Raw genomic sequence first — 56,670 nt, 5'->3', positions numbered from 1 at the left:
AAACGGGCAGTACACACTAGTCCTTTCGCTAATTTAGCTTCTCGGTTTAGTTTACCTCCCAAGGCCAAGCCAAAAACCTGACATCATTGCGAAAGACCTCTCCTGCTCGCGTGCCGGTCTCCGTGAAGCAAGCAGGCCCTATCTGCCGCTGGTAAACAAGCTGCTGCCTAACAAGGCTCCAAGCCTTAAACCCCGAAGTGCCTGCTTTAGTGGCCTGCTTTAGTACACGCAGCGCTACTGACCGATCGCTGCTTCTACTTGCTGTACCGAAGCGCCAGGATCAGTCGGCGTTTCAGCATTCGTACCCATCAGCCCGCCGGCAATCGTGCCGAAAAATACGGCAGCGCCAAATACTGCACCAAGGAGGTAATTCTTGCGCGAACTTTGCGCATCGTCTTCTTTCATCGGCCTGTTCGCGAAATCAGGTAAGAAACTTTCATCAGTCCACGTATTCGAATAACCTTCACGATTCGTTCGATATACGGAATTTAAGGTCCTGATTTCCCTCTTTTCGGAAGGAGAATGCTGCACGCCCCAGCTTTGATCATCAATATCCCAAATGGCGGCTGAAGGGACGATCTGTGGACGTGCCGCGCGTTGTTTAACCATGTTATTGCGAGAGTTAAGTAGTTGAGACATTGCTTTCCTTTCGACGACCGCCGTAAGTCTAAAGCGGCCCCTTGACACAGCAAGAGCTCAATGTCGCTCCTGTGTTCGAGACTGTTTCTATGTTCGATTTATAGCACCCCTTCGAAAACCTGTCCAGTTTTTCGCGTAAATCTCGAACGCTTGTACTTTTCGTGCTACAAATGAGTTATGGCACGCAGGTGTCACCCAGTCCCTTTTCAAGCTACGAACGCAGAAACCTCAGACCCCCTAGCTAGGAGCCGCACATGGGCCGCAAGAAAGCAAGCACCGCAAAGAACGATTACGCCTCCCTTTCCGAAAGGCAACGCCGCATCCTTAACGTCATCAGCGATGCAGTGATGCTCCGCGGTTACCCGCCCAGCATCCGCGAAATTGGTGACGCCGCCGGCCTGCAATCCACCTCATCCGTGGCCTATCAGCTCAAGCAGCTTGAGGAAAAGGGCTTCTTGCGCCGCGATCCCAATAAGCCCCGCGCGGTCGACGTACGCCACCTCAACACTGACGACGCCGAAAAGAAGCCGGGCCGCAAGTCTAAGGAGATCCCCGATACCTCTGCCCGCGGCCCTGAAGAGTCTGCCGCCGTAGCTTATATTCCCGTCGTTGGCCGCATCGCCGCCGGTGCACCAATCACCGCAGAGGAAAATATCGACACGTATTTCCCCATGCCAGACGAGGTCGTCGGCGGGGGCGAGCTCTATATGCTGCAGGTCGTGGGCGATTCCATGCAGGATGCCGGCATCCTCAACGGCGACTGGGTCATCATTCGGTCGCAATCGGTGGCTGAGGAAGGCGAGTTTGTCGCCGCGCTTCTCGATGGCTCCGAGGCCACCGTCAAGGAATTCCACCGCGATTCCTCTGGCGTATGGCTCCTTCCGCACAACGATGCCTACCCGCCCATCAACGGCGATGATGCGGAAATTATGGGCAAGGTAGTATCCGTCTTCCGCAAACTCTAAGCCCCGGCAAGCTACGTTAACCAAGCCGCACGCGAGTTTTCGCCTGCGGCTGTTGTCGCCGCCTGCACTCTGCGCCCGCTTTCTTGAAACCCGCTCTTTGCACTTAGTACGCTGCCCTGTTTCCCCTGCTTGGGGAGCAGGGCCTACGAGTTTTAACACATTCCATGCCTTTCTGCCTCGCAATCGCGCCCCAAAAGCCAACTTAAGCGCGCGGGACTTATTGAAAAAGCACCCCCGAAATAACGGATCTGTAAGTTAAGCGCTACTAGGGTTGGCTTTCAACTAGGGCAAATATAGCTGACTGACCTGCGGCTTTCATCCCAAACCAGACAACGGCGCACACCCTAATTTTTGTTTTCGTCCGATTACCGCCGAATTTTGACACAATGGAGGGAGAAATCCCACATCAGTTAGCTTTCACCGAACGCCTGCATTCGCAGATGGAGTAACCGCCCGGACGAAGGCAAGGAGCAAGGAGGGTCTGTGTACGCAGAGGAGCGACGCCGCCAGATCGCGTCCCAAACTGCCGTCGAGGGTCGCGTGAACGTCACCGAATTATCGGAGCGTTTCGACGTGACTGCTGAAACCATTCGCCGCGACCTAGCCGTGCTAGATCGTGAGGGCGTTGTCCACCGCGTTCACGGTGGCGCCGTGGCTTCGCAGGCGTTCCAGACCGCGGAGCTCACCCTCGATACCCGCCAGCGTTCCGCATCTGGGGCCAAGGCTGCCATCGCGCACGCCGCGCTCGATTTCCTTCCCCCTGGCGGCGGCAGCATCTTCTTGGACGCCGGCACCACGATTAATACCTTTGCCGAGCTCATCAGCCAGCAATACCCGCAGGCGCAGTTCAATATCGTCTCCAATAGCCTGCCCATCGCGCTGTCGCTAGCCAATAGCGGCGTTCCCGATGTCCAGCTCCTCGGCGGCACCGTACGCGCTATCACCCAAGCCGTCGTCGGCGATACCGCCTTGCGCACCATGGCGCTCATGCGTGCCGATGTCGCCTTCATCGGCACTAATGCCCTGACCCTCGACCACGGCTTGTCGACGGCCGATTCCCAAGAAGCAGCCATCAAATCTGCCTTCGTCACGAATGCCCACAAGGTCGTGGTCATGTTTGATTCCAGCAAATTGGGCAACGACTATCTGGTGAGCTTCGCTTCCATTGCCGATATCGATGTCGTCATCACCGATTCCGGCGCACCGGAATCCTTCGTTGACGCCCTGCGCGAGCGAGAGATCGATGTCGTGCTCGCCAGCGAATAGCTCCAACACGCGCACGACTTCGCCCTCCCTACTCCGGTGCCATTTCTCACCGAGGTAGGGAGGGCGAAACCTTTGGCCGTTAGTTGAACTTTTCTATCTGCTCCATCGCTGCGGCGCGGGCGGCGGAGGGGCCTTCGGAGTTGAGGGCGGCATCGGCAAGCTGTTGGCACTGGTCAAAGGTCAGCTCGGCCAATTGGGCGCCAACGCCGGCGACTGCGGTCGACGCAGCCGACAAGGAATTGACGCCAAGGCCGGTCAATACGCAGGCCAATAGCGGATCGGCTGCAGCCTCGCCGCACACGCCAACCGGTACGTTGTATTCGTGCCCTGCAATGCAGGTGTGCTGGATAAGCCTCAGCACGGCCGGCTGCCACGGGTCGGTGAGGTACGCAAGCTGAGGCGACAGGCGGTCAGCGGCCATCGTGTACTGGGTGAGGTCATTGGTGCCGATGGATACGAAGTCCAGATGCGGCATGATCTTATCCGCCATCAGCGCTGCTGCGGGCACCTCAATCATCGCGCCCGCGGTCAGTCCGCGCTCCCGGCACAGCTCCGCAAACCACTGGGCTTCCTTCGACGTCGCCACCATCGGTGCCATGACCCAGGTTTCGGCATCGTCGCCGCGGGACTCCGCGGCCTGGGCGATGGCGTCCAACTGGCGCGTCAACAGGGACTCGTTATCGCGGGCAATGCGCAGACCGCGCACACCCAACGCCGGGTTCTCTTCCGAGGACAACGTGGCATAAGAAATCGGCTTATCGGAACCAGCGTCCAAGGTGCGCACCACGACCTTGGAATTGGGGTAGGCGTTAAAGACCTTCTTGTAGATTTTTGCCTGCTCGTCAACGGAAGGCTCCTCGCTCGCGGACAGGAACGACAGCTCCGTGCGGTAGAGGCCAATGCCCTCTGCCTGCGAGTCGGAGGCGATGCGGGCGGCGTTGCCATCAGCCACGTTGGCCAAAAGCTGCACGCGGCGGCCATCCTTGGTTTGCGTCGGCCCAGTCCATTCGGCCACGCGGGCGGCGCGCTCGCGGTATTCCTCGACCGCCTTAGTGGATTCTTCCTCGTCCGCGCCCAGCGTCACGGTTCCTAGGGCACCGTCGACGAAGACGAGCGTGCCGCTTTCAATCTCCCGCAGCTTATTTCCCACGGCGACGATGCACGGAATATCGAGCTGGCGTGCGATGATCGCGGTGTGGCTGGTGGGCCCGCCCAGTTCGGTGACGAGCGCGCGAATATGCGCGGTATCCAGGGTGGCGGTATCGGCGGGCGCGAGGTCATCGGCAAAAAGCACCGCTTGGCCCTCCACCATGGGCAAACCGGGCTCCTGCTCGCCGCGCAGCTGGGCGATGACGCGGTCGCGCACGTCCTTCAGGTCGGTGGTGCGCTCGGCCATGACGCCGCCGGCCGCCTCAAACATGGTGACGAACTTATCCGTGGCTCCCACCGTGGCGAACTCGGCATTCTTGCCCGAGCGAATGTTCTTGCGCACGGCCTTGTGCCACCCGCGGTCCTTGACCATGCCGGCGGTCGCCGTCAGTACTTCCGAGGCTTGACCCTCGGCGGCTGCGGCGCGGTTTTCCAAGCGGCTGGCGACGACATCGACTGCCTCGAGGAAGCGATCGTATTCGGCTTCGCTGCTGGCCTCTTGGTCAATACTTCCTTCAGTAGGCAGCTCCGGGCGGGGGCGCACCCATACGGCTTCTGCATAGGCAACTCCAGCGACAACGCCGGTTCCTTTAACAGTGGACTGAAGCGTATTTTCCATGGCGATACTTCCTTCGAAGATAGCGGCTTATTTATTTCCAGATCATCACAAATCCAACAGAAATGCAATGTATGCCACACGGTTTCTATTGACTTTCCAACACAATCGGGCAAGAATAAACATTAACGGCGGGCTTAACCGCGAGTTCTAACCGGACCGACTGCGTGTGGCCCCCAATATACGCACTCTGCGAAAGGGATAAGCTCTCGATGATCCTCACGCTCACCCCAAACCCAAGTATTGACGCCACCCTGGCGCTCAATCAGCCACTAACCTCAGGCGATGTCCACCGCGCCGCCAGTGTTACCCAGGTTGCCGGCGGCAAAGGCGTCAACGTCGCCCACGCCGTGCACCTCGCCGGGAAAGAAACCCTCGCCCTCTTCCCCGCCCGCGCGGCCGATCCATTCATCAACCTCATCCAGGAGGTCCACCTCCCCTATGCCCACGTGGACATGGATGGCGGCGTGCGCGTCAATACCACCATCACCGAGCCAGATGGCACGACCACCAAGGTCAACGGCCCTGGCCCGCTGCTTTCCGATGCCACCCAAAACCACCTCATTTCCATCCTTACCCACCATGCCCAATCCGCTGATTGGGTAGCCCTTGCCGGATCGCTGCCCAAGGGCGTTGACGCCGGCTGGTATACCGACCTCATCAAGGAGATCCGCAATGCCGCCCCGCAGGCGCGCATCGCCGTGGATACCTCTGATGCCCCGATGAGGGCCATCGCCATGCAGCTCGCTACCACCGCCCCGGATCTCATCAAACCCAACGGCTTCGAATTAGGGCAGCTAACCGGCCAGGATGGCCTCGCCCTCGAGCGCGCCGCTGCGGCCGGGGACTACAGCCCGGTCGTGGAGGCTGCAAGGGATGTCGTGGGTCGCGGCATCAAGGAAGTGCTCGTCACCCTCGGCGGCGCCGGTGCCGTACTGGTAAACGCAGAAGGCGCATGGGCTGCCACCCCGCCTCCCGTCACGGTGAAATCGACCGTTGGCGCAGGTGATGCTGCATTGGCCGGATACCTCCTGGGGCGCACGCAGGGGCAAGGACCGGCATTCTCCCTCGCGCTCTCGGTGACTTATGGCACCGCCGCGGCCGCCAAACCCGGCACCCAATTCCCCCGTCCCGAAGAACTCGATACCGCCCATACCTCCATCTCCGCTCTATAACTAAGGGAGCCTTCCATCATGGCATCCGATCTCATCACCACAGAACTGGTCGCGCTTGACGCCGACTTTGGCGATAGCGTCGACTCCGTTATCACCAACCTCGCCACCTTGGTGCACGATACCGGGCGCGCAACCGAGGTCACAGGCCTCGCCCAGCCCGCCATAGACCGCGAGGCCAAGGCCGGCACCGGCGTGCCAGGCGGCGTGGCCATCCCCCACTGCCGTTCCGAGGCCGTCACCGAGCCGACCCTGGCTTTCGCCCGCCTTACCCGCGGCGTGGATTTTTCCGGCCCCGACGGCGATGCCCAGTTGGTCTTCCTCATCGCGGCACCCGCCGGCGGTGGCAAGGCCCACCTGCAGATTCTTTCTAAGCTCGCCCGCGCCCTCGTGCGCAAGGACTTTTTAGAGGCCCTGCGCACCGCGTCGACGAAGGAGGAAATCGTCAAGGAAATCTTAGCCGTCGTCAACGCGGAAAAGCCGAAGAAGAAAAAGCAGGACGCCGCGGAGGCTGCAGCTGGGGCTGCGGAAGGGGCATCGGCAAGCGCGGGTGCTTCGGCGCAAGCTACCCGCATCGTTGCCATCACGGCCTGCCCAACCGGAATCGCACACACCTACATGGCTGCCGATGCCCTCACCCAAACCGCCGGCGAGCGCGACGACGTCGATCTCACCGTCGAAACCCAGGGCTCGTCCAATAATGAATCGGTCTCGCAGTCCACCATCGACGCTGCCGACGCGGTCATCTTCGCCACAGACGTTGGCGTGCGCGACCGCGAGCGCTTCGCGGGCAAGCCCGTCATCGAAGCCGGCGTCAAGCGGGCCATCAACGAGCCCGGCAAGATGCTCGACGAGGCCATCGCGGCGGCGAAGAACCCAAATGCCCGAAAGGTCTCTGGCACCGCCTCTTCCTCCTCCGCAGAAGAAGAAGGAAAATCGCTGGGTTGGGGCAAGCGCATCCAGCAGGCGATTATGACCGGCGTGTCCTACATGGTGCCGTTCGTCGCCGCCGGCGGCCTTCTCTTGGCCCTCGGATTCCTCTTCGGCGGCGCCGATATGGCCAATGGCTGGCAGGCGCTTTCCACGGATTATTCCCTGTCCAACCTGCCGGGCAATGAGATTACCGTCGACGGCGAGACCATGTCGTTCGAGAACTCCGGGTTCGGGCTCTATATAGGCGCGGTTCTCTTTGCCATTGGCCAGGCCGCGATGGGCTTTATTGTCGCCGCACTTTCTGGCTATATCGCCTACGCCTTGGCCGGGCGCCCTGGTATTGCGCCGGGCTTTGTCGGCGGTGCTATCGCCGTGACCCTCGACGCGGGCTTTATCGGTGGCCTGGTCACCGGTTTGTTGGCCGGCTTTATCGCCCTGTGGATTGGCAATTGGAAAGTCCCGCGCTGGCTCGGTTCCCTCATGCCGGTGGTCATCATTCCGCTGCTGACTTCCCTCGTCGTTGGCCTGTCGATGTACCTTTTGCTGGGCGCCCCACTGGCCGCGCTGATGGAGGGCCTGCAAGATTGGCTGTCTTCCATGTCTGGGTCTTCTGCCGTAGTGCTCGGCATCATCTTGGGCCTGATGATGTGCGTCGACCTGGGTGGCCCGGTCAACAAGGCCGCATACCTCTTTGCCACCGCAGGGTTGTCCACCGGCGATGCAGCCTCCATGCAAATCATGGCCGCTGTCATGGCTGCCGGCATGGTGCCGCCCATCGCTCTGTCCTTGGCAACCTTCATCCGCAAGTCGCTATTTACCCCTGCCGAGCAGGAAAACGGTAAGTCCGCCTGGTTGCTCGGCCTATCCTTCGTCTCCGAAGGCGCCATCCCCTTCGCCGCGGCCGATCCGTTCCGCGTCATCCCTTCCATGATGGCTGGTGGCGCCGTGACGGGTGCTATTTCCATGGCGCTGTCGGTCGAGTCGCGCGCCCCGCACGGTGGTATCTTCGTTGCCTTCGCTATCGACCCATTCTGGGCCTACCTGGTAGCCATCCTTGCCGGCGTGACGGTATCCACCGTCGCGGTCTTGGCCATGAAGCAATTCTGGCCCAATAAGACCGTCCAGCAAGCTGCGCAAAAGGCTGCTCCAGAGACCAAAACCGGTTCCCAGAACGTGGCGGCATAAACCAAACGCTCGTACACTGGATCACGATAAATTAACTACAGAAAGGATAATTTCCATGGCTTCCAAGACTGTAAAGGTGGGCTCCTCTGTAGGACTGCACGCACGTCCTGCCTCCATCATCGCTGACGCCGCCGGCGAATACGACGAGGACATCTTCCTGAACCTCGTCGGTGAAGATGACGATAACGAAACCGACGCGGCTTCTTCCCTGATGATCATGGCCCTCGGTGCCGAGCAGGGCGACGAGGTCACCGTTACCTCTGACAACGAAGAAGCCGTTGAGAAGATCGCCGGCCTCATCGAGCAGGATCTCGACGCTTCCTAAGCGCTGCTGCTCATAACTAGCGTTTAAACACGACTCGTACGCTCCTCGCCTTGACGGCGGGGAGCTTTTGCGATCCATCGGCGGGTTTCCCAGTGCCCATTGCGCCGGCTATTCAGCTCGCTCGCGCGGCGCATAAGCACGGTCGCTAGGATTTTGACCCTGAACCTGTAAATCCGTGCGGGGTGCGGATCTTTTTGTGCTAATCCTCTTGTCCCGGATTCTTAGGATGGCGGCCTGTCGTTTTCGTTCGGGCTGCCGGGGTTCGTGGCCCACGGCGGAAGCCAGCGGACCTTTCCTTGTATTCGGGCCAATCTCCCGCGCCGCGGCGGGGCCTGCGGGTCATCATCGTTGACGCCGTTATGGTACGGGCAACAAGTAGCGAGGTTAGCGGCATTGGTATTGCCACCGTGCTGCCAGCTTTCTAGGTGGTGGATCTGGCACTCATCGGCAGGATAATTGCATTTTTCCCAGGGGCATACGGGATTGAAGGCGGCCGCCATCAAGCGCTGCTTCGCGTTGGCAAACCGGGACGTGCGGTACAAGTTGACCGGCCCTTCAACGGGATGCACAAGCGTGATGTACCCGTGATCGCTTAAGACGCGGCTCGCGAGGTCGGCACCGCTGATGCGCGAGCCATTGGTAAGCTGCAGGGTTATTTCCTCGCCATCGCCATCGACGATGCGGTCGAGCTCGTCCAAGGTGATGACCACCTGCGTGGTGACGGTGGTGCGCGCTCCGGACTTCCCGCCGAAGAAGATGGATTTGACCGATTCCAATGGGCGCTCGGTATCAAGGGCAGAGTGCATATCGGCGACGTCGGCGGACTCCCCGGTGATGGTCAACGACCACGGGCCGCGCGGCCGGCGGGTGATCCGCACCCCTTTCTTCGGAGTGCGGGGCGGCTGTAGCTCCCGCAAAAGGTCGCGCGCCCGCTTACGCAAGGCAGTGGCGCTTCCGCGGAACTCACATAACTCGGAGCGTATGTCCCAAGCATCGCGCTGGGTGCGAGCGCGCAGCGCGAACTTTTCGATGAGGCTGAGCACGTCGAGCGGGTGCGTCGTCGAGCGCGCCGTGCGTTGCTTGGCGCTAAAGGCACAGCGGCCAAAATAGACATCGCAAAGATGCACCACCTCGCGCGCGGCGATGTCGCTGGCGCCGCGCTGCACCACATCACGCTCGCTTAAGCCCCGGGCGGCGGCGATGATATCCATCCCTTGGCCCAGCGCGGTTAAATAACGGTCGAGTGCGTTCATGCCGCCTAGTACAACGCACAATCCGGCGCGGCCGCGACCGCACGCACGAAGGCCTGTGGATTAGGCCGCGAACCGTACCGCCACGGCGCTATTTCGCGGCGGGGTCAACAAAGTTATCCACAGAATTTAGTATTTAGCGTCGTGGCCTTCGCCCACGGTTTCGTACAGCCGCCGCATGATGGGATACGCAATGATGATGCCGACAGAGCCCCAGGCGATGCCCTCCAAGCTCACCCCACCCACGGTCAGGGTCAGGTTGCCGATGCCCGCGATCAAGGCCACCGCGGCCGCCGTCAGGTTCACCGGGTTATTGAAGTTGACCTCATTATCCATCCAGATCCGCACGCCCAGCATGCCGATAAGCCCATAGAGCACGAGGGTGGCCCCGCCAAGCACGCCGGTGGGGATGGTGAAAATCAGCGCACCGAACTTCGGGACGAACGCCAGCAAAATAGCGGTCAGGGCCGCAACCCAATACGCGGCCGTGGAATAGACGCGCGTGGCGGCCATAACGCCGATATTCTCTGCAAACGTTGCAACCCGATTCCACTACCAGTGGTTTCACAGTTCCGCAGGTCAGAACCGTCCGAGCATTCAGGTTATTCCGGCCATTCCGGGGGTTCCGGCGTGGCTTGCGGGATTTTTGCGGGATCCTGGAGGTGTCCCCCGCTACCCGCGTTGTGTTCTGCCTTGCGAGCTGGGCGGCTTAGGATACTTTCGTACCCCCTGTGACACGAGATACTGGGAGTTGAATTATGGCTGAGCAGCATAAACCGCCAACCTGGAAAGCCGTCCTGGCCTGGGCCTCCACCATCCTCGGGGTGCTGGTGGTGCTCGGAGGTCTCCTCAGCATCGAGAAGGGCGGTGTTGGAGCCTTCATCGGTGCGGTCATCATGGGGGTCGCGATCATCTTGCCTGGCGGCTGGTGGATGTACTGTGAGAAGCACGACAGGGACGCTCTGCGGAAGCCGCGAAGGGGGTTGAGAATTACACGTTCTTGTCCGAAACGGATCGTACCTGCTTGGTAAGCCGCCCGCCGCTGAGAAGGTCAACCGGCGGTGGCCTGTCATTGCCATCGGGTCCATCGTGGGGCTGGTTGTGGGGTCTGCGATTGTCCCGGCGACAGAGAGCGACGTACCCGAGAAGGAGCCTGTGGTGGAGACTCCTACGGCGATGCAGACCTGCGTTGTGGAGGTGACCTCAGAGGGGGCTGTGACCGCAGAGGTCACCCTGACCGAGGTGGTCACCCAGGAGGAGGAGCCAGAGCAGGTTGAGGAGCCGGTGGAAACCGCTGTCGAGGAGAGCAACGACACCGCTGCGGGGGACGTGGAGGAGGCTAACGCTCCGGCCCCTGTGGCGGATCCTGCTCCCGCCTATGAAGCTCCTGTCGCCCCCGCCCGTGAAGCATCCACCTACTACAAGAACTGCGCAGCCGTGCGTGCTGCCGGTGCTGCTCCGCTCTACACAGACAGCTCCGGTAACAGCCGCGATCTCGACAAAGACGGCGACGGCGTGGCCTGCGAGTAGCCCCACCTAGAAAGGAACCCATCATGCAGTGCACCACTATCCGGCCCATGGGCGTCTTGATCCCCGCTGCCCTGCTCCTGTCCGCGTGCAGCAGCGCTAATGAGGCCAAGGAGGACATCACCACGACTGCGGAAGCCGCTCCTTCCACCGAGGTGGCTGCGTCCTCGGACCCCACACTGGACACCATCAATGAAGGAGAGCCTTTCACCATCACCTGCGATGGTGATCGGACCTGCGACATTGACGTCACTATCAGCAACGTGGCTCTACATGACCAGTGTCCCCGAGTCGCCAGCTACGTAGACGCCCCACCGAGGAGCAGACCTATCTCACCTTTGACGCGGAGATCGCCGTCAATGAGTACTCCTGGTCGGATAACTTCTCCTTCACCACCGGCGACGCGAAAGTGCTCACGAAGGACGGATATTCGGAGCCGCTGGGCATCGCATTCGATTGCGAATCTTTGTCCCCCACAGGGGATAGCCTCACCCGCGTGGGTGAAAACAGCGCACGCAGAACGTCTACGCGGTACCTGCGAACGCGGAAAAGCTCATCATCTCACCCCGAGAGGTGCGACGAAGGCTTGGGTACTGGATCTTCCAGGGGCTCCGGCCCCTGCTCAAGGTGATGACAACACCTCAGAGCTACCCGCGCAACCCGCCCAGCTGGTCGATGACGCCACGGCACCGCCTGCCCCGCCTGTACAGGACACCGGGCAGACCACCTCCCACTGCCTCACCGACCACACCCTTTACCAGCGTGGCACCACGGTATTCACCGACGGCACCACCGGATGGACGAAACAGTGCGCAGCGGAGTTCGACGCCGCCCTGTAGCCCCCTGCAAAACTCCTTACCTGCCCCTGACCTCATGCAAGCCAGGGGCGCTTTCGTACGTATCTGACGTGAGGGGAATCTCTTCTTCTTGGTTGTGAAACCTGCGGCACTACACTACCATGATTGATATCCCAGTCCCACTAGTTAAGGAGGGGACATGAGAATCAAAAAACTACTTGCGGTCAGCCTTAGCGCAGCGGTATTCGGCCCACTCACTACGATCCCCGCGCAGGCTGTTGACATGCCAGATCCTGCGGTTTGGGGCGCTTGCCCACAAGACGGAGCAAAAGACATTGGCAAGGTGATCCGCACATGGCACGGTGGCCCCTACGGGCCGCCAGAAAACCAGCTTGGCGCTGGCGACATCACCCTGAAATGCGGAACTGAGAACGTCGGATTCCGCCACATTGTCAACCGCCACGGCCCGCAGTGGCAAACACTCGCCGACATCGAGGGACGTAACTGGCGCGACATCGCAGACATGGCGCTCACCAAGAACATCACTAATCCCGATCAAACTGCCCCGCAAGATGGTGGCAAATGGTGTGTCAGCTCAGAGATCTATCTCGTCAACAAGGACTCTGGAGAAGTCGTCAAGACAAAGCGAACAAAGACGATCCTGACCGACAAGCATGAAGTGCTCACCACTTTTCCGACGGATGACGGGTGCAACTGATGTCACCCCAGGCCAACTCCATCAAGGAGCAACTCGTGGCATACTTTGCTAACCACAAGCGGCTCCATCTTATGGAAGATGACGATGGGTTAAGGGTCAATATAGTCCGAGGTCACGCCAAGAACGTAGTCAGTTCCATTCCGATAGCACTAACCGATTCAGAGTGGATAGGCTACTTTGAGAGATGCGCTAGGGATGACAACCATCCAATCTCTCTCATGGCTGTACATCTTGACGAAGCCGTATCCATAGCAGTTGAAGCGAAAATGAGTCCAGCAAAAATAGTGCTAGACGGAACCTTCGCTCCCATACCAAAAGGATAAACCCAGCACAGTGGGACACGGGAACATCACCCGTGGCCCTCCTTGCTATGCTTGGATCCCAATGAGAAAACCCCCGATGGCCTGCGCACCACCGGGGAAACAACGGGCCTGTCCCCCACCACGAGGATCAAACACCTCCAAGGAGTATAGCACGGCTATCCAACGCCGCGTCACCAAACCCCGCAAGAAGGCCGACAGCACCTACACCAAAGGCCGCACCCGCTGGGTAGCCCGCTACCGGAACAACATCGACCGGGAGCACTCCAAGACCTTCGACACCGAGAAGCAGGCCAAAGCCTGGCTCCAGGAGCAAGTGCGCGCGCTTCACCGCGAGGAGTGGATCGACCCCAGCCCGCAAGCGCACCGTCCAGCAGATCATGGAAGCCTGGGCCGCCCGGGCCGTGCGCAAGACCACCCGAGACCTCTACCGGATCACCATCAACAACCTTGGCCCCTGGCCTCTACAGGGTGTACCAGCGTGATGTACCCGTGATCGCTTAAGACGCGGCTCGCGAGGTCGGCACCGCTGATGCGCGAGCCATTGGTAAGCTGCAGGGTTATTTCCTCGCCATCGCCATCGACGATGCGGTCGAGCTCGTCCAAGGTGATGACCACCTGCGTGGTGACGGTGGTGCGCGCTCCGGACTTCCCGCCGAAGAAGATGGATTTGACCGATTCCAATGGGCGCTCGGTATCAAGGGCAGAGTGCATATCGGCGACGTCGGCGGACTCCCCGGTGATGGTCAACGACCACGGGCCGCGCGGCCGGCGGGTGATCCGCACCCCTTTCTTCGGAGTGCGGGGCGGCTGTAGCTCCCGCAAAAGGTCGCGCGCCCGCTTACGCAAGGCAGTGGCGCTTCCGCGGAACTCACATAACTCGGAGCGTATGTCCCAAGCATCGCGCTGGGTGCGAGCGCGCAGCGCGAACTTTTCGATGAGGCTGAGCACGTCGAGCGGGTGCGTCGTCGAGCGCGCCGTGCGTTGCTTGGCGCTAAAGGCACAGCGGCCAAAATAGACATCGCAAAGATGCACCACCTCGCGCGCGGCGATGTCGCTGGCGCCGCGCTGCACCACATCACGCTCGCTTAAGCCCCGGGCGGCGGCGATGATATCCATCCCTTGGCCCAGCGCGGTTAAATAACGGTCGAGTGCGTTCATGCCGCCTAGTACAACGCACAATCCGGCGCGGCCGCGACCGCACGCACGAAGGCCTGTGGATTAGGCCGCGAACCGTACCGCCACGGCGCTATTTCGCGGCGGGGTCAACAAAGTTATCCACAGAATTTAGTATTTAGCGTCGTGGCCTTCGCCCACGGTTTCGTACAGCCGCCGCATGATGGGATACGCAATGATGATGCCGACAGAGCCCCAGGCGATGCCCTCCAAGCTCACCCCACCCACGGTCAGGGTCAGGTTGCCGATGCCCGCGATCAAGGCCACCGCGGCCGCCGTCAGGTTCACCGGGTTATTGAAGTTGACCTCATTATCCATCCAGATCCGCACGCCCAGCATGCCGATAAGCCCATAGAGCACGAGGGTGGCCCCGCCAAGCACGCCGGTGGGGATGGTGAAAATCAGCGCACCGAACTTCGGGACGAACGCCAGCAAAATAGCGGTCAGGGCCGCAACCCAATACGCGGCCGTGGAATAGACGCGCGTGGCGGCCATAACGCCGATATTCTCGGCATAGGTCGTGGTACCGGAGCCGCCGAAACCACCGGCGAGGGAGGAAGCGAGGCCATCGGCAATCAGGGCATCGCCGGCAAGGTCGTCCAAGTCGCGGTTGGTCATCTCAGAAACGGCCTTGACGTGGCCGACGTTTTCCGCAATCAGCACCACGAGCACCGGCAAGGCCACGGCGATGGCGGAAAGATGGAACTCTGGGGCGTGAAATTCGGGCAGGCCTACCCACGGCGCGGCATCGATGGCAGCCCTGGCATCCTCGCCTAAATTACCGGTCAGGGCGGCGAAAACCCAGCCGACGACCACGCCGATGAGGATGGACAGGCGCGAAACCATGCCGCGCCCGGCAACCGTGGCTAGGAGAATAACCAGCAGCGTGATGCCTGCGACCAAGGGCTGCGAGGCGAAGTTCTCGGCCGCATTCGGCGCCAAATTAAGCCCGATGAGCGCGACGATGGCGCCGGTAACCGCCGGCGGCATCACAGCATCGAGCACCCGCTTGCCGGCAGCCTTGACCACAAAACCGACCGCCACCAGCACCAAACCGGTCACCAGAATGGATCCGGCCTGCGCCGCAATCCCGTATTGCTGCGAGGCGGTCAGCGGGGCGATGAAGGCAAACGACGAACCCAGGTAGGACGGCAGGCGATTGCGCGTAATCAGCAGGAAGAGGATGGTGCCGATGCCGGAAAACAGCAGCGTGGTATTGACCGGAAATCCGGTCAGGGTGGGCACCAGCAGCGTGGCACCAAACATCGCCACCACGTGCTGCATGCCGATGCCAATGGTTCGGCCCCAACTTAGTCGTTCCTCGGGCGCGACCACGGCGCCTGGTGCAATTTTCTTACCGTCGCCGTGGACGGTCCAACCTAGTATGCTCACGAACCACCATTATGGCCCATGGAGCACGAGTTTTAGGAATCTTCCTCCACGATGAATTCGGCGAGCTCGCGGGCGGTGGTGGCGGGCAGGCGGACATCGACAAGCGTGCCGTCCTCGGTGTATTCCTCGCTGCGCACGGTGCCCTCGGCGTGCACGCGCGAGACGACATCGCCGCGGGTGAAGGGAACCTGCAGCTTAACGTGGCTATCGCGGGAGTTGAGGAAGAGCTCCACGCGCGCGCTCAGCTCGTCGATGCCCTCCCCCGTGCGCGCCGAAACATAGACGACGTCCTCATGATCCAGGACGTGGCGCAGCTCCGCGAGCACGAGCGGGTCGGCCTGGTCAATCTTGTTGATCACGATGATTTCCGGCGGGGCCTGCTCACCAGTCTCGCTGACGATATCGTAGATGACCTTATTGACCGCCTCGATTTGCTTGAGCGGGAACGGGTCCGATCCGTCCACGACGTGCAGCATAATATCGGCGGCGAGTACTTCTTCCAGGGTGGATTTGAAAGCCTCCACCAGCTGGGTAGGCAGGTGGCGAACGAAGCCGACGGTATCGGTGAAGACGACCTGGCGGCCATCGGCAAGCGAGGCCCGCCGCGTGGTGGGATCCAGGGTGGCAAATAGGGCGTCTTCCACAAGCACGCCCGCGTTCGTCATGGCATTAATGAGCGAGGATTTGCCGGCGTTGGTGTAGCCGGCGATGGCGATCTGGGCGATCGTGGAGGACTGGCGCCGGGAACGCTTGACCTCGCGGGCGGTCTTCATCCCGCGCAGTTCCTTGCGCAGGCGCGCCATTTCGGTGCGAATGCGCCGGCGGTCGGTCTCGATCTTGGTTTCACCGGGCCCGCGCAGGCCGACGCCACCATTGGAACCGGCGCGGCCGCCGGCCTGGCGCGAGAGATTGCCGCCCCAACCGCGGGTGTGGGTATAGAGGTATTCCAGCTGCGCCAGCGAGACCTGCGCCTTGCCCTCCTTGGACTTTGCGTGTTGGGCAAAGATGTCCAAGATGAGCATGGTGCGGTCGATGACCTTGGTATTGAGCGCGCGCTCTAATGCCGTGAGCTGGCCGGGGTTCAGCTCACCATCGCACACGACGGTATCGGCGCCGGTGGCCTCGACGATATCGTGGAGCTCTTTGACCTTGCCCGAGCCGATGAAGGTGCCTGGGTCCGGTTTATCGCGCTTTTGGTAGATCATTTCGACCACGTCCGCGCCGGCGGTTTCGGTCAGGGCGGCCAGCTCATCCATCGTGGCCTCGACCTCCGCTACGGTGCCTTCGGTCCACACGCCCACGAGGATGACGCGCTCGAGGCGCAGTTTTCGGTATTCCACCTCGTAGCCATCGGTGGTGTCCTCGGCGCGGATGGAGGTCTCGCGGGTAACGCGGCGGAAGGCATTGCGCTCGGCCAAATCTAGATCGCCGCTGGTGGGCGTGGTTTCCTGCGGGGTGTCCGCGTGGTCGCGGAAGGCCTGGGCGAGAAGTTCGTCCTTGCTCGCCGAGCTATCAGAATTCTGCGGGGAAAATTTGTTCATATTGCTATCTATTTTGGCACGTTAGACCGCAAAACGGGAATTGCGGTTTCCGGGCTTACTGGACAAAGCGATACAATGGTGCCTATGGAAACGACGCAGCCTAGGCCAACGACTACTACCCAGAAGAAGAATACCGAGATGCAGGCGATCGGCCTGGATTTCGAACGCTGGCAGGACGCGGTCGAAGCAGCCATCGCCACGAACCGCCTTGCCGTTACCGGCGAGGTCCGCGGTGGCCAGCTCATTCAATACGGCGACCCCTCGGGCGCCCAGCTTAATATCTTGGCGGTCGAACCCTACGCCACCTTTATCGGCTTCGACGCGGTCACGCAGGGTTTCGCCCACGTGGAGATGTTTAATGACGTGCTAGCGATCATGGACATCATCGATCCCTTCGGCACGCCGCTGGCCCAGGTCACGGCGAACCTCGCGCAGGGGCCGCTGTTGGCAGAAGAACCGCGGCAGGAATGGCAGCAGGTATCGCTGACCGCCATGGGGCTCGATATCACCACCTACGAGTCCCCGGCCGCCTACGAGGCCGAAAACGGCGAATACCCCGCCCTCTTTGAATCCGAGGGCGCCCGCGTCATCGCCTCTGGCTCCGGCGCGCAGGCCCCCACGCCGGCGGCTACCTTCGCCGCCCGGGTGATGGAAGCCGAATGGCGTACCAATGAACTCACCGGTGAGAAATTCGCGCACCTCGTCATGGATGGGCTATTCCCCTTCGATCTCTGCCTGCCGGCGGACCGTGGCGAATTGCCGGTCAAGGATTCCGTGATCTCCGGTACGGCCCTGCTCACCGCCGCTATTGACATGCCGTCCGGCGGCTGCGGCGATGGCGGATGCGGTTGTGGATCCGGCGGTTGCGGCTGCGGCGGGCACTAGATTTTTAGGCCATGCCTTTCCTTAGCGATCCGCAAAACCGGAGGACACTTGTCTTTGTCCTCTTGGTCCTTTGCGCGATCGCGATCGTTGTAACACTAAAACTGCCCGGCCTCATCATCGCCGCCATGCTGGTGGGCGCGGGCTGGTTCATGCTGCGCACGCGCCCCGATACCGCGGAAAGAAAGGCCCTGCGCAGCTCCATTTCGCTTTCGGCGGACGATATCCAGGACGTCATCGCCGAATTCGAGGAATTCGAAACGTCCACAGAGGCCGAGCCGCTGGCGGATCGCACGCTGTACCGGCCTGCACTGCTGGACCTCGACTGTTCCCACCCCGCCATCGATGCGTTCCACTACGAATTGGCTGGGGCACGCCGCTTTCTCCGCCGGCTCAATATCCGCATCCACTCCCACGGCATGCGCACACAGGACTTGGAAGCCCTCCTCCGCGTCACCGATGAGCGCGCCCGCGAGCTGAAAGAATCGTGGTTGGCGGCCCGCCGCGCGGCCTTCCGGCTCGGCCCGGATTACCGCACCCGGCAGTTCGACGACGAAGACTAAGGCTTTTACAGGCTCGTTTCGCCCGTCGCGACGATGGCGGACGGTCCCGTCAAGCGCGTGCCGTTCTCATAGACCTCAACGGTGACCTCGCCGCCAGGAACGTGGACGTGGACGGTGCCGAGGGCTTGGGCGGCATCGGCAAGCGCGGCGGTAGCTGCCGCGACCGTGCCCGTACCGCACGACTGCGTCTCCCCAACCCCGCGCTCAAAGACGCGCATATGCACGTGCCCCTCGCGCAGCGGGGTGACCAGCTCAAAATTCACCCCGCCCGGGAAGAAGGACTCATCGTAGACCGGCGCCGTTAGGTCCTTGGCGGCCAAAGCTGCTGGCTCCAAGCCCGGAATGACGGCCGCGAGGTGCGGGTTGCCCATATCCACCCCGAGGCCGGCGTAGGACTCACCGCCCACGGACGCGGTAGATACCCCGGTCACGCGCGCGGGGCCCATCTCCACGGTGACGCTCGCGTCGGTAGCGTCACAGGAATGCACCGTCACCTGCTTGGCGCCCGCCCGGGTACCGATGGTGAATGCGTCCTCGCCCACCAAGTCGTGCGAACGCAGCCAGTGGGCAAAGACGCGGGTGCCATTGCCGCACATTTCCGCCACGGACCCATCGGCGTTGCGGTAATCCATAAACCAGTCGGCGGAATCCACCCCGTCCGGAAGTGCCGCCAGCTCTCCTGCGTCCACGAGGGCGCCGGCGCGCACTACGCGCAACAGGCCATCGCCGCCGATTCCCGCCCGGCGGTCACACAGCGCCGCTACGCGCTCCGGTGAGAGCGGCGCCTCGGCGTCGAAGTCTTCTACGATGACGAAGTCATTTTCGGTTCCATGGCCTTTGGCAAATTTCATGCCTTCTACCCTAGCGCCGAAGCGCATACAAAGCCTGGGCCATAGTATCGCCCTCGGCATCGAGCCAGGTAATGCGCTTATCGCGGTTAAACCAGGAACGCTGGCGGCGCACGTACCGGCGGGTGCCAGTAATCGTGCGCTCCACGACATTCTCCCAGGTCAGCTCGCCGCGCTGGGCTTGTAGAACCTGCGCATAGCCAATGGCGCGACCCGCGGTGGAATCGGCCACAAGCCCCTTATCCTGCAGGCGCTCGACTTCCTCGACGAGGCCTTGCTCAAACATGAGGTGCGTGCGCTTTTCGATGCGCGGGTTCAACCACTCGCTATCAGTCCGCAGCCCCAGCAGCTTCGTCCCCCACCGGGGCGGGCCGTTCTTCGGCGGCTGGCTGGCCTTAAAGGACTTGCCGGTCAGCTCGATGACCTCGAGCGCCCGGACGGTGCGGCGGGGGTCTTTGTCCTCGATGATGGCGGCGGCGGCCGGATCGACGCGTGCGAGCTCGGCGTGGAGTGCATCCGTTCCGATATCGGCGCGGCGGGCCTCGTATTTGGCCCGCACCTGCGGATCGGTGGGCGGGAATTGCCAGTCATCCACCAACGCCTGGGCATAGAGCATGGATCCGCCGACGAGGATGGGCGTCTTGTCGCGGGACATGATGTCCTCGATATCGCGCAAGGCCGCCTGCTGATAGCGCGCCACGGAAGCAGTCTCCGTCACGTCCCAGACATCGAGTTGGTGATGCGGGATGCCTTCGCGCTCTGCGGGGGAAAGCTTCGCGGTCCCGATATCCATGCCGCGGTATAACTGCATGGAATCGACATTGACCACTTCCCCACCCAGTTCATGGGCAAGGGCCAGCCCGAGCGCGGATTTGCCGGACGCGGTGGGGCCAACTACTGCGATGGGGCGCATGTTACCTCCCAACCTGCCACGTAGCGGCCTACCCCGAGGGTGGCGTCCGTCGCCCGGACCTGCGCGCGCTTGGGCGTGCAGGCGGCAAGCTCGAGCCAGAGCGCTGGCTCTTCCACGCCGCGTTGCTTCAGCCATTCGGCCTCGCTGCTTGCCGATGCCCCCATCAACACCTCCTCGCACCACCGGTGCGCCTCCTGCGCGCCGGGGATAAGGGCCAGCGGTGCTCTCTCGGTAAGCCCCGCGCTGCCGTCTGCGACCACGATGCTAAGGACCTTTGGGTCTGGCGTGCCCAGGCGGTCGCGGCTATCGCGCACCGTTATCTGTGGGACCGTGGAAAGGACGTAGCGGGCCATGATTTCTGGCAGGTAGTTTCCGGCGCCCACGTGCACCTGGTCGGCTCCCCAGGCGCGTAGGCTTCCCGCGTGGCGGGTATGCCACCGCGAGGAGCGGGATCCGATAATTTCTGCTTCGCCAATGCCGGCGGCTGCGGCTTCGACCGCCAGCGTGCGCGCCGCTGCCAGCAGCGCCCGCGAGGCGGCATCGTTGGGGGCTAGCTCGACTGCCAGCGCCGGCGAGGCGGGCATAACCATGAGATTGAACATTATTCCTCCATACTATCTACCCAAGAGGAGGTAATTAAATAGATTCTAGGCACACGGCGATTTTTCGCGGTAATGTAACCAGTGATTTCATCCGGCAGCCGTGACGCGCGGCGATATATGTCTAGGAGGGCTTTCCATGTCTCCCACCCCTACCCCAGGTTCCATGCCCAAGAAGGGCCCCCGCCCCACAGCCAAGCCCGTGCCCGTGCAATCACCGAGCAAGAACGATCCGGCCAAGTGGGGGCGCGTCGATGCCGATGGGTCCGTCTTCGTTTCCGCCCCCGAGGGCGAGCGCAAGATTGGAGAATGGCAGGCAGGCTCTGCGCAGGAGGGCCTCGAGCACTTCGGCGCCCGGTATGATGACCTAGCCACCGAGATCGAGCTCCTAGAGGCTCGCCTGCGCGCCAACCCAGGCGAGGCCGCAGGAATCAAGCAAACCGCCGCCGAACTCCGCGAGACCCTGCCTACCGCTGCGGTCATTGGCGATATCGCGGCGCTGGATCGCCGCCTCGCTGCGGTTATTGATCACTCCGTTGTGGCCGGTGAGCAGGCGCAGGCGGAGCGGGAAAAGCGCCGTCAGGACGCGATTGCGGCGAAGGAAAAGCTCGCCGCCGAGGCCGAAGAGATTGCCGAAAACTCTACGGAATGGAAGGCCGCCGGCGACCGCATCCGCGCCATTTTGGAAGAGTGGAAGCAGATTAAGGGTATCGATAAGAAGACCGATGACGGCCTGTGGAAGCGCTACTCTCGCGCCCGCGATTCCTTTAATAGGCGCCGCGGTTCGCACTTTGCGGATCTCGATCGTGCCCGCGCGGCGGCGCGAAAGAAGAAGGAAGAACTCGTCGAGCGCGCCGAGGCCATCCAGGACTCCACCGATTGGGGCCCCACCGCCCGCGCCTACCGCGATCTAATGGCGGAGTGGAAGGCGGCCGGCCGCGCCCCGCGCGAGGTCGATGACCAGCTGTGGGCGAAGTTCCGCGCAGCGCAGGACCGCTTTTTTGATGCCCGCAATGCGGTCAACGACGAGCGGGACCGCGAGTTCGCCGAAAACGCCAAGGCGAAGGATGCGCTGCTTGCGGAATACGACAGCCAAATCGACCCATCGCAAAGCATGGACAAGGCCAAGGCTAAGCTGCGTGAGCTGCAGGAAAAGTGGGAGGAAATCGGCTTCGTGCCCCGCAACCAGGTGCGCGAGTACGAATCCAAAATTGAGCAGCTAGAAAAGCGCGTCACCCAAGCAGAAGAATCCGAATGGCGGCGCACCGACCCTGAAGCGCAGGCTCGCGTGGCCCAATTCCAGGCGAAGGTGGAAGACTTCAAGGCCCAGTCCGCGGCCGCAGAGGCTAAAGGCAAGGAGAAGAAGGCCGCGGAGCTGCGCGCGCAGGCGGAGCAATGGCAGGAATTTGCCGATGCCGCTGCCAATGCCGTCAACGATAAATAGTGCACCTCGTTCAGATTGCGCGCCCAACCCAGGTAGCCGAGGCTGAACCGGCGGATTGCATCCGTTCCTTTGTTTTCTGGGCAAACCTGGCGGCGCAGGAAGCAAGCGGCGATGCGGCGGCCTCGACTTCGCCTAGCCGCGTGGTGCACCGCCTGCAGGGTTCGGGCGAATCGCAGACCTACCTTTTCGCGGTGGTCGATGGGCCGGCGACGCTCGGGCCCGTCTCCGAGCTCGGTCTGCCCCAGATCCCCGCCACCGCACCGAGCCCCGAGCTGGACTACGTGGGATTTATCCACATCAGCCTGCCGCTTTTAGAAGAGCGCAATGCCGCGGAAATCGAGTGCGTCCTGTGCGATCTACCGCTGCCCGGTGAACCCCTTGATGCCGAGGGGCACAAGGTGGCTACCTGGATGGGAGATACCGCCTTAAAAATCACCCAGCAGCTCGGCCGCAGCGTCGCGCACGTGGGCCTGCTGCACCCGCCGGAGACGGCGCCGGAATATGACGCAATGGCGGCGGTCTACCAATCCCTGGGCTTTACGCAGCGCCATAGCGAGCGGCAACTAGCCATCGATATTCCAGAGCACCCGGCTGCCGCCCTCTTTCCGCCCGGGCTTTCGGCCGCGATATGGCAGGACTATGCCATTCCGGAAGAACATATCGACGATGTCATGCGCCTTTTAACGGTTGCCTCCGCGGATGCCGATACCGGCACCTTATCCACCGAGCCCATCGTCTGGTCCCGGCAGCGGTTGGAAGAAGCGCATCAACGCCTGCGCTCGCGGCGCGGACATACGCTGCTCGTGGCGCTCATCGATGATGCTGGGGGCATCGTAGCGCTCACGGAGCTAGCACGGCACGAGGCCGCAGATCCGGAGGTCTGCGAATGGACCCTCACCGTCACCGACCGCGACCACCGCCGGCAAGGACTGGCGCAATTGGCAAAACTCACCGCCCTGCACGAGGTCAACCAAGCGTGGCCACAGGTGCGCCGCTGCTATTGTTCCGTCGCAGCCGGCGACGCCGCCATGAACGCGCTGTATGCGCGGCTCGGGGCGCGGGAAATCTCCCAGTCTTCTGCCTGGGAGCTCCACCTTTAGCCCTCGTGCTGGTGGCGGTGGCGCTCGGCGGCCTTTTTCCGGCGGTCATCGACAAGCATCTCCTGCGGCTGCGGGGACGCAATATTGGATTGGAATTTGCCTACCTCATCCAGCTGGCCTGCCGAGGCACGAACCTTTTCTTCTGCCGCGCGCTGCTCTGGGCTACGCCGCAGGGCGACGAGGCTAAAGCCCAAGAAGGCCAGGAAGGTTGCCAGCATGCCCACCCACATGCCGATGGCCGGGGCATCCGCGGTGGAACCGCGGTACCAAAAGCCCCACAGGTTAACGAAGAATGAAACCGTCACCATCATCCACGCAATCAGCCCGAGTGAGGCGCGGCGGGTCAGCAGGGTCGCCGTCGTCAGCACGCCCACGCCGAGAAGCGCGAGCCACGCGGAGACGGTTTCCATCAGCGAGATCTTTACCCCGCCGTCGGTGGTGCCAAAACTGAGAACCTGCCACCCGTGGGCAGAACCGGCATAAGGAACGATGAGGTAGACAATATAGGCCGCCACAGCGATCCACAGCGTCAGCTTCTGCCCACGCAAATCCATGGTTTGTGCTGCTCGGCGCTCCGCCTGTGCCGCCTCCTGGGCGGCGGTGGTGGTATTTCGCTCTCTCATGGAACCCTAGCCTACTCCCCCGGTTAGCAGCCGCAGGAATCCGCTGCGGCAGCACCAGCAGGCTTGCCGATGCCCGGCAATCCCAAGCCCACCCCAATCGGAGCGGTAGTGGGGGTTTGGCCCGCCGCCGACATGTCGCCGGCCTTGGTGCGGGTGTGGGTGGCTACTGCGGCATCGGCAAGCAAGAAGAACGAGCCTGCGCCGGTGACCTTGGTGCGCACGACGTCGCCGGGGCGAATCTCGGCGGAGATATCCGCGCCGTTGTCGTCGATAGGGCTAAAGTGCACAAGGCGCCCATCGCGAGCGCGACCCGACATGCGGTGAGTCTCGTCGTTCTTGCGCCCGCCTTCTGCCTGGACCAAAAGCTCCACCTCAGTGCCCACGAGGTTCTGGTTCTCCTCTGCCTGGATGCTATCCTGCAGCGCAACGAGCCGCTCGAAGCGATCCTGGACGACTTCCTTAGGCACCTGGTTTTCCATCTCTGCCGCAGGGGTGCCAGGGCGCGGGGAATACTGGAAGGTAAACGCCGAAGCGAAGCGGGCGCGGCGAACCAACTCCATGGTGTCCTGGAAATCTTCCTCGGTCTCGCCTGGGAAGCCGACGATGATATCGGTAGTAATCGCCGCGTTTGGAATCTTCTCGCGAACCTCATCGAGGATGCGCAAGAACTTCTTCGTGCGGTAAGAGCGGCGCATGTCCTTCAAGACCTTATCCGATCCGGACTGCAGCGGCATGTGCAGCTGCGGGCACACGGCCGGGGTTTCCGCCATGGCGTCGATGACATCCGAGGTAAATTCTGCCGGGTGCGGAGAGGTAAACCGCAGGCGCTCGAGGCCGTCGATCTTTCCCACCTCGCGCAGCAGCTTCGAGAAAGCGAAGCGGTCGCGCGGCAATTCTGGATCGGCGAAATTCACGCCGTAGGCGTTGACGTTCTGGCCTAGCAGGGTGACCTCAGAGACGCCCTGATCCACTAGCGCTTGTACCTCGGCTAGGATATCGCCCGGCCGGCGGTCCTCTTCCTTTCCGCGCAGGGAGGGAACGATGCAGAACGTGCAGGTGTTATTACAGCCCACGGACACCGATACCCAACCCGCGTAGGCGGATTCGCGCTTAGCGGGCAATACCGAGGGGAACGCCTCTAGCGAATCGACGATCTCTACTTGGGCTTCCGCGTTATGGCGGGCGCGCTCGAGGAGGGTCGGTAATGCTGCCATATTGTGGGTGCCGAAAACGGCATCCACCCACGGTGCATTGTCAAGGACGGTGTCCTTATCCTTTTGCGCAAGGCACCCGCCCACGGCAATTTGCATGCCTGGGTGGTTCTCCTTCGTCTTTTTCAATGCGCCCAGCGTGCCGTACAGGCGCTTGTCGGCGTTTTCGCGGACTGCGCACGTGTTAAAGACGACGAGATCCGGCTCCGTGGCCTCGTCTGCGGCCGCGTAGCCAGCTTCCTCCAGCAGGCCAGAGATGCGCTCAGAATCGTGCACATTCATCTGGCAGCCGAAGGTTCGGACTTCATAGGTACGAGTTTCAGGAATTGTCTGCTCCACGTCGGCATAGTCTAGCCATCACCCAGAACAACTCATAACCGTCGCAACTCGGCACCCGTGCAGGCACGTGGGTGGGATCGGGCACGCCGTGAGGCGCGTTGGGGCACGGGCCCGCGATGGGTGGGGCGCGTGTGCGAGTCACTAGGTTGGAGCCAACAAGGCACTAAGCCCCATCCGCCGGATTTAAGGAGAAGACAGCTCCTCGCACCGTTCATCAAGGGCGCTAATGGCGATGTTTAAAGACATCCCCTCGTTGAACCCGCGGCGCGCCAATACTCCCACGATCCTGCGTAGCGCCTTTTCCCGTTCCTTCCTATCTGCAGGAACGGATTTCACGCTGCGCGCCTTCTTTTCCGCCAAGGCTCGGGCCATCGCTTCTTCATCGGCCGCGTCAATTTGGGTGAGGGCTTCGTCTCGGTCTTCTTGACTTACGCCCTTCTCCCAGAGCTCGCGGTCGAGGACGCTGCGCGATTTCCCCCTCCGCTTATGCCGCTGCCGCACCCATTCGGCGGCAAAGGCGGCATCGTCAATTAAGCCGGCATGGGCCAAGTCATCGAGGACCTCGTCAACCACCTCAGGGTCGAATTCGGCCTGTACTAAGCGGTCGTACAATTCCTGACGGGACCGCGAACGCTGGTCGAGCAGGCCCAATGCGCGGGACCGCACCTTTGATTTTGCCTCTTCGGCCTCCCGATCAAAAAGCCCGCCCCCGGCTTCTCCTTTTTCATAGGCTTCAAGGGCCTGGCGGAGTTGCTCTAGCTTGTCAGGGGCGGGTTGATTCATAGCGCGGGTGTTAAGCGGTGGGAGTGTTGGTGGACAGGCTTAGTCGTCATCGAAGTCGACGTTTGGGACCAAATCTACGGATTCATCCGTCAATGGGTCATCGGAGCCGGGGACATCCATGGCGGTAGCTTCTTCACCATTTGCCGCCTCTTCCCCAATGCCGAGCTTCTGGAAGATCTTCTTTTCGATCTCATTGGCAAGGTCGGGGTTGTCCTTCAAGAAGGAACGCGCCTTTTCCTTACCTTGGCCCAGCTGATCGCCTTCGTAGGTAAACCAAGAACCGGACTTGCGGATGAAACCGTTTTCTACGCCGAGATCGATGATGGAGGACTCGCGAGAAATGCCCTCGCCGTACATGATGTCGAACTCGGCGATCTTGAACGGCGGGGAAACCTTATTCTTTACCACCTTGAGCTTCGTGCGGTTACCGATGGCGTCTTGGCCATCCTTCAGCGTCTGGATACGGCGGATATCGCAGCGCACGGAGGAGTAGAACTTCAGCGCTTTACCACCGGTGGTGGTCTCCGGGGAGCCGAACATCACACCAATCTTCTCGCGCAGCTGGTTGATGAAGATTGCGGTGGTGCCGGAGTTATATAGCGCACCGGTCATCTTGCGCAAGGCCTGGGACATCAGGCGGGCTTGCAGGCCGACGTGGCTATCGCCCATCTCGCCTTCGATTTCCGCCTTAGGGGTCAGCGCCGCCACGGAGTCCACGACGATAATGTCGATGGCGCCGGAGCGCACCAGCATGTCCGCGATTTCCAGAGCCTGCTCACCGGTATCGGGCTGGGACACGAGGAGGTTATCGGTGTCGACGCCTAGCAGGCGTGCATATTGGGGGTCGAGGGCGTGCTCGGCATCGATAAACGCTGCAATGCCGCCGTCTTTTTGCGCCGAGGCAATGGCATGCAACGCCACCGTCGTCTTACCGGAAGACTCTGGGCCATAGATTTCCACAATTCGCCCGCGCGGGAAGCCACCGATGCCCAGCGCCACGTCGATTGCCGTGTTGCCGGAAGAAATGGCCTTGATGGGCGGGCGATCATCATCACCCAAGCGCATAACGGCGCCCTTGCCATAATCCTTTTCGATCATGGCCATAGCGGCATCTAGCGCCTTCTTGCGGTCATCTCCCTTGGTTGCGGCTGAGGATGATTTCTTTTTCGTTGCCATTGTTATAAATCCTTATCTCGTACGACGCTGCGTGAACACTTAATTAGACTGCTGCAGAACCCTAAATGGTTCCGCCCTCATTGCGATCCCACTGTAGTCGCCCACACCGACACCCCAACTAGAGTACATACATCTGTTCGAATATCGAAAATAGACACACCTTTTCGGCTTTTCTGAGACCCTATAAGGATGGGTAATCTACGCCGAGACGGCGCTCTTGGGGAACATCGAAGTCATTGCACAGCCCTATCCAGACACGGCGGGGATCGACGCCACGTTCGATAAGCTCATCCGGCGTTCCATTAAGCTCTGATAAAACATGCGAATGGCTAATCCACGCCCCTTTTGATTCGCCAAATTCATCCACAACCAGTTGGTGGTACTCCGTCAATCGCATGCGCGCAATCCTACCCACCACCATGGAAATATTTCCAAAACTTTTACCAGGACCCCAGAATTAGCTTCCTTGAACGACGTTCAAATTGGTGTGTCTACAGCGTTTTTCTCCAAGGTGCTAATCTTTGTCCATGCAAAAGAACTCCGTGGCAACCACCATTGCCTATGTAGCGGTATTTACCGCCCTCGTTATCGTTTTAGCCTTCGTTTCTATCCCCGTAGGCACCGCCGGCGTGCCCATCGTCTTGCAAAACGCCGCGCTCATTTTGTCCGGCCTCATCTTGGGCGGAAAGCGCGGGGGCTACGTTGGCTTGCTATTCCTCTTTATCGGTTTGGCATTGCCCGTTTTGGCAGGCGGTGGCACCACGCTCCGCGCGCTTGCCGGCCCTACCGTGGGATACATCATCGGTTACGTACTCTCCCCTATCGCCGCCGGCGCCATTGCTTACCGCGCCCCACGCGGGAAGGGCGGGATGACCGTGGTACTCGCTATCGCAGCCATCGTTGGCCTTCTCGTGCAATACACCTGTGGCGCGATCGGCCTGATGCTTCGCTCCGGATTGGACGTCGGCCCGGCCATCGCAGCGCAAGGCCCATTCGTCCTCGTTGACACCGCAAAGCTCGTCGTGGCCGTTATCATTGCCGTTGGTGTTCACTCCGCATTCCCCGACCTGATGGGTAGGAAGGCCTCCTAGTGCCCACCATCGACTTTTCCTCGGTCACGGTAGCTTTTGATGAGACGGTGGTCCTCAATGACATCAACCTCACTTTAAGCGAGCAGCGGATCGGCGTCATCGGTCAAAATGGCGGCGGAAAGTCCACACTGACCCGGCTTATTAATGGCCTGGGTGAGCCCACCGCGGGTACCGTCACCGTCGACGGCATCAATCCCAGCGAGCAGGGCAAGAAAGTGCGCGAAAAGGTGGGTTTTGTCTTTTCCGATGCCGAAAATCAGATCGTCATGCCCAATGTACGCGATGACATCGCTTTTTCCCTGCGCCGCTTCAAGCTATCGAAGGATGAGCGCAATGCCCGAGTAGACGCCGCCTTGGAACGGTTCGGGCTCTTAGAATTTGCCGAGCGCTCCCCGCACACTCTTTCTGGTGGACAAAAGCAATTGCTCGCCTTAGCCGCAGTGCTGGTCATCGACCCAGTGCTCATCATCGCCGATGAACCAACGACGCTGCTTGATCTCCGCAATCGCGACCGCATCAAGCGCGAGTTCGCGCAGCTTGACCAGCAGCTCATCGTCGTTACTCACGATCTGGAATTCCTCACGGATTTTGACCGTGTCATTTGTATCGATGACCACAAGGTTGCCGCCGATGGCGCTCCCCAGGAGGTCATCGATTTTTACAGAGATCTCATGGCGCGGCGGCCACTCTAGAAAGCCACCTCTAATGACCCGACGCAGAACCAATATTCCGCTATCCGTATATGTTCCGGGCACGACGGTAATCCACCGGATGAAGCCCAGCTGGAAGATACTCATCTTGCTGGTATTTATCCTGGTTACCAGCATCTTTTTCAATACTCTGCCGTGGGCAGGCGGTGCGGTGATCGCCGCAGCGCTAACCTATGTCATCGCCCGCATCCCCCTACGAATTGCCTGGAGCCAACTCTGGCCGCCCCTGGTCATCCTCATTCCCCTTGCCGGTTTCCAATGGTGGGCGAAGGATTTTGACTACGCCGCGGTGATGTTCCTCAATATTTTGGCGGCCATGATTCTGGCCTTTTTGCTAACGCTCACTTCGACGGTCGACGCCATCATGGAGTCGCTGGAAGAATCCCTCCAGCCGCTGAATCGTTTCGGCGTCCCGGTAGAAAACATTAGCTTGGCGATGTCCCTGACTATCCGCCTCATCCCCCTCATGTTCGAAACGATCTACGAGGTTCTCGATGCCCGCAAGGCTCGCGGCGCTGGGTTCTCCCCCTCGGCCTTTGTCACGCCCGTCATCATTCGCTCCATTCGGCGCGCTCGGGCCATTGGCGAAGCCCTTCAGGCCCGCGGCGTCGGTGACTAAGAAAACTTAGGCACATACACTGATAGCGCGACAAAGCCTCCGACTTCCCCACCGCTCAACGCGGCAAAGGAAAGATCGGAGGCTATTTTTCAATTAGCGCTACGACAAGCGCGGGATGAGGAAGTTACTCTCCGCGCAGCTCTCGCAAGCGAGCCTGGACGGCATCATCATTCGAGGTCGGCTGCGCTGCCTGATCCGCAGCAGAGCCAGAGGCCTTATTGCCCTCGATGGCCTGGGTGCGGTTAGATTCTACGGACTTCGTGGAGTTCATCTCGCTACGGATCTGCTCCAAGCGGGAGTGGCCGGCCATCTGGATGCCCGCCTGCTGCACCTCGGCCATACGGTTTTCGACGGAATTTTCCGCCAACTCCGCTTGGCCCAGAGCCTTGGAGTAACGGCGCTCAATCTTATCGCGCACGGCATCGAGCGAAGGCGTGTTGCCGCCTGCAGAAAGCTCGTTCATGGAGTTCAAAGACTCGGAAACCTTTTCCTGCATCTTTGCCTGCTCCAGCTGCGATAGCAGCTTCGAACGCTCATCAACCTTCTGGCGCAGGGCTGCATTATTGCGTTCTACAGCGCGCTTAGCCTGCTCAGCCTGTTGCAATGCCTGGTCGTGGAGCTTCTTCGTGTCCTCCACAGACTCCTCTGCGGTCACCAACTGAACGGCAAAGGCCTCGGCGGCGTTCTCGTACTCCACGGCCTTGTTTTCATCACCATTGGCGCGCGCCTTATCCGCAAGCTCGAGCGCCTGGCGGGTATTGCCCTGCAGCTTTTCGACCTCGGCTAGGCGACGGTTAAGTTGCATCTCCAGCTGGCGCTGATTGCCAATGACCGCCGCAGCTTGCTGCGAAAGCTCTTGGTGCTGACGTTGGGCATCTTCGATGGCCTGCTCAATCTGAATTTTCGGATCGGCATTCTCTTCGATTTTATTATCGAACAGTGCCATCAGGTACTTCCAACCCTTAACAAATGGATTCGCCATTATGCTCTAGACCTTTCTAAGGAATGTGGTAATGCGTCGCGTTGTCGTGTTCATAGTAACCCAACGCCTAGGGCTCTGCCGCTACTAATCGAAGGTATCCACCGCGGCAATTCTTTTCAGAATCGCGCACGCGTTAAAGCTCAGAAGCAGCCGGCGCGGTATGCGCGAGCTCTTCATCCATCGAGGGCAGCGCCATATAACCGGCAGCCTCGATCAGGACGTCCGACACCGATGCGTCGAGCGCGTGGCACACGGAGGCCAGTAACTCAGAAGAAACTTCCTTGCGGCCCCGCTCGAGCTCCGACAAGTAGCCCGGTGACACGCGGGCAACGCTAGCCAATTCGCGCAGGGTAACCGACTTGTCCGCGCGGAATGCACGCAGGGTCAGGCCCAATGCTTCACGCAGGAGTGGTTCTGGGGCGCGGGCAGGTTGTGGCGCCGATGGTGCCGCTGCCGCAGGTTCCGCGGCAGTCTGCGCCGAGTGGTCTAGGACTGCTGTAGAAATGTTCATCGTACGTTTTAACGCTCCTTCGATGAAATTTGTTCCCCACTGCTAGGAAAATTTTTGATGATCGCACCAAGTTGGGCGATTGCTGCTCCTACCGTGGCCTTTCTGATGTCGTTGCGTTCAGTGCCCAAGTCGCGCAAACAATAAGACTGCGCTATGCGGCCCGCGGAATAGATTCCTAAAAATACCGTGCCGGGATCTTTTCCTTCTTGTTTATCTGGCCCGGCAACGCCGGTAAGCCCTAAGCCCCAATCCGCCCCCGTTTCCGCAACTGCGGCGCGGGCCATATCGACTGCGGTTTCGCCAGAGACGACGCCTACGCGTTCGATCTCAGAGACTGGTTTATCCAAGAAGTGGGACTTTACCTCTGTGGCATAGGTAATAAGGCCGCCGCGCAAGACGGCCGATGCTCCAGGCACCGAAGCGATGGTAGCGCTGGCTAGGCCGGCAGTCAGCGACTCGCAAAAAGCCACGGTCTCGTGGCGCTCTGTTAATAAGGCAACGAGGTCAGATTTTGTGAAAGCCATTGTTTAACTATTTTGCTTTTGTCCATCGATGAGATACTGCACGCCGGTAATGACCGTTACCACGACGGCCATCCACATGATGAAGGAGGTAGGAATATCCATCCACGAGGGAAGCGGCCACAAATATAGGCCTACGGCAAAGGACTGCAGGACGGTCTTCAACTTGCCGCCTTTAGAGGCTGGGACGACTTTTCCGCGGCGCAGCAAGGCCATGCGCCAGATGGTAATGCCGAATTCCCGGATCAGAATAATGACGGTAACCCAAACCGAAAGCTGATCGACGATATTGAGACAGACAAGCGCTGTGGTCATGAGCGCTTTATCAGCAATGGGGTCGGCGATCTTGCCAAAATCGGTAATCAACCCGCGGGCGCGAGCAATATCGCCATCGAGCTTATCCGTGAGCATTAAGGCGGCGAAGACGCCAAAAGACCACCACTGGTGGCCGCCGATGACCAGCCATGCAAAGACCGGAATGAAAACGATACGCAGGCAGGTAAGGACATTTGGCAGATTCCAATTAGAGACCTGCGGATTCACATCCGAGGACTGCGCTGACTGTGCTCCGGGTTGATTCACCCTATACATACTACCCGCTTGGGTTATGGTCTCGCGGCACACTCCCCCGAAAATTTATACTGTCCGGTATGAAATATTTTGCAGTCAACTATGAATATAACCCGGCCAACCCAGAGATAGCGAAGGTCCGCCCGGCCCACCGCGAGTTCACCGGGAAACTATTTGATGAGGGCACCATCGTGGCCTCGGGACCGTTCACGGATTCCCAAGGAGGCGCGCTCATCGTCGTGCGCTTTGACGATGATGGCACCGAGGTCGCCGATGTCATCCAGCTGATGAACGATGATCCCTTCTATCAAGAAGGCTGCCTCCAGGGCCGCAGCTTCCGCGAGTGGAACCCGGTTAAAGCCCGCTTCTAGGCTCTCCCCCCTAGTTGGGTAGGTCTTCCTTGGACAGATCCTCGGCCCTGCCCAGGTAATCGCCGCGCGTATTGCGTACGATCTTATTTCCTTCCTCATCCCAGTCGTAGTGGTTGTGGGATACGGCCACTACGCCTTGGGTTTTATCGCGCATGTTCTTAATAACCGATGCAAGAACCGTGATGACCAAGACTCCAACAATGACCACCAGCGAGCCGATGGTGGAGATTTCCGGCACGGATTCGATATTGTCGCCGCCATTGATAAACGGCAGGTTATTCTCGTGCAACGCGTGGAAGAGCAGCTTGACACCGATGAAGCCCAGGATGATGCCCAGGCCGTAAGGCAGGTAGACGAGGCGGTCCAAGAGGCCATCGATAAGAAAGTACATTTGGCGCAGGCCCATCAGCGCGAATGCGTTGGTGGTAAAGACCAAAAACGCCTCTGAGGTAATGCCGTAGATTGCCGGAATGGAATCGAAGGCAAACATGACATCGATAAGCCCAATGGATACCAGCGCGACGAATAGCGGCGTGAAGGCGAACTTGCCCTTCTTCGAGCCATCGTCCACGCGGTGGGTGAGCTTATCCCCGTGGTACTGCGGGGTGACATCTACCGCCTTGCGCACGAGCTTGATGATGGCCATATCGTTCGGGTTGGTCTCCGGCGCATCCCGAATCTCATCGATGACCAACTTGATGGCGGTATACAGCAGGAAGATGGCAAAGAGGTAGAAGATATCAGACCACGCCGCGATGACCGCCGCACCCAGCAAAATGAATACGAGGCGGAAGACGAGGGCGATGATGATACCGATGAGCAGCACCTTTTGCTGGTACTTGCGCGGGATTTTAAAGGATCCCATGATAAGCGCAAATACGAAGAGGTTATCCACGGAAAGCGCCTGCTCTGTGACATAACCGGTAAAGAATTGGATGCCGTGCTCATGGCCCCATACGGCCCAGACAACGCCGCCAAAAACTAAGGCGACGGCAATGTAGAACAAGGTCCACAGGCCCGACTCTTTCAGGGTGGGCTCATGTGGACTGCGCACGTGAGAATAAAAGTCGAATATAAAAAAGGCTAGAATCACCGCACCGGTGACCAGCCACACCCACAATGGAACGTTCATCGCGAGATCCCTCCGGTCGAATTTACTTTAAGAAAGTGACCGGAGGTCTCCCCCGCCCAGCGGATATTCCTCGCTGGGCCGACACGACCGGGAGCGCACAGCTACCGTGTTGACGATCTATGCCGAATGTGGGGTACTCCCCTCCAAGACCGTAACCATCTTACACTACTTAGAAGGCCCCGGATGATGGGTTATAGGTCGCTTGCACCGTCCGCGTATCGGAATCGGGGGAGTCGGGGGCATCGGAAAGAGCGGAATCTGCGGAATCGCCGCCATCATCGTCTTCTTCCTGGTTCATCTCGTCCTGGATTTCCTTGGGGGCATCGGCAGGGTCGGCGCCCTTAATCATCCACAGGATGGTATCGAGCTCTTCCGGCTTGACCAGCACCTCGCGCGCCTTGGAGCCTTCCGATGGCCCGACGACGCCGCGCGATTCCATCAGGTCCATCAGGCGGCCCGCCTTGGCAAAACCGATGCGCAGCTTACGCTGCAGCATTGAGGTGGAACCCAGCTGAGCGGTGACCACCAGCTCGACGGCCTCGAGGAGATCATCCATGTCCTTGCCAATGTCATCGTCGATCTCCTTCTTCGCCTCGGACTGCTTTTCCTCGGTCACGCCCTCGGTATAGTTCGGGGCGGCCTGGGATTTAGCGGCCTCAACCACATCCATGACCTCGTCATCGGAAACGAAGGCACCTTGCATGCGCACTGGGCGCTTGCCCTGCGGGATAAATAGACCATCACCCATGCCAATGAGCTTTTCCGCACCGCCTTGGTCCAAGATAACGCGGGAGTCGGTCAAGGACGAGGTGGCAAAGGCCAAGCGGGAAGGCACGTTGGTCTTGATAAGGCCGGTAACCACATCGACGGACGGGCGCTGAGTAGCAAGCACCAAGTGGATGCCGGCGGCGCGGGCCTTCTGGGTGATGCGGACGATGGAGTCCTCGATCTCCTTCGGGGCGGTCATCATCAAGTCCGCCAGCTCGTCGACGACGCAGACGATATAAGGATACGGACGAACCTCGCGCTCGGAACCTGCCGGTGCCTGGTACTCGCCGGAGACAACCTTGCGGTTATAGTCCTCGATCTTGCGCACGCGCGCGGCCTTCATATCCATGTACCGCTGCTCCATCTCTTCTACCAGCCACTGGAGGGCCGCGGCGGCCTTCTTCGGCTGGGTAATGATGGGCGTAATCAGGTGCGGGATGCCCTCATACGGCGTGAGCTCGACCATCTTTGGGTCGACGAGGATCAGGCGTACCTGCTCCGGGGTGGCGCGGGTAAGCAGCGAGACCAGCATGGAGTTCACGAACGCGGACTTACCGGAACCGGTAGCGCCGGCAACCAGCAAGTGCGGCATCTTCTGCACGGAAAAGGACGTATATTCGCCCTCGATATCCTTGCCCAGGCCAATCAACATTGGGTCCGGGGAAGACGTCATGCTGGGCGCGTCCAAGACCTCGCGCAGGTGGACCATTTCGCGGTCCGGGTTAGGCACCTCAATACCCACCGCGGACTTGCCCGGAATCGGCGTGAGCAAACGCAGGTTATCGGTAGCCACGGCATAGGCCAGGTTGGACTGCAGGTTCGTAATCTTCGAAACCTTCACGCCTGGTCCAAGCTCAATCTCATAGCGTGTCACCGTGGGGCCACGGCTAAAGCCCGTCACTTGAGCATTGACGTTGAACTCTTCGAAGACATCGGTAATGGCCTCGATGATGCGGTCATTGATCTCGGTGCGTTCCTTCGCAGGCGTGCCTGGGGTCAGCAGATCGGTAGAAGGCACCGCATAGTTGTCGTTGCCAAATTGCGCAGGCGCGGGGGCTTGGGGCTGTGCGGCAGGCTGTTCCGCCCCCGCGGTGGATTCCACCTGTGCGCCGGTGGCCGCATCGCGCCCAGAACGCTCGCGGAATAGGCGCCGGGCCTCCTCGTGCGCCGAAGAGACAGCATCGGAACCGGCCTTGGCGGCACCAGCGGCAGCGGCTCCGGCGGCAGCTCCAGCACCAGCGCCCTTGGCCTTGCCGGCTGCACCTGCGGCACCAGCCACACCAGAAGCAGCGGCAGCACCGGCGCCAGCGGCCCCAGCGGCTCCAGCACCAGCGCCGCGGCCAGCCCGCGACTTGCGGCCGGTGGAAGAACCACCGGTGGCAGAACCCAAGACGCGGGTGGGCTCGCTTTCTGGCAGGGCCTGTTGGGTGGATTCGGAAGCCTCTGCGTAGTCAGCGTCGTCTACTGCCGGGAAGGCATCGGTATCCCCCATTTGGGAGTCCGAGCCGTAGCTCAACTCTTCGTCGTTGCGGTCCACCGGCTCATAGCCCGCGCGGACCGGGGTGTTGAAGGCGACGGTGTGGTCGTCCTCGGGGGCATCGGCAAGCGATTGCACCGGATAGGGGCTGCCAGTCTTGCGCGGAGTGGACGTGCTGCGGCGCTTCGGGGCGGGGCGCTCGGAACGCTCGCGGCCGTGCGCAATATCGTCGATATCGCCAGACACGTGGCCGTAGAGATCGTCATCCTCGTCCGCATCATCGTAATCTGCATCGCTGCCACCAAAGCGGGAAAAGGCCGAGCGCAGCGAATCCGCCACGAGCTCATAGGCCTCGCGGATGGTGATACCGGTGACCAGCAGCGCGCCGTAAATGATGACGAGGAAGAGCAAGGGTACTGCAACATACGAGGTAAACGCGGCATCGAGAATCCCGCCGATGGCAAAGCCAACAATACCGCCGGCCCCGCCCGCGGTATCGGTGGTAAACCCAAGCGGCGGATTGCCGGCAAAGATGTGGATGAGGCTCAGCATCGCCAGCACGATAATCGTCGTGCCGCCCGCAATACGCGGATTAATGCGCCCGGATGGACCATCCATTTCCATCATGAGCGAAATGGCCAGCGCGACGAGCGCAATGGGAAGTACCCACGCGCCGGCGCCGATGACGTAGCGCACCAGGTTGCCTACCCAGGCGCCCACCTGGCCGGCAACGCCAAACCACACGGTGGCGGCGAGGACGATGGATACGCCGATGAGCACCAGGGCAACCGCATCCGGATTATTGACTCGCAACCCGCCCTGCGGGGAAGCCGCCTCCTCCTCGGCAGCCTGTGCCTCCTCTTCGGCTGCGATATCGCGCGCGCGAGTTACCTTGCTTTTCTTCTTTTTTCCGGCGCTATCAGAAATTTCCTGTGGCTCCCTTGCTCTCTCGAAATCCTCCGTGCCGTCAGCAGTTACATCCTGGCTCGGCTTCAGGCCCGCAAGGCCATTGCCTAGGCCGCGGGCAACATTGCCCATTCCGCGCGCGGTGGCACCAAAAGCGGAGCCAAGCCCCTTGCCGACGGCCCTAAATGCACTCCCCGTACGCTCTTGCGTCGTTCCTGCCGCGCGCCCAGACGAGGTCATCTCCAGCGTCTCTGGCACACCGGCGCTGGACTGGCTGCGACCAGATGGCCGCGACCTGTTCGCTTTCCGGCCAGGCGCGCTTTTCGATGCTCGCGTCTGGTTCCGGCGCGATCCGCGAGAGGAGGCATTTTTGGCAGACATGTCATTTACCTTAACCGGAAAACCCCACAAATCACATACGCCACACGCTTGGCAGTGCTAGTTGGCCGGAAATTATCCCGCGTCCGGACCAAAAAGGCGCAGCATGGGCCACAAAATCGACTTTATCTAGCCTACAGGGTTGACATCTTGATGGCTGACTCGTCGCCATTGATGGTGACCTGCACGACATCGCGCCCGTACGCCCACAGCAGGAGTTCGCCGACCTCCCCGCTTACGCGGACCACGCGATCGCCGCGATCGGCTACCCCGTGCTTATCTGCCACGACGATGCGCGGCATCCCGTCCGGCTGCAGGATCACCGGCTGGGTGGATTTACGCAGGCTCAATTTGGCCCAGATCTTCAAAAAACGGTGCAGCTTCTTCTGCACGGCGACAGAGAAATCGCGGGGTTCGGTCTGGCCATTGGCGCGACGGATATCCTCGTGGTGGATAAAATGTTCGCCCAAATTTTGCTGGGCATCGAGAAAACGTGCGGGGTTGAACTTTGCTGGTCCCCTCCCCCAGGCATCGACAAGCTCATCGAAATCGCGGCGGGCAACCTTGGCGGATTCCTTTTCCAGGTGGGGCTGCAGGACCGAAAGGAACATGCCCGCTGCGGCATCGGGACGGTTTTCGCGCACCCACAGGTGGGCAACTAAGTCGCGCGTGGTCCAGCCTTCACACAGCGTGGGGGCGTCTGGACCTAGCTGATGCAAAAGCGCGACCATCTTGGCGCGTTCGGAAGATGAAAACGACATGTGCCCCAGCATACCGAGGTCATCGAAATGCTGGGGCACAGAAACTATGCCGGAATTAAATCCTTTTGTAGGAGAACCTACAGGGACTCGCGGCTGGCGTCGACATCGGCGTCATCGGCAAGCAGCGTGCCTGAATTCGTCGGCACGATGGTGGGCAAAATAACCGGCTCGCGCTTGTACTTGGAATCCATGAGCTTGGAGACCTTGCGGCGCAGCTTTTGCACCATCCGGTAGGTGTCATTCTCGCCCTCTGCGGCGAGATCGTTCATGGTGTTTTCCACCATCTCCGCAACCTCGGGCACAACGCCGCGGTCATCATCGGAGAAACCGGTGGTTGCCACGGTTGGGTGCTCGAGCAGGCGGGAGGTGCGGTTATCAATCACGCAGGTAATGGATACCACGCCGCCGGCGCCCAGGTTGGTGCGGTCTGCCAAGGTATCGGCATCGACATCGCCCATGGACACTCCATCGACGTAGAGGTGGCCAACCTGCAGCTGGCCGACAACCTCCGCGCGGCCCTTGCGCAGATCTACCACGACACCGTTTTGCGCCAAGACCGTCCGGTCGCGGGCCACACCGGTGGAAATCGCCAATTCCTTATTGGCACGCAGGTGGCGCCACTCGCCGTGGACCGGCATGGCATTGCGCGGGCGCGCCGCGTTGTACAGGAAGAGCAGCTCGCCGGAGTAGCCGTGGCCGGAAGCGTGGACCTTGACGTCCTGGTTGGTAATGACGTTGGCACCGATCTGGGACAGCATATTGATAACGCCGAATACGGCCTCTTCGTTGCCCGGGATGAGCGAGGAGGAGAAGATGATGGTATCGCCATCGCGCACCGTGATCTGGCGGTGCTCGCGGCGGGCCATGCGGGACAGCGCGGCCATCGGCTCACCCTGCGTACCAGTGGTAATGAGCATGGTCTTGTGCGGAGCCATCTTCGCGGCCTCGTCGATGGGGATGATGGTACCGCGCGGGACCTTCAAAAAGCCCATCTTTTCCGCGATTTCCATATTGCGCATCATCGAACGGCCATTGAAGGCCACCTTGCGGCCATTGGCCACGGCAGCGTCGATGGCGGCCTGCACGCGGTAGACGTTCGAGGCGAAGGAAGCCAAGATGACGCGCTGCTTCGCATTAGCCACCAAGCGCTTGAAGTTGGCCGGGATATCGCCCTCGGAGGCGGATACACCCGGCACGGTGGCGTTGGTGGAATCGCACAGCATGAGGTCGACGCCCTCGTCGCCGTAACGAGACAGCGCCGGAAGGTCGGTCGGGCGATTATCCAACGGGGTCTGGTCAAGCTTGATATCACCGGTGTGGATGATATTGCCTGCCGGGGTGCCCAGCATGATGCCGAGCGCATCCGGCACGGAGTGGTTGACCGCCCAGAAGCGAACGCGGAAGCAACCGTAGGTCACGTCAGACTTCTCGTTGACCTCGACGAACTTCGGCTTCTGGCGGTGTTCCTTACACTTGGCCGCAATAAGCGCGATGGTGAAACGGGAAGCCACGATGGGGATATCCGGGCGCAGCTTCAGCAGCCACGGGATGGCACCGATGTGGTCTTCGTGGGCGTGGGTGACCACGAGGGCCTTGACCTTGTCGATCTTCTTCTCAATCGGCCCGAAGTCCGGCAGGATGAGGTCCACGCCAGGCTCGCCAGACGATGGGAAGAGCACGCCGCAGTCAATGATGAGCAGCTCATCGCCGTACTCAAAGACGGTCATGTTGCGGCCGATTTCGGAGATACCGCCCAAGGCGTAGATGCGCAGCGTATCCTTCGCCTGCTTTGGCGGTTCCGGCAGGCGCTTGGTCAAATCAGCACCCTGCATGGACTTCGGCACGTTGCGGCGGCCGCGGTTATTGTTATTGCGGCCACGGCCCTTGCCGTTGCCGTTCTTTCCGTTGCCACCGTTGTTGTTCTTATTATTGCCACCGTGGCCATTGCCGCCGTGGTTATTTCCCTGGCCATTGCCATTATTGCCGTTTCCACCACGGCCACGGCCGCGGCCGCCACGGGAACGCGAGCGGCGGCCGTTGTTATCGCCGTCGTTCTTGTTATCGGCAGAGTTATTCTTGCCAGAGTTGCCCTGGTCTTCATTTCCGGCAGTGCCGGCGTTATTTGCAGGGGCCTGAAATACGGGCGAAGCCGCCTCATTGGAGGCGGTCTCAGTTTCCGAAGGTGGACCCGCCTTGCGGGTGACCTTGCGGGAACGGTTACGGGGTTCAGTCATTCTTAAAGGACTCCAGATTGTTCCAAATCACGGCGAAGTACCTCGCGTTCCTCCTCGCTCGCGGCGGTAACAGGAAGGCGGGGATCGCCAACTTCAAAGCCCTGCAGGCGCAGAGCTTCCTTTGCAAATGTCGCTCCGCCCAACCGCGCCTGAGCGCGGGTCAGTGGAAGAAGCGTTGAGTAATTTATTTCTTGCGCGCGGGCCAAATCGCCCGCATCGAAAGCTTCATAGAGTTCTACCAAGGCACGCGGCGCAGCGTGCCCGATGACGGAGATGAAACCCGAAGCACCGAGGGATAGCCACGGCAGGTTAATCGGATCGTCACCGGAGTACCACGCCAAGTCGGTTTCTTGGATGAGTTCTGCGGCCGCGGAAAGATCGCCCTTAGCGTCCTTCACGGCTTGGATAGTCGGCAATTCCGTAAGGCGGCGGAGCGTATCCGACGCCACTGGGATGCCCGAGCGGCCAGGGATGTCATAGACGCAAATCGGCAGATCCGTAGAATCAGCAACTGCGGCAAAATGCTCGTAGACGCCCTTTTGGGAGGGCTTGGAGTAATACGGAGTCACAACGAGCAAGCTATCGGCTCCTGCGGCGGCGGAAGCTTGGGCAACCTCAATCGAGGTTGCGGTGTTATTCGTTCCGGCGCCCGCACAGATCCGGACGCGGTCTCCCACTTCCTCTTTTACGGCCTTGAGCAGCTCCAACTTTTCGTCCAAGGACGTGGTAGGAGACTCGCCCGTCGTTCCACCCAAGATGAGTGAATCCACGCCGTTGTCTACGAGATGAGCTGCCAGGCGGCGACCCGCTTCTACATCCAGCGCACCGTCACGATCAAACGGAGTGACCATGGCGACGCCAATGCGACCGAAGGTGTCAACGCCAGTCTTTGCTGTCATACCTGTGCTCATAGCCGTCAAGGTTACCCGCTAGTGCACCTTTTGGCCGCATCGGGGTGGCGCGTGTTAAGCGTAAGGGCTTGCGGCCATCTGCGTTCCATCGGCCAACGTGGTGATATGGAAGTCATCGAAAAGCGCTGGTGCTTGCTCCTGCAAATGCTTCAAGCACTCCACCGCCACTTCGCGCAATTCCGTATCAGCATGCTCAGCCGCCCGCGCCCCAATGAAGTGGCGCCACGCGCGGTAATTGCCGGTAACGACGAGCCTGGTTTCCGTCGCATTGGGCAATACTGCGCGCGCCGCCTGCCGCGCCTGCTTCTTTCGCAGCAGCGCATTCGGCTCATCCAGCTTTTCTTCCAAGGCCTCTAGCAGCTCATCGTAGACAAAACGGGTTTCATCCACGGCTTGCATGACCAATCGGCGTAATTGCTCATCTTCTTCCACCAGCTTGGGCAGCGCTACGTGCATCTCATTAGGGTGCACAAAGCGCTGGGATAGCTGCGAAAAGGAAAAATGCCGGTGGCGAACCAATTCATGGCTGGCTGAGCGCGAGAGCCCCGTGATGTACATCGTGGCCGTGGCGTGTTCCAATAGCGCCGTATGGCCTACCTCCATGATGTGGTGCAGGTAGGCGGAGTTCGTCGCGGTGCGCGGGTTGGGTTTGTCAAAAGACTCATAACACGCCCGTCCTGCGAATTCGACGAGGGCCTCGCCATCGGTCGCCGTCTCATCGGCACGCCACTGCGTTCCCTGTGGCGGGTGAAACTCGGTGGCGGCAATGAGCTGGATATTTAGCTCACTCGCAGTGGCCATACCGCTACAGCCCCAGGTACTTGTCTAGCCCGACAACCAATCCCGGGTGCTGCGCAATCTCGCGCACGCCGACCAAAACGCCAGGGGTAAAGGAGGAACGATCGTAGGAATCCTGGCGGATGGTCAGGGATTGCCCCTGCGCACCGAAAATGACCTCTTCGTGGGCCACCATGCCGCGGGTACGCACGGCATGCACCGGGATTCCGTCTACATTCGCACCGCGCGCGCCCTCGAGGGACTTTTCCGTCGCATCCGGCATCTCGCCCAATTCGGCATCGCGGCGCGCCTGGGCAATGGCCTCTGCGGTGTGGATGGCGGTGCCGGAAGGCGCATCCAGCTTGGTGGGGTGGTGAAATTCAACGACCTCTGCGGTCTCGAAAAACTTCGCCGCCTGCTTGGCAAGCACCATGGTCATCACGGCAGAGATGGCGAAATTCGGTGCGATCAGCACGTTGCCAGCACCTTCTTGGCGGGTCCACTGCTCCACCTGGTCCAGGCGCTCTTTATCAAAGCCAGTGGTGCCCACCACGCAGTGAATGCCGTTCGCGATGCAAAACTCCAGGTTTCCCATCACCGAATCAGGCTGGGTGAAGTCCACGATGACCTCTGCGTGATTATCAACCAAGTGCTGCAGGTCATCCCCGCGGCTAATTTCCGCTACGAGCTCTAGATCATCTTCGGCATGAACGCCTTCAACAATCGCTTTGCCGACGCGCCCCTGCGCTCCCAAGACTCCTACTTTGATCGCCATTGCGGGCCTCACTTTCTTAACAACTTTGAGTTAAACCTTTGTTTCTTTCCCATCCTATCGCGCTCGCCCATCCGCGGCGGGCGGGCCTCCGAACGGCAAAAATACCACTGCTAGACTGGGCGTCATGCAGATTTATATTGCGTCCGTTCCAGTAGATGACGTTGCTCGCGCCCACGATTTTTATGTCGATGTCCTAGGTTTCCGGGTAAAAGATGACGTCACGCACGGCGATTTCCGGTGGCTAACGGTCACCAACGCGGACGGCGACGGCAGCGTTGAATTGCTGCTTGAACCCAAGGGTCACCCAGCCGCCAAAACGTACACCGAGGCGCTGAAGGCGGATAATATCCCGGTCACCCAATTCTTGTCGCAGGATGTGGAGAAAGAATACGCCGAACTCAAGGACAAGGGCGTGGACTTTACCATGGAGCCCACCGACGTTGGCCCCTCCATTACCGCAGTCTTTGACGATACCGTGGGTAACCTCATCCAGCTCGTCCAGTTGAAGCGCTAGGCCCACGCCTTCGCTACTTTCCCTTATACAACAATTGCATCACTTCCCCAGTTAGGCCACTTGTGTACCGGTAGAATTGGAAGAGACAACAAGGTAGACAACCTAGGAAGTGGTCAGAATGTCTCGATCTACTCTCACCCGCGCTATCGCTGCTGGCGCCGGTATAAGCTGCATGCTCTCGCTGGCTGCTTGCGCTAGCCCCAGCGATGACGAGGCCGCCGATGCCTCATTTGCCACGCAGGAGGAATCAACCAGTTCCACCGCTGAGTCGACCACGTCTGCGGCAAAGAAATCAGAGCCTACCACCACGACCACTGCCGATGACCCAACCAAGACGGTAGAAGACACCGCCCCGTTAAGCCATCATCAGCAACAAGCGCAGGGCAATGATCCAAAACCTGCTTTTGGCGGTATGGGCACGCCCTCCCTCGAGGATCAGCGCCACCTACCTCCTGGATTGGGTGGCCTCGTCCCCACCGGGATCCGAGTAGCCGCGCATGACTCTTTTACCCGCGTCGTGGTTGATCTTGAAGGCGACGGAGAAGCAGGGTGGTTTACTACCTATACGGATCAGCCCGCCCACCAAGCATCGGGGCTTCCGGTCGAGGTCAAAGGCGCCACTTTCCTCAACCTTGGTATCGAGGGCACCCCGTGGCCATCGACGCCGGAGTTAGAACAAAGGTTTATGGATACTGGCATCACACCAGGTGCCGGTGTCGTGCAAGAGATCAACTACACCACCACCTTCGAGGCGCAAACGCAGTTGGTCATCGGGCTAAAGAAGCAAACGCCTTATTCCGTGACCTTCCTGCAAAACCCCAAACGCCTTGTGCTTGATTTCCAGAACTGAGTGATCACGGCGCAGGCATAGAAAATGGCCCTGTTTCCCACCATATTCGGGAAACAGGGCCACTGCTCTAAAGGGCGCCTGAGGGATTAGTCCTCAACGGGCACTAGGGAGATCTTGCCGCGGTTATCAATATCCGCGATTTCTACCTGTACCTTATCGCCAACGTTAACGACATCTTCGACCTTCTCAATGCGTTCGTCCCCACCCAGGTTGGAGATGTGGATCAATCCATCGCGGCCAGGGGTCAAGGAAACGAAGGCGCCGAATGGAACGGTCTTGACTACCGTGCCGAGGAAGCGCTCGCCCACCTTGGGCAACTGTGGGTTGGCAATGGAGTTAACCTTTTCAATCGCAGCGTCTGCGGCTTCGCCGGTGACCGCAGAGATGTAGACCGTGCCATCGTCTTCGATCGAGACATCAGCACCGGTATCTTCGGTGATCTGGTTGATGGTCTTGCCCTTAGGGCCGATGAGCTCACCGATCTTGTTGACCGGAATCTTCACCGAGGTGATCTTCGGGGCCAGGCCAGACATCTCATCTGGGGAATCGATGACCTCTGCCATGGTTTCCAGAATGGTGGCGCGGGCATCGCGGGCCTGCTCGAGTGCCTGGGCCAAGACCTTAGACGGAATGCCATCGAGCTTCGTGTCCAGCTGCAGCGCGGTGATGAATTCGGAGGTGCCCGCAACCTTGAAGTCCATGTCGCCGAAGGCGTCCTCGGCACCGAGGATATCGGTCAGTGCGACGAACTTTTCCTTGCCCTTGACCTCACCGGAGACCAAGCCCATGGCGATGCCGGCTACCGGCGCCTTGAGCGGAACGCCCGCGTTGTAGAGGGACAGGGTGGACGCACAGACAGAGCCCATGGAGGTAGAACCATTGGAACCGAGCGCCTCAGAGACCTGACGGATGGCATACGGGAAATCCTCGCGCGACGGGATGACCGGAAGCAGGGCGCGCTCGGCGAGCGCACCGTGGCCGATTTCGCGGCGCTTGGGCGAGCCGACGCGGCCGGTCTCACCGGTAGAAAATGGCGGGAAGTTGTAGTGGTGCATATAGCGCTTGGACTCAATCGGAGTAAGCGAGTCGATCTGCTGCTCCATCTTCAACATATCCAGGGTGGTGACACCGAGGATCTGCGTCTCGCCGCGCTCGAACAAGGAAGAACCATGTGCGCGTGGAACCAAGTCAACTTCGACGGACAGATCGCGGATATCGGTCAGGCCGCGGCCATCGATGCGGAAACCATCGGTCAAGATCTTGCGGCGCACGATCTTCTTCATGACCTCGTTATACGCAGCGCGAATCTGCTTGGAAGCCACTGCCTCTTCCAGGTCAGCAAATTGCGGCAGCAGATCTTGTTCGACCTGCTCCATGTGTTCGTTCGTGGCCTCGTCGCGCTCCTGCTTGCCCGGAATGGTCAGCAAGCTCTCCAGCTTCTTGGAAGCGGCCTTTTCCACGGCGGCGAAGACATCGTCTTCATACGCCGGGAAGAGCGGGAACTCCTGGGTCTCCTTGGCGGTGCGCTCTGCCAGGCCGTTCTGGGCTTCACACAGGGTCTTAATGAACGGCTTGGCTGCCTCAAGTCCTTCGGCGACGGCGGCTTCTTGCGGTGCCGGGGCGCCATCGGCAATGCGCTCTGCAACGTTGGTGCCGGCGCCAGCTTCCACCATCATGATGGCGACGTCTTCTTTACGCCCCTTGGAAACGATGCGGCCGGCCACGACCATCTCAAAGAGCGCGCGCTCGTGCTGCTCGTGGTTCGGGAACGCCACCCACTGGCCACCAGGGTGCTTGTCATCGGCGATGAGCGCCATGCGCACGCCGCCGACGGCGCCGGAGACCGGCAGACCGGAAAGCTGGGTTGCCGCAGACGCGCCGTTGATGGCTACGACGTCGTAGTACTCTTCCGGGTCCTGCGACAGGACGGTGATGACCACCTGCACTTCATTGCGCAGGCCCTTGACAAAGGTGGGGCGCAGCGGGCGGTCGATGAGGCGGCAGGCCAAGATGGCCTCGGTGGAGGGACGCCCCTCGCGGCGGAAGAAGGAGCCGGGGATCTTGCCGGCTGCGTACATGCGCTCTTCCACGTCCACAGTGAGCGGGAAGAAGTCAAAGTTCTCGCGCGGCTGGTTCGAGGCGGTCGTGGTGGCCAGCAGCATCGTGTCATCGTCGAGGTACGTGGTTACGGAACCATCTGCCTGGCGGGCCAACTGGCCGGTTTCGAAACGTACCGTGCGGGTGCCAAAGTCCCCGTTGTCGAGGACAGCGATAGCTTCGGTAATACCGAATTCTTCATCGATATTGAACTCTACGGAGTTCTGAACGCTCATCTAGTAATTCTCCTTGAGTGCTTTAGGCGATCGTCGGTGCCGCCTTTTCCACATTGTTTTGACAACGGTGAAAATTCTAACAGAGATTCCGCACTTTTGAGCTACGGCGACCGCAATCGCCCCTGCTCCCTACAAGGTTTAAGAGGGTATAAAACCACTAATTCCCCTTGCCACAGGGCAAGGGGAAAAATTCGGCCGCAGCCGCGTCGCAATTAGCGGCGCAGGCCCAGGCGGGAAATCAGGTCACGGTAACGATCCACGTTGTTTTCTGCCAAGTACTTCAGCAGGCCACGACGACGACCAACCATCAGCAGCAGACCACGACGGGAGTGGTGATCGTGCTTGTGGAACTTCAGGTGCTCCGTCAAAGTGTTGATGCGGGAGGTCAGCAGGGCAACCTGTGCCTCGGGGGAACCGGTGTCGGTCTCGTGCAGGCCGTACTCCTTGAGGATTTCGGCCTTCTTCTCAGTGGTCAATGCCATGAGTATTTCTCCTTTATTTCAGTCCACACTATTCTTCAACGCGCAGCGCCGCCGTTGCGAGCTCCGCGTGCCGCAACTGTCGTGAACCACAGTCGCTAAGCCAACTGGTCATCTTACAGCCAATTAGCACGGCAAATCAAAACGCTGCGCTACTTGGCGCCCACCGTGCGGAAAAGTTCTTCGAGGCGGTCTACAAATTCACTGACAAACCGCTCGTTATCCACGCCCACGGCGACCTTCGCGGTCGGTTCCTGGCTCAGCCTAGTTTCATCCGCGATGGTGCGCCCGCGGGTGGGGCCTTCGGTATCGGTTTTCATATTGGTCTCGATGACTTCCACCAAGGAAGGATCTGCGGCTACCGCCACGGCCAGCGGATCGTGCAGACCGCAGCCGGCCAGGTGAGGAGCCGTGGTGGCATAAGCGCGGATATAGTAATCCACCATATCGGCGAAAATCTCGCCCGCGGCCGTTCCGGTTGCCCGCCAGCGCGCGGTTTCCTTTTCCGTCAAGAGGGTGCGCAGGGTGACATCAAGGCCCACCATGGTGACATCTTGGCTGTGGCGGAAGAGGTAATCGGTGGCATCCGGGTCCTGGGAAATATTGGCCTCTGCCCACGCGGAAACATTGCCGGGAACGGTCAGCGCCCCGCCCATCATGACAATGTGGGCGTTGGTGGCAAAGGAGGCATCGGCAAGCATGGCCTGGGCGATGGTCGTGGACGGGCCGGTGGGGATAATGACGAGTTCATCGCCGTAATCGCGCACGGCCTGCACGAGGAAATCCGCGGCCGGCTGCGTGTCCTCGGTCTTATCGGACGGGCTAAGCGCGACCTCACCCACGCCATTCTGGCCGTGGATGAAGGCCGAAATCTCGCTGGGCTGGAAACCGTCCGGGCTGGGGCCAGCAAAGACCGGGATATCGGGCCTATCCAGCAGCTCCAGCAGCGCCAGGGTATTGCGCACCGCCAGTGGGACGGTGACATTGCCATACGTGCAGGTCACCCCAATGAGCTCAAGCTCTGGGTGGGCTAGGGCATACGCCAAGGCCAGGGCATCATCAATACCGGTATCAAGATCGAGGATCGCCTTCATTTACTTCTCCTTTAAGAAATAGTCTTCGCTATTGCAGCCCTGCGCGCGGGCATCGGCAGCCAGCACCGTGCGGGCGGCAGCGACGTCCTGGGCCATGGCCTCCAAAAGCTCATCGACGGAGTGAAACTTCACCATATCCCGCAGGTGGCCCACGAATTTCACGGTTGCCTCATAGCCATAAAGATCGGCATCGCGATCCAAGACAAAGGACTCCACGGAGCGCTCTTCATCACCAAAGGTGGGATTCGTGCCCACGGAAATCGCCGCGGCGTAGGCCACTTCAGGTTGCATGTCCCCGTCGAGGGGCGATTCGGAATGCACAATGAACCACCCCGCATACACCCCATCCGCGGGAATGGCTACGGTATCTGGAAAGTACTGGTTGGCCGTGGGAAAACCCAGCTCCTTGCCGCCGCGCCCCGCGCCGCGCACCACGGGTCCGGTCACGGTAAAGTGCCGGCCAAGCGCCCAATTCGCCGATTCTATATTGCCCCGGGACAGGCTCTGGCGAATGTAGGTGGAACAAATCTGCACGCCGTCTTCATCCAGCAGCGGGATGATATCGACGCTAAACCCAAACTCCTCGCCCAGCTGCCGCATGGCTTCCGCGGTGCCGCTGGCCCCTGCGCCGAAGGTGAAGTTCTCCCCCACCACCACGTGCTGTGCATGGAGTTTTCCCACCAAGAGGTCGCGCACATAAGGCCGTGGCTCCACGCCATCGAGTTCCTTGGTGAAGTCAATGACAAGTACCATCTCAATGCCCATTTCTTCCGCGAGCTCTAGCCTGCGCTCGAAGCTCACCACGGATAGCGGGGCGCGCTCCGGCAAGAAAACGGAGACCGGGTGCGGGTCAAAAGTCACCATGACGGGGACCTGATTATTCGCCCGCGCATGCTCCACGCAGGCAGAAACGAGCTGCTGATGGCCGCGGTGCAAGCCATCGAAGACGCCAATGGTTACCGAGGTCGGCCCCACATCCGCGGGGATGTCATCGATTCCGTAACAAATATCCACGGAATCCATCGTAGAGCATAGACTTGTACCCTATGACTGATGCGCTCGCACATTCCGGACTTGTCATCGTTGATAAGCCTGCCGGCATGACCTCCCACGATGTTGTTAGCCGCCTACGCAGGTATTTCCACACCAAAAAGGTCGGCCATGCCGGCACCCTGGATCCCATGGCGACAGGGGTGCTAGTCCTCGGCATCGAACGCGGCACCAAATTCCTCGCGCACATGGTCGCCTCCACCAAGTCCTATTCAGCCACCATCCGCCTCGGCGCTTCTACCACCACCGATGATGCTGAGGGCGAATTTCGCTGGGGCAAGCCTGCGGCCGCGCTGCACCGTTCCGCCATCGAGGCCGAAGTTGCCGCGTTAACCGGCGATATTATGCAAAAGCCCGCCGCGGTTTCCGCCATCAAGATCAAGGGCAAAAGGGCGCATGAATTGGTGCGCGAGGGCAAAGAGGTAGATATTCCCGCCCGCCCGGTCACCATCCACAGCTTTGACATTCATGACCTGCGCACCGAGGGCGATTTTGTTGACCTCGATGTATCCGTGGAGTGTTCCTCCGGCACCTATATCCGCTCCTTGGCGCGCGATATGGGCGAAGCCTTGGGCGTCGGCGGGCATTTAACCGCCCTGCGCCGCACAACGGTGGGGCCCTTCGCGCTTGCCGATGCCCACCTGCTCGCCGATCTTGCCGAAAACCCCCGCCTCTCCTTAAGCCTCGATGAGGCGCTCAAGCGCAGTTTCCCCGTCCTGCCCGTCACCGAGGACGAGGCCGCCGCCTTAGCGATGGGCAAATGGTTAGAGCCGCGCGGGCTGTCCGGGGTTCATGCGGCGGTAGCCCCCAATGGCCAGGCCATCGCGCTCATTAAGGAGAAGGGAAAAAGGTTGGCTACGGTCTTTGTGGCACGGCCGTCCACCCTCTAAGTCAGTGGCTGAGGGCATTGATCGAGGCGATCTGAGCGGGTTTCCGGTCAGGCTGAAAAATCAAGGGCCGGAACCAGCGTGGAAACCACGACATAACCGCCTTCTAGGATCCACTTGCCGGTGATAAACGGCACTGGCGTGGGGCGGGCCAGGATATAGGAAATGAAGGTGCCATCCTCGCGGATATCGATCTCCGCTTGATCGAAATCCAGCCACCGATGCGTCATGGGAAACCACGCCTTATAGGTAGCCTCCTTGGCGCAAAATAGCAGGCGGTCTGGGCAGTGCACCCCCGCCTTTTCTAGGCGGGGCAGCTGCTGCATTTCCCCGGCTCGGGCGATCATGGTCAACACGTGTTCGGGCAGGCGCTGCGCCGGCTCCGCATCAAGGCCAATGGAGCGAAAATCCGTAGTGGAGGCTACCACTGCTGCGCGCATGCCCTCCGTATGGGTCATGGATCCAATAAATCCTTCGGGCCACAGCGGCATGCCCCGCTCGCCGCGCATAATCGGGTTAGTACCTGTAAAGCCCAGCTCGCGCAGGGCCTGGTGCGCACACCAGCGGGCATCGCCAAATTCGGACTTCCGGATATCGACCGCCTGCGAGACTATGGACTGTTCTTTTGGGTCGAGCTGCTCATAATTGAGCAGGTCGGACTCGCGAGCATCCGTGCGCACATAGCAATACCGGGTAGTTTCTGGGAATAGGTCGGGATACAGCATTAGTCCACCTCACCAAACGTCGAGGTAACTGGGTATGGCCACGGGATACGGTGGGGCTGGTTACGCCACTCGCGCGGATAGCCCAAAGAGACTTCGATATGGTCTACCCCATCCACATTCATCTTGGAGGGCGTGTGCAGGTGTCCGTAGATGACCGCTTCTGCCTTGTACCGCTGCGGCCACGAGCGCGTATGCCGCGAGCCGCTCCACAGGGCGATTTCCGGGAAGCGCAGCACCATCGTGGGCTCTTGCACCAGCGGCCAGTGGTTGATCAAGATGGTTGGGCCCTGCACTCGGGATAAACGCTTAATGGAATACGCCAAGCGGTCCCAACACCAGGCGCGCACATCTACAAAAGGTGCGATAGCTACCTCATCGGTCATGACAAGCTTTTTGGCGCGCGCCTGTTGCACCGCTTCTTCCACCGAGGTCCCCGGTGGGCGGAAGCTGTAGTCATACAGGGTAAAAAGCGGCACGATCGTTATCCCGTTAAAGACCGGGTAAGGGTCCTCCGGGGTGATAACGCCGATTTCCCGGCAGGCGGCAAACAGGTGGTCGTATTTTTCGCGCCCCTTGTACTGGTCTTGGGAACGGGAAAATAACTCGTGATTGCCCGGCGCCCAAATAACGGTGTCATAGCGCGCGGCCAAATCGCGCAAGATGCGCACGATGAGCTCGCTGCGCTCTGCGACATCGCCTGCCACAATGAGCCAATCGGCGGGATCTGGTGGGGCTAGCTCTGCAATGCGCGCAAAATTTTCACGGATCGCGCCGTGCAAGTCTGCAACTGCCCATAACGTTGGCATTACCGCTCCCACCCGCCTTGCTCATCATCGTTACGGAGTTTCCGCTGTAGTTAAATCTGTAGTGCTGTTGCTACTCGTCATAGTCACTGTAGCGCAGCTATTACTCTGCTACTACGGCCCATTTCATGGAATAGAAGCGGTAGACCACGCCGATGAGGCGGAAAGTAATGAATGCGGCCAAGCCGCACCACACACCGGTAAGGCCCGTGCCCATGGCATGTGCGAGGAGCACGCCGGGCAAAAATCCCAAAAGCACAGAGGCAATGGTCAGGCTGCGCAAGAATGCCGCATCCCCTGCCCCCAATAGGACGCCGTCAAGGGCAAAGACCACGCCGCCGGCGATGACCATGCCGACCAGGATCCACCACGGTTGGCTCATGGCATCGATGACCTCCTGCGAGGATGTAAAGACGCGCGGGATAACCCCGACCCCGGCGGCGAAAACCAAGGCGAGGAAGGCTGAGAAGATGGTGGAATACATCACTACCTTGCTTCCCACGCTGCGCGCGTGGCGGGCCGAGCCGGCGCCCAAGGCCGCTCCGGTCAAGGCCTGAGCAGCAATGGCCAAGGAATCCAAAATCAGCGACATGAAGCTCCACAGCTGCATCATGATTTGGTGGCCGCCCAACGCGGCCGTGCCCACGCGGGACACCACGGCCGTTGCGGTAAGAAAGGCCACCTGAAAGCTAGCGGAGCGCAAGATAAGGTCACGTCCCAAGATCAGCTGTTTACGCACGATGTCCCACCGGAACTTCCACGAACCTTCGTGCTGTTTATACAGCTCGCGCACGAAAAGACTTGCGATAATGCTCATTCCCAAGACGGTGGCAATGGCAGACCCGGCAAGGCCCCACCAGTACACGAATGCAGGCACGGCAATGGCGCCGGGAATCATTCCGGCGAGGGTGAAATAGAGCGGCTTCTTGGTATTTTGTACGCCGCGCATCCAGCCATTTCCGGCCATTTCCACGAGTGTTACGGGAATGGCCAGCGCGGCGATCCGCAGCCACAGCGCGGTGCCGGCCGCCGTGGTGGGATCTCCGGTAAGCCACCGGGCAAATACGCCGCCGAAGATCCACATAATAATGGCCAAAAGCCCGCCGACGCCTACAGCCACATAGGTTGCTTGCACGCCTTCTGCTACGGCCTCGGCGCGCTTTCCAGCGCCAAACAGGCGGGACGAGCGGGCCGTGGTGCCGTAGGACAAGAAGGTCAGCTGCGTGGTCACCACGGTATGGATCGTGGTTGCCGCGGCGAGCGAAGCCAATTCCTGGGCACCCAAGCGCCCCACCATTGCGGTATCGAGCAGGAGGTAGAGCGGCATCGCGGCCAGGACGCCAAGCGCAGGAAACGCGAGGCCAAAGACCTCGCGTGCGCTTACTGTCGTGGGGGTTGACTGCCTAGTGCTCATGGATGGCACTCACCAGCTCCGCGACGATGCTTTCTTCGCTTCCTTGTGTCATGTACCCGGCAGCGGGAATATGCCCGCCGCCGCCGAATTGGGCTGCCAGGGCCGCGCAATTGATCGTGGTCGAACGCAGCGATACCGCCCAGATCCCGGGCGACTGTTCCTTAAAGACCACACCCAACTGCGTGCCCTCAAGGGCGCGCACGAAATCCACCAGGGATTCCACTGCAGAGTCCGAATGACCTTCGATATCGGCCAAGCCCGCGACGAGGATGCCCACGCCCATTTCACCAGCATGTTCAATGCGCAGCCCTGCGAGCACGCGGCCAACCATCTGTAGATCATCGGGAGTCGTGGCATCGAGTAAGTCCGTGGCAATCTGCTTGGTATCCAGGCCATAGCGCATCAAGCGCGTAGCCACATCGTGCATGGCGGGCCTGCCCCAACGAAAGCTACCCGTATCGGTCAAAAGCCCAGCGTACAGGCAGTGTGCGATGCTGCTTTCGATTTGCACCGACAGCATATCCAGGATGGTCAATATGGCCACCGTGGTGGACTCGCACTCTGAGTCAACCAAGTTTACTGAGCCAAATCCGAGATTGGACGAGTGGTGGTCGATGCACAGCACGCGCCCTGCCGTCACCAGTTGGGCGATATCTGCGGAAAATAGACCGGTGCGATCGATCGACCCGCAATCCACGGTGACATAAAGGTCATAGCCCTGCGGTAACTCCCGCATGACCTTAACCTGGTCTGCGCCGGGAATGGAGTAAAGATTAGGCGCAAAGTCCCTATCCTGGCCGATGACCGCGCAGGCTTCTTTCCCACTTTGTTGTACGGCTAAGAGCAAAGCCGTGGCCGACCCAATGGCATCGGCATCCGGGCGCAAGTGGGTAATAATACAGATGCTCTGCGCGCCAGAAATGGCGTCGACGGCGCCCTGATATTCCTTGCGGGTCACTTAAGCCTCGTCTTCATCGGAGGTCTTATACGGATTCGCCTCGCCCGCGGGCTGAGCGTTTTCCTTCAACTTTGCTAGCTCTTCATCGCGAGCACGAGCGCGCGCCAAGAGTTCTTCCATGTGCGCGGAGGCCTCTGGGACAGTATCGAGCTCAAACGTCAGGGTTGGGGTAAAGCGGACGGAGAGCTGATCGCCAACGATCTTGCGCAACTGCCCCTTCGCGCGCTTGAGTGCTTCCTCAGCCTGGTCATAATCGGGTTCTGCCTCGATATCGTGGCCACGCACCGTGTAAAAGACGGTAGCGTCATGCAAATCACCGGTGACGCGAGCATCGGTCACGGTGACCATCTCCAGGCGGCGATCCTTAATCTGCAGCTCAATGGCACTAGCCACGATTTCCTGAATTCGTTTTGCTAGCCGCGCCGCGCGTGCGTGATCGACCATGAGAACCTCCAAGCTAAAGGGGAAAATTTATTCCTAAATTACCGTGTCGCGGTATCAGAAACTACCAGTTTAGTTACTCACCGCACCCAATGGAAACCGCTTGAAAACCTCACCGCGAAAACGCTAAACGGCCCGCTCTACCTGCCGCACCTCGTGGCCTAACTCCAAGGAGAAAGGCCCTCAAGGTGGGCACGTACAGCGGGCCGACACTAGCAGCGACTAGTCGCGCGGTACCTCGACTTCTTCATAAGCCTGGATGATATCGCCTACCTGGATATCCGGGTAGGACAGCACCATACCGCACTCATAGCCGGCCTTGATCTCGGTCGCGTCGTCCTTCTCGTGACGCAGGGACTCGATCTTGGCATCGGTAGTAATGACGTTGTTATCGCGGAGCAAGCGAACCTTGCCGTTGCGGACAACCTTGCCATCGGTGACCATACAGCCTGCGATAGTACCCACCGAGGAGGACTTGAACAGGGCGCGGATTTCGGCCGCACCGGTGTCGCGTTCCTCGTAGATCGGCTTGAGCATACCCTTGAGAGCGGCCTCGACTTCCTCGATGGCCTTGTAGATAACCGTGTAGTAGCGGATATCCACGCCCTCTTGGGTAGCAATCTCCGTGGCCTTGCCTTCCGAGCGCACATTGAACGCAATGATGACGGCATCGGAAGCGGCGGCCAAGGAAATATTGGTCTCCGTTACGGCACCAACACCGCGGTCGATGATGTTGAGCTCGACTTCGTCCTCGGTCTTGATATCCAGCAGGGCATCTTCCAGCGCCTCGACGGAGCCGGCGTTGTCGCCCTTGAGGATGAGGTTGAGAGTCGAAGTCTCCTGCAATACCTTGTCCAGATCCTCCAGGGACACGCGCTTGCGCTGCTTTGCCTGCAAGGCAGAACGCTTACGAGCATCGCGCTGGTTGGCAATCTGGCGGGCCACGCGGTCATCATCGACCACGAGCAGGTTATCGCCAGCACCCGGCACGCCGGACAGGCCTTGTACCTGTACCGGGCGGGAAGGACCGGCTTCCTTAACGTCCTCGCCAAATTCATCGAGCATGCGGCGCACGCGACCGTGCGCATCGCCTACCACGATGGAATCGCCGACGTGCAGCGTACCGCGCTGGACGATGACCGTAGCCACAGGGCCGCGACCGCGGTCCAGGTGGGCTTCGATGGCCACACCCTGGGCATCCATCTCTGGGTTAGCCGTGAGCTCAAGGGCGGCATCGGCAGTCAGGATGACAGACTCCAGCAACTGGTCGATGTTCTGGCCCTGCTTAGCAGAGATATCAACGAACATCGTGTCGCCGCCGTACTCTTCAGGCACCAGGCCGTACTCCGTGAGCTGGCCACGGATCTTCTCCGGCTGGGCCTCCGGCTTATCCACCTTGTTCACAGCCACGACAACCGGGATATCGGCAGCCTTGGCGTGGTTGATGGCCTCAACCGTCTGTGGCATGACGCCGTCATCGGCGGCGACAACCAAGATGGCCAGGTCGGTGGACTTCGCACCACGGGCACGCATGGCGGTAAACGCCTCGTGGCCAGGGGTATCCAGGAAGGTAATGGTGCGTTCGCCATCCACGTCAACCGTGGTCTGGTAAGCGCCGATTCCCTGGGTAATACCGCCGGCCTCGCCGGCTGCCTCATTGGTCTTACGGATGGTATCCAACAGGCGGGTCTTACCGTGGTCAACGTGACCCATGACGGAGACGACTGGAGGGCGGTGTTCGAGGGCTTCTTCGCCGCCTTCGTCCTCGCCGAATTGCAGGTCGAAGGACTCGAGCAGCTCGCGGTCCTCGTCTTCTGGGGAGACGACTTCTACCTTGTAGTTGATCTCGTCACCGAGCAGCTGCAGCGTATCTTCCGATACGGATGCGGTTGCGGTGACCATTTCACCAAGGTTGAACAGTGCCTGCACCAATGCTGCTGGATCGGCACCGATCTTCTCCGCGAAGTCAGACAGCGAAGCGCCGCGGCGCAGGCGGACGGTCTGCCCCTTGCCATCTGGCAAGCGGACGCCGCCTACGACGTGCTTCTGCTGCTCTTCAAACTCATGGCGCTTTTGTCGCTTCGACTTCTTGCCCTTGCGTGGTGCGCCACCTGGACGGCCGAATGCGCCAGCGGTACCGCCGCGACGTCCACCGCGTCCACCGCGGAAGCCGCCG

At 60.4% G+C, this 56,670-nt stretch carries 56 protein-coding genes and 1 pseudogene (2 of these 57 running past the window's edge); 20 read left to right on the top strand and 37 right to left on the bottom strand.

Annotated elements, in window-relative coordinates; all coding sequences use genetic code 11:
- Window positions 1–15, bottom strand: partial view of a transcriptional regulator NrdR gene (nrdR, locus tag QP970_RS00835; protein ID WP_023017363.1) — the 5' end (the start) only. The gene continues 444 nt to the left of window position 1, outside the view; 15 of the gene's 459 nt are visible here — the first part of the coding sequence; it begins with the start codon at window positions 13–15; its stop codon lies beyond the left edge, outside the window.
- Between the two features lie 219 nt (window positions 16–234).
- Window positions 235–639, bottom strand: a complete 405-nt coding sequence (locus QP970_RS00830) for a hypothetical protein (protein ID WP_239269841.1) — start codon at window positions 637–639, stop codon at window positions 235–237.
- 254 nt (window positions 640–893) lie between these two features.
- Between QP970_RS00830 and lexA the strand changes: the two genes are divergently transcribed.
- Complete coding sequence (lexA, locus tag QP970_RS00825) at window positions 894–1,604, top strand: transcriptional repressor LexA (protein WP_239269842.1); 711 nt, start codon at window positions 894–896, stop codon at window positions 1,602–1,604.
- A gap of 483 nt (window positions 1,605–2,087) precedes the next feature.
- Entirely contained in the window at window positions 2,088–2,870 is a 783-nt protein-coding gene (sugR, locus tag QP970_RS00820; RefSeq protein WP_239269843.1) for a transcriptional regulator SugR, read from the top strand.
- A 79-nt stretch (window positions 2,871–2,949) separates the two neighbouring features.
- Here sugR and ptsP read toward each other — a convergent pair whose 3' ends face one another.
- Window positions 2,950–4,638 carry a phosphoenolpyruvate--protein phosphotransferase gene (gene ptsP, locus QP970_RS00815; protein ID WP_239269844.1) on the bottom strand — a complete coding sequence of 563 codons (1,689 nt, stop codon included), beginning with the start codon at window positions 4,636–4,638 and terminating at the stop codon, window positions 2,950–2,952.
- 209 nt (window positions 4,639–4,847) lie between these two features.
- Between ptsP and QP970_RS00810 the strand changes: the two genes are divergently transcribed.
- The 3 genes from QP970_RS00810 to QP970_RS00800 are packed head-to-tail and all read left to right on the top strand — an operon-like array spanning window position 4,848 to window position 8,250.
- Window positions 4,848–5,810 carry a 1-phosphofructokinase family hexose kinase gene (locus tag QP970_RS00810; RefSeq protein ID WP_239269845.1) on the top strand — a complete coding sequence of 321 codons (963 nt, stop codon included), beginning with the start codon at window positions 4,848–4,850 and terminating at the stop codon, window positions 5,808–5,810.
- A gap of 18 nt (window positions 5,811–5,828) precedes the next feature.
- Window positions 5,829–7,925, top strand: a complete 2,097-nt coding sequence (locus tag QP970_RS00805) for a PTS fructose transporter subunit IIABC (protein ID WP_284771456.1) — start codon at window positions 5,829–5,831, stop codon at window positions 7,923–7,925.
- A 55-nt stretch (window positions 7,926–7,980) separates the two neighbouring features.
- Window positions 7,981–8,250, top strand: coding sequence for an HPr family phosphocarrier protein (locus tag QP970_RS00800; RefSeq protein ID WP_239269539.1), 270 nt, complete (start codon window positions 7,981–7,983; stop codon window positions 8,248–8,250).
- A gap of 221 nt (window positions 8,251–8,471) precedes the next feature.
- Here the strand turns inward: QP970_RS00800 and QP970_RS00795 are convergent, their stop codons facing one another.
- Together QP970_RS00795 and QP970_RS00790 are read right to left on the bottom strand one after the other, a co-directional pair.
- Complete coding sequence (locus QP970_RS00795) at window positions 8,472–9,503, bottom strand: HNH endonuclease signature motif containing protein (protein WP_284869388.1); 1,032 nt, start codon at window positions 9,501–9,503, stop codon at window positions 8,472–8,474.
- Between the two features lie 126 nt (window positions 9,504–9,629).
- Window positions 9,630–10,037 (bottom strand): annotated as a pseudogene (locus QP970_RS00790) (solute carrier family 23 protein); the annotation flags it as partial.
- Between the two features lie 221 nt (window positions 10,038–10,258).
- Here QP970_RS00790 and QP970_RS00785 point away from each other — a divergent pair.
- From QP970_RS00785 to QP970_RS00770, 4 genes are all read left to right on the top strand, one after another.
- Complete coding sequence (locus QP970_RS00785; protein WP_239269537.1) at window positions 10,259–10,531, top strand: hypothetical protein; 273 nt, start codon at window positions 10,259–10,261, stop codon at window positions 10,529–10,531.
- 124 nt (window positions 10,532–10,655) lie between these two features.
- Window positions 10,656–11,030 (top strand): excalibur calcium-binding domain-containing protein, encoded by a 375-nt coding sequence (locus QP970_RS00780; RefSeq protein WP_239269536.1) that lies wholly within the window; start codon window positions 10,656–10,658, stop codon window positions 11,028–11,030.
- Between the two features lie 993 nt (window positions 11,031–12,023).
- Complete coding sequence (locus QP970_RS00775) at window positions 12,024–12,542, top strand: hypothetical protein (RefSeq protein WP_239269535.1); 519 nt, start codon at window positions 12,024–12,026, stop codon at window positions 12,540–12,542.
- 35 nt (window positions 12,543–12,577) lie between these two features.
- Window positions 12,578–12,865, top strand: coding sequence for a hypothetical protein (locus QP970_RS00770; RefSeq protein WP_239269534.1), 288 nt, complete (start codon window positions 12,578–12,580; stop codon window positions 12,863–12,865).
- Window positions 12,866–13,303: 438 nt separating this feature from the next.
- On the opposite strand, the gene QP970_RS00765 is transcribed toward QP970_RS00770, so the two are convergent.
- The 3 genes from QP970_RS00765 to hflX form a co-directional block, all read right to left on the bottom strand.
- Window positions 13,304–14,023 (bottom strand): HNH endonuclease, encoded by a 720-nt coding sequence (locus tag QP970_RS00765; protein ID WP_284869387.1) that lies wholly within the window; start codon window positions 14,021–14,023, stop codon window positions 13,304–13,306.
- A gap of 126 nt (window positions 14,024–14,149) precedes the next feature.
- The gene (locus QP970_RS00760) at window positions 14,150–15,430 is read right to left on the bottom strand and encodes a uracil-xanthine permease family protein (protein WP_239269532.1); all 1,281 of its coding nucleotides are present in this window, start codon (window positions 15,428–15,430) and stop codon (window positions 14,150–14,152) included.
- Window positions 15,431–15,462: 32 nt separating this feature from the next.
- Entirely contained in the window at window positions 15,463–16,971 is a 1,509-nt protein-coding gene (gene hflX, locus QP970_RS00755) for a GTPase HflX (RefSeq protein WP_023030607.1), read from the bottom strand.
- 75 nt (window positions 16,972–17,046) lie between these two features.
- Here hflX and QP970_RS00750 point away from each other — a divergent pair, with 75 nt between their 5' ends.
- Window positions 17,047–17,856 (top strand): hypothetical protein, encoded by an 810-nt coding sequence (locus tag QP970_RS00750; RefSeq protein ID WP_239269531.1) that lies wholly within the window; start codon window positions 17,047–17,049, stop codon window positions 17,854–17,856.
- Window positions 17,857–17,867: 11 nt separating this feature from the next.
- On the top strand, window positions 17,868–18,416 hold the full coding sequence (locus QP970_RS00745) for a hypothetical protein (protein ID WP_284771454.1): 549 nt from the start codon (window positions 17,868–17,870) through the stop codon (window positions 18,414–18,416).
- Window positions 18,417–18,421: 5 nt separating this feature from the next.
- Here the strand turns inward: QP970_RS00745 and dapF are convergent, their stop codons facing one another.
- Genes dapF through QP970_RS00730 form a run of 3 tightly spaced genes read right to left on the bottom strand, consistent with a single transcriptional unit; the run spans window position 18,422 to window position 20,779 of the window.
- Entirely contained in the window at window positions 18,422–19,267 is an 846-nt protein-coding gene (gene dapF / locus QP970_RS00740; RefSeq protein ID WP_239269529.1) for a diaminopimelate epimerase, read from the bottom strand.
- Between the two features lie 10 nt (window positions 19,268–19,277).
- Window positions 19,278–20,177, bottom strand: coding sequence for a tRNA (adenosine(37)-N6)-dimethylallyltransferase MiaA (gene miaA / locus QP970_RS00735; RefSeq protein ID WP_239269528.1), 900 nt, complete (start codon window positions 20,175–20,177; stop codon window positions 19,278–19,280).
- Window positions 20,159–20,779, bottom strand: coding sequence for a hypothetical protein (locus QP970_RS00730; protein WP_284869386.1), 621 nt, complete (start codon window positions 20,777–20,779; stop codon window positions 20,159–20,161). Before QP970_RS00730 ends, miaA begins: the two co-directional genes overlap by 19 nt.
- 136 nt (window positions 20,780–20,915) lie before the next feature.
- Between QP970_RS00730 and QP970_RS00725 the strand changes: the two genes are divergently transcribed.
- Window positions 20,916–22,220, top strand: a complete 1,305-nt coding sequence (locus QP970_RS00725) for a DUF349 domain-containing protein (protein WP_239275494.1) — start codon at window positions 20,916–20,918, stop codon at window positions 22,218–22,220.
- The gene (locus tag QP970_RS00720; RefSeq protein ID WP_239275492.1) at window positions 22,220–23,320 is read left to right on the top strand and encodes a GNAT family N-acetyltransferase; all 1,101 of its coding nucleotides are present in this window, start codon (window positions 22,220–22,222) and stop codon (window positions 23,318–23,320) included. Before QP970_RS00725 ends, QP970_RS00720 begins: the two co-directional genes overlap by 1 nt.
- Here QP970_RS00720 and QP970_RS00715 read toward each other — a convergent pair.
- The 5 genes from QP970_RS00715 to QP970_RS00695 form a co-directional block, all read right to left on the bottom strand.
- Complete coding sequence (locus tag QP970_RS00715) at window positions 23,317–23,943, bottom strand: Rv2732c family membrane protein (protein WP_284869385.1); 627 nt, start codon at window positions 23,941–23,943, stop codon at window positions 23,317–23,319. The two genes, QP970_RS00720 and QP970_RS00715, sit on opposite strands and share 4 nt — an antisense overlap.
- Window positions 23,944–23,966: 23 nt before the next feature.
- Window positions 23,967–25,493 carry a tRNA (N6-isopentenyl adenosine(37)-C2)-methylthiotransferase MiaB gene (gene miaB / locus QP970_RS00710; protein WP_284869384.1) on the bottom strand — a complete coding sequence of 509 codons (1,527 nt, stop codon included), beginning with the start codon at window positions 25,491–25,493 and terminating at the stop codon, window positions 23,967–23,969.
- A 183-nt stretch (window positions 25,494–25,676) separates the two neighbouring features.
- Window positions 25,677–26,276, bottom strand: coding sequence for a recombination regulator RecX (recX, locus tag QP970_RS00705; protein ID WP_239275489.1), 600 nt, complete (start codon window positions 26,274–26,276; stop codon window positions 25,677–25,679).
- Window positions 26,277–26,315: 39 nt separating this feature from the next.
- On the bottom strand, window positions 26,316–27,452 hold the full coding sequence (gene recA, locus QP970_RS00700; protein WP_023030598.1) for a recombinase RecA: 1,137 nt from the start codon (window positions 27,450–27,452) through the stop codon (window positions 26,316–26,318).
- Window positions 27,453–27,633: 181 nt separating this feature from the next.
- A complete protein-coding gene (locus QP970_RS00695) occupies window positions 27,634–27,849 on the bottom strand; it encodes a DUF3046 domain-containing protein (RefSeq protein WP_023017347.1) in 216 nt (71 codons plus the stop codon).
- 130 nt (window positions 27,850–27,979) lie between these two features.
- Here QP970_RS00695 and QP970_RS00690 point away from each other — a divergent pair, with 130 nt between their 5' ends.
- From QP970_RS00690 to QP970_RS00680, 3 genes are read left to right on the top strand one after another with little or no spacing between them, the layout of a single operon-like run.
- Entirely contained in the window at window positions 27,980–28,543 is a 564-nt protein-coding gene (locus QP970_RS00690) for a biotin transporter BioY (RefSeq protein ID WP_239269522.1), read from the top strand.
- Window positions 28,543–29,235 carry an energy-coupling factor ABC transporter ATP-binding protein gene (locus QP970_RS00685; protein WP_284771450.1) on the top strand — a complete coding sequence of 231 codons (693 nt, stop codon included), beginning with the start codon at window positions 28,543–28,545 and terminating at the stop codon, window positions 29,233–29,235. Before QP970_RS00690 ends, QP970_RS00685 begins: the two co-directional genes overlap by 1 nt.
- Window positions 29,236–29,248: 13 nt before the next feature.
- Window positions 29,249–29,872 carry an energy-coupling factor transporter transmembrane component T family protein gene (locus tag QP970_RS00680; protein WP_255716860.1) on the top strand — a complete coding sequence of 208 codons (624 nt, stop codon included), beginning with the start codon at window positions 29,249–29,251 and terminating at the stop codon, window positions 29,870–29,872.
- 124 nt (window positions 29,873–29,996) lie between these two features.
- Here QP970_RS00680 and QP970_RS00675 read toward each other — a convergent pair whose 3' ends face one another.
- The 4 genes from QP970_RS00675 to pgsA form a co-directional block, all read right to left on the bottom strand.
- Window positions 29,997–30,854: a PspA/IM30 family protein gene (locus QP970_RS00675; RefSeq protein WP_284869383.1), complete on the bottom strand. Its 858-nt coding sequence runs from the start codon at window positions 30,852–30,854 to the stop codon at window positions 29,997–29,999.
- Between the two features lie 133 nt (window positions 30,855–30,987).
- Window positions 30,988–31,365, bottom strand: coding sequence for a helix-turn-helix domain-containing protein (locus tag QP970_RS00670; protein ID WP_005278839.1), 378 nt, complete (start codon window positions 31,363–31,365; stop codon window positions 30,988–30,990).
- Between the two features lie 8 nt (window positions 31,366–31,373).
- Window positions 31,374–31,889: a CinA family protein gene (locus QP970_RS00665; protein WP_239269520.1), complete on the bottom strand. Its 516-nt coding sequence runs from the start codon at window positions 31,887–31,889 to the stop codon at window positions 31,374–31,376.
- Window positions 31,890–31,892: 3 nt separating this feature from the next.
- Complete coding sequence (pgsA, locus tag QP970_RS00660) at window positions 31,893–32,477, bottom strand: CDP-diacylglycerol--glycerol-3-phosphate 3-phosphatidyltransferase (protein WP_239269519.1); 585 nt, start codon at window positions 32,475–32,477, stop codon at window positions 31,893–31,895.
- A 59-nt stretch (window positions 32,478–32,536) separates the two neighbouring features.
- On the opposite strand from pgsA, the gene QP970_RS00655 reads away from it, so the two are divergent.
- A complete protein-coding gene (locus QP970_RS00655) occupies window positions 32,537–32,827 on the top strand; it encodes a YciI family protein (RefSeq protein WP_239269518.1) in 291 nt (96 codons plus the stop codon).
- 10 nt (window positions 32,828–32,837) lie between these two features.
- Here QP970_RS00655 and QP970_RS00650 read toward each other — a convergent pair whose 3' ends face one another.
- The 7 genes from QP970_RS00650 to dapB all read right to left on the bottom strand — a co-directional run bounded on the left by QP970_RS00650 (window position 32,838) and on the right by dapB (window position 42,946).
- Entirely contained in the window at window positions 32,838–33,959 is a 1,122-nt protein-coding gene (locus QP970_RS00650; RefSeq protein ID WP_023017338.1) for a TerC family protein, read from the bottom strand.
- Window positions 33,960–34,128: 169 nt separating this feature from the next.
- Window positions 34,129–37,350, bottom strand: coding sequence for an FtsK/SpoIIIE family DNA translocase (locus QP970_RS00645; protein ID WP_239275498.1), 3,222 nt, complete (start codon window positions 37,348–37,350; stop codon window positions 34,129–34,131).
- A 272-nt stretch (window positions 37,351–37,622) separates the two neighbouring features.
- Window positions 37,623–38,261: a TIGR03085 family metal-binding protein gene (locus QP970_RS00640; protein WP_239269545.1), complete on the bottom strand. Its 639-nt coding sequence runs from the start codon at window positions 38,259–38,261 to the stop codon at window positions 37,623–37,625.
- A gap of 65 nt (window positions 38,262–38,326) precedes the next feature.
- The gene (locus tag QP970_RS00635) at window positions 38,327–40,483 is read right to left on the bottom strand and encodes a ribonuclease J (protein ID WP_239275485.1); all 2,157 of its coding nucleotides are present in this window, start codon (window positions 40,481–40,483) and stop codon (window positions 38,327–38,329) included.
- A 2-nt stretch (window positions 40,484–40,485) separates the two neighbouring features.
- Window positions 40,486–41,394: a 4-hydroxy-tetrahydrodipicolinate synthase gene (gene dapA, locus QP970_RS00630; RefSeq protein ID WP_239269516.1), complete on the bottom strand. Its 909-nt coding sequence runs from the start codon at window positions 41,392–41,394 to the stop codon at window positions 40,486–40,488.
- Window positions 41,395–41,448: 54 nt separating this feature from the next.
- A complete protein-coding gene (thyX, locus tag QP970_RS00625; protein WP_239269515.1) occupies window positions 41,449–42,195 on the bottom strand; it encodes an FAD-dependent thymidylate synthase in 747 nt (248 codons plus the stop codon).
- Between the two features lie 4 nt (window positions 42,196–42,199).
- Window positions 42,200–42,946 (bottom strand): 4-hydroxy-tetrahydrodipicolinate reductase, encoded by a 747-nt coding sequence (gene dapB / locus QP970_RS00620; protein WP_239269514.1) that lies wholly within the window; start codon window positions 42,944–42,946, stop codon window positions 42,200–42,202.
- Between the two features lie 124 nt (window positions 42,947–43,070).
- Between dapB and QP970_RS00615 the strand changes: the two genes are divergently transcribed.
- Complete coding sequence (locus QP970_RS00615; protein WP_239269513.1) at window positions 43,071–43,460, top strand: VOC family protein; 390 nt, start codon at window positions 43,071–43,073, stop codon at window positions 43,458–43,460.
- Between the two features lie 118 nt (window positions 43,461–43,578).
- Window positions 43,579–44,310 (top strand): AMIN-like domain-containing (lipo)protein, encoded by a 732-nt coding sequence (locus tag QP970_RS00610; RefSeq protein WP_239269512.1) that lies wholly within the window; start codon window positions 43,579–43,581, stop codon window positions 44,308–44,310.
- A gap of 86 nt (window positions 44,311–44,396) precedes the next feature.
- On the opposite strand, the gene QP970_RS00605 is transcribed toward QP970_RS00610, so the two are convergent.
- The 4 genes from QP970_RS00605 to QP970_RS00590 all read right to left on the bottom strand — a co-directional run bounded on the left by QP970_RS00605 (window position 44,397) and on the right by QP970_RS00590 (window position 49,239).
- Window positions 44,397–46,643, bottom strand: coding sequence for a polyribonucleotide nucleotidyltransferase (locus QP970_RS00605; protein WP_239269511.1), 2,247 nt, complete (start codon window positions 46,641–46,643; stop codon window positions 44,397–44,399).
- A 212-nt stretch (window positions 46,644–46,855) separates the two neighbouring features.
- Entirely contained in the window at window positions 46,856–47,125 is a 270-nt protein-coding gene (gene rpsO / locus QP970_RS00600; protein ID WP_005278802.1) for a 30S ribosomal protein S15, read from the bottom strand.
- 149 nt (window positions 47,126–47,274) lie between these two features.
- Complete coding sequence (locus QP970_RS00595) at window positions 47,275–48,216, bottom strand: nucleoside hydrolase (RefSeq protein WP_239269510.1); 942 nt, start codon at window positions 48,214–48,216, stop codon at window positions 47,275–47,277.
- Window positions 48,217–49,239: a bifunctional riboflavin kinase/FAD synthetase gene (locus QP970_RS00590; protein ID WP_239269509.1), complete on the bottom strand. Its 1,023-nt coding sequence runs from the start codon at window positions 49,237–49,239 to the stop codon at window positions 48,217–48,219.
- Between the two features lie 23 nt (window positions 49,240–49,262).
- Between QP970_RS00590 and truB the strand changes: the two genes are divergently transcribed.
- Window positions 49,263–50,156 carry a tRNA pseudouridine(55) synthase TruB gene (gene truB, locus QP970_RS00585; RefSeq protein WP_239269508.1) on the top strand — a complete coding sequence of 298 codons (894 nt, stop codon included), beginning with the start codon at window positions 49,263–49,265 and terminating at the stop codon, window positions 50,154–50,156.
- Window positions 50,157–50,203: 47 nt separating this feature from the next.
- Here truB and QP970_RS00580 read toward each other — a convergent pair whose 3' ends face one another.
- The 6 genes from QP970_RS00580 to infB form a co-directional block, all read right to left on the bottom strand.
- Complete coding sequence (locus tag QP970_RS00580) at window positions 50,204–50,878, bottom strand: 4'-phosphopantetheinyl transferase family protein (RefSeq protein ID WP_239269507.1); 675 nt, start codon at window positions 50,876–50,878, stop codon at window positions 50,204–50,206.
- Window positions 50,878–51,684, bottom strand: a complete 807-nt coding sequence (locus tag QP970_RS00575) for a metallophosphoesterase family protein (RefSeq protein WP_284869382.1) — start codon at window positions 51,682–51,684, stop codon at window positions 50,878–50,880. The genes QP970_RS00580 and QP970_RS00575 overlap by 1 nt, the downstream gene beginning before the upstream one ends.
- Before the next feature lie 100 nt (window positions 51,685–51,784).
- A complete protein-coding gene (locus tag QP970_RS00570) occupies window positions 51,785–53,095 on the bottom strand; it encodes an MATE family efflux transporter (protein WP_284869381.1) in 1,311 nt (436 codons plus the stop codon).
- Complete coding sequence (locus QP970_RS00565; protein ID WP_239269504.1) at window positions 53,085–54,053, bottom strand: DHH family phosphoesterase; 969 nt, start codon at window positions 54,051–54,053, stop codon at window positions 53,085–53,087. The genes QP970_RS00570 and QP970_RS00565 overlap by 11 nt, the downstream gene beginning before the upstream one ends.
- The gene (gene rbfA, locus QP970_RS00560) at window positions 54,054–54,497 is read right to left on the bottom strand and encodes a 30S ribosome-binding factor RbfA (RefSeq protein WP_005278773.1); all 444 of its coding nucleotides are present in this window, start codon (window positions 54,495–54,497) and stop codon (window positions 54,054–54,056) included.
- Between the two features lie 219 nt (window positions 54,498–54,716).
- Window positions 54,717–56,670: the 3' portion of a translation initiation factor IF-2 gene (infB, locus tag QP970_RS00555; RefSeq protein WP_239269503.1), read on the bottom strand. Its footprint extends 914 nt past the window's final position; 1,954 of the gene's 2,868 nt are visible here — the last part of the coding sequence; the start codon falls outside the window, past its right edge — the gene reads right to left on this strand; it ends in the stop codon at window positions 54,717–54,719.

It is taken from the genome of Corynebacterium sp. MSK073, from assembly GCF_030232085.1.
GTDB lineage: Bacteria > Actinomycetota > Actinomycetes > Mycobacteriales > Mycobacteriaceae > Corynebacterium.
This window is presented reverse-complemented; position numbering and strand designations above follow the sequence as displayed.

Bases quoted from the DNA above. Each gene is read 5' to 3' on its own strand.
- QP970_RS00645 (WP_239275498.1), bottom strand. From the start codon at position 37,350: ATGACCTCGTCTGGGCGCGCGGCAGGAACGACGCAAGAGCGTACGGGG.
- rpsO (WP_005278802.1), bottom strand. From the start codon at position 47,125: ATGGCATTGACCACTGAGAAGAAGGCCGAAATCCTCAAGGAGTACGGC.
- QP970_RS00615 (WP_239269513.1), top strand. From the start codon at position 43,071: ATGCAGATTTATATTGCGTCCGTTCCAGTAGATGACGTTGCTCGCGCC.
- QP970_RS00795 (WP_284869388.1), bottom strand. From the start codon at position 9,503: ATGAACGCACTCGACCGTTATTTAACCGCGCTGGGCCAAGGGATGGAT.
- recA (WP_023030598.1), bottom strand. From the start codon at position 27,452: ATGGCAACGAAAAAGAAATCATCCTCAGCCGCAACCAAGGGAGATGAC.
- QP970_RS00745 (WP_284771454.1), top strand. From the start codon at position 17,868: ATGCCTTTCCTTAGCGATCCGCAAAACCGGAGGACACTTGTCTTTGTC.
- QP970_RS00690 (WP_239269522.1), top strand. From the start codon at position 27,980: ATGCAAAAGAACTCCGTGGCAACCACCATTGCCTATGTAGCGGTATTT.
- QP970_RS00635 (WP_239275485.1), bottom strand. From the start codon at position 40,483: ATGACTGAACCCCGTAACCGTTCCCGCAAGGTCACCCGCAAGGCGGGT.
- QP970_RS00670 (WP_005278839.1), bottom strand. From the start codon at position 31,365: ATGAACATTTCTACAGCAGTCCTAGACCACTCGGCGCAGACTGCCGCG.
- QP970_RS00680 (WP_255716860.1), top strand. From the start codon at position 29,249: ATGACCCGACGCAGAACCAATATTCCGCTATCCGTATATGTTCCGGGC.
- dapB (WP_239269514.1), bottom strand. From the start codon at position 42,946: ATGGCGATCAAAGTAGGAGTCTTGGGAGCGCAGGGGCGCGTCGGCAAA.
- thyX (WP_239269515.1), bottom strand. From the start codon at position 42,195: ATGGCCACTGCGAGTGAGCTAAATATCCAGCTCATTGCCGCCACCGAG.
- rbfA (WP_005278773.1), bottom strand. From the start codon at position 54,497: ATGGTCGATCACGCACGCGCGGCGCGGCTAGCAAAACGAATTCAGGAA.
- QP970_RS00725 (WP_239275494.1), top strand. From the start codon at position 20,916: ATGTCTCCCACCCCTACCCCAGGTTCCATGCCCAAGAAGGGCCCCCGC.
- QP970_RS00695 (WP_023017347.1), bottom strand. From the start codon at position 27,849: ATGCGATTGACGGAGTACCACCAACTGGTTGTGGATGAATTTGGCGAA.
- pgsA (WP_239269519.1), bottom strand. From the start codon at position 32,477: ATGTATAGGGTGAATCAACCCGGAGCACAGTCAGCGCAGTCCTCGGAT.
- truB (WP_239269508.1), top strand. From the start codon at position 49,263: ATGACTGATGCGCTCGCACATTCCGGACTTGTCATCGTTGATAAGCCT.
- QP970_RS00570 (WP_284869381.1), bottom strand. From the start codon at position 53,095: ATGAGCACTAGGCAGTCAACCCCCACGACAGTAAGCGCACGCGAGGTC.
- QP970_RS00605 (WP_239269511.1), bottom strand. From the start codon at position 46,643: ATGAGCGTTCAGAACTCCGTAGAGTTCAATATCGATGAAGAATTCGGT.
- QP970_RS00750 (WP_239269531.1), top strand. From the start codon at position 17,047: ATGGTGCCTATGGAAACGACGCAGCCTAGGCCAACGACTACTACCCAG.
- QP970_RS00575 (WP_284869382.1), bottom strand. From the start codon at position 51,684: ATGCCAACGTTATGGGCAGTTGCAGACTTGCACGGCGCGATCCGTGAA.
- QP970_RS00590 (WP_239269509.1), bottom strand. From the start codon at position 49,239: ATGGATTCCGTGGATATTTGTTACGGAATCGATGACATCCCCGCGGAT.
- recX (WP_239275489.1), bottom strand. From the start codon at position 26,276: ATGAATCAACCCGCCCCTGACAAGCTAGAGCAACTCCGCCAGGCCCTT.
- lexA (WP_239269842.1), top strand. From the start codon at position 894: ATGGGCCGCAAGAAAGCAAGCACCGCAAAGAACGATTACGCCTCCCTT.
- QP970_RS00830 (WP_239269841.1), bottom strand. From the start codon at position 639: ATGTCTCAACTACTTAACTCTCGCAATAACATGGTTAAACAACGCGCG.
- hflX (WP_023030607.1), bottom strand. From the start codon at position 16,971: ATGAACAAATTTTCCCCGCAGAATTCTGATAGCTCGGCGAGCAAGGAC.
- miaA (WP_239269528.1), bottom strand. From the start codon at position 20,177: ATGCGCCCCATCGCAGTAGTTGGCCCCACCGCGTCCGGCAAATCCGCG.
- QP970_RS00675 (WP_284869383.1), bottom strand. From the start codon at position 30,854: ATGGCGAATCCATTTGTTAAGGGTTGGAAGTACCTGATGGCACTGTTC.
- QP970_RS00775 (WP_239269535.1), top strand. From the start codon at position 12,024: ATGAGAATCAAAAAACTACTTGCGGTCAGCCTTAGCGCAGCGGTATTC.
- QP970_RS00650 (WP_023017338.1), bottom strand. From the start codon at position 33,959: ATGAACGTTCCATTGTGGGTGTGGCTGGTCACCGGTGCGGTGATTCTA.
- dapF (WP_239269529.1), bottom strand. From the start codon at position 19,267: ATGAAATTTGCCAAAGGCCATGGAACCGAAAATGACTTCGTCATCGTA.
- dapA (WP_239269516.1), bottom strand. From the start codon at position 41,394: ATGAGCACAGGTATGACAGCAAAGACTGGCGTTGACACCTTCGGTCGC.
- QP970_RS00765 (WP_284869387.1), bottom strand. From the start codon at position 14,023: ATGAACGCACTCGACCGTTATTTAACCGCGCTGGGCCAAGGGATGGAT.
- QP970_RS00730 (WP_284869386.1), bottom strand. From the start codon at position 20,779: ATGTTCAATCTCATGGTTATGCCCGCCTCGCCGGCGCTGGCAGTCGAG.
- QP970_RS00655 (WP_239269518.1), top strand. From the start codon at position 32,537: ATGAAATATTTTGCAGTCAACTATGAATATAACCCGGCCAACCCAGAG.
- QP970_RS00640 (WP_239269545.1), bottom strand. From the start codon at position 38,261: ATGCTGGGGCACATGTCGTTTTCATCTTCCGAACGCGCCAAGATGGTC.
- QP970_RS00785 (WP_239269537.1), top strand. From the start codon at position 10,259: ATGGCTGAGCAGCATAAACCGCCAACCTGGAAAGCCGTCCTGGCCTGG.
- QP970_RS00800 (WP_239269539.1), top strand. From the start codon at position 7,981: ATGGCTTCCAAGACTGTAAAGGTGGGCTCCTCTGTAGGACTGCACGCA.
- QP970_RS00595 (WP_239269510.1), bottom strand. From the start codon at position 48,216: ATGAAGGCGATCCTCGATCTTGATACCGGTATTGATGATGCCCTGGCC.
- QP970_RS00805 (WP_284771456.1), top strand. From the start codon at position 5,829: ATGGCATCCGATCTCATCACCACAGAACTGGTCGCGCTTGACGCCGAC.
- QP970_RS00715 (WP_284869385.1), bottom strand. From the start codon at position 23,943: ATGAGAGAGCGAAATACCACCACCGCCGCCCAGGAGGCGGCACAGGCG.
- QP970_RS00610 (WP_239269512.1), top strand. From the start codon at position 43,579: ATGTCTCGATCTACTCTCACCCGCGCTATCGCTGCTGGCGCCGGTATA.
- QP970_RS00665 (WP_239269520.1), bottom strand. From the start codon at position 31,889: ATGGCTTTCACAAAATCTGACCTCGTTGCCTTATTAACAGAGCGCCAC.
- QP970_RS00810 (WP_239269845.1), top strand. From the start codon at position 4,848: ATGATCCTCACGCTCACCCCAAACCCAAGTATTGACGCCACCCTGGCG.
- QP970_RS00580 (WP_239269507.1), bottom strand. From the start codon at position 50,878: ATGCTGTATCCCGACCTATTCCCAGAAACTACCCGGTATTGCTATGTG.
- ptsP (WP_239269844.1), bottom strand. From the start codon at position 4,638: ATGGAAAATACGCTTCAGTCCACTGTTAAAGGAACCGGCGTTGTCGCT.